The sequence below is a fragment of the Pseudomonas imrae genome (assembly GCF_046352735.2).
Lineage (GTDB): Bacteria > Pseudomonadota > Gammaproteobacteria > Pseudomonadales > Pseudomonadaceae > Aquipseudomonas > Aquipseudomonas imrae.
Genome location: NZ_CP110853.2, coordinates 1,606,896 through 1,664,566, shown reverse-complemented (window position 1 = coordinate 1,664,566; position 57,671 = coordinate 1,606,896). Strand labels below are relative to the sequence as shown.

Annotated in this window: 48 protein-coding genes, 1 other RNA gene and 1 pseudogene (2 of these 50 cut by a window edge); 23 read left to right on the top strand and 27 right to left on the bottom strand. The window is 59.4% G+C overall.

Annotated features, from left to right (window positions below; all coding sequences use genetic code 11):
- From OQ460_RS07670 to hemN, 4 genes are all read left to right on the top strand, one after another.
- A protein-coding gene (locus OQ460_RS07670; protein ID WP_410021241.1) for a heavy metal translocating P-type ATPase crosses the window boundary here: on the top strand, positions 1-94 show its end. It extends 2,357 nt beyond the left edge of the window; 94 of the gene's 2,451 nt are visible here — the last part of the coding sequence; its start codon lies beyond the left edge, outside the window; its stop codon occupies positions 92-94.
- Positions 95-116: 22 nt separating this feature from the next.
- On the top strand, positions 117-344 hold the full coding sequence (gene ccoS, locus OQ460_RS07665) for a cbb3-type cytochrome oxidase assembly protein CcoS (protein WP_410021240.1): 228 nt from the start codon (positions 117-119) through the stop codon (positions 342-344).
- Positions 337-1,020, top strand: coding sequence for a sulfite exporter TauE/SafE family protein (locus OQ460_RS07660; RefSeq protein WP_410021239.1), 684 nt, complete (start codon positions 337-339; stop codon positions 1,018-1,020). Before ccoS ends, OQ460_RS07660 begins: the two co-directional genes overlap by 8 nt.
- Positions 1,021-1,122: 102 nt before the next feature.
- A complete protein-coding gene (hemN, locus tag OQ460_RS07655; protein ID WP_410021238.1) occupies positions 1,123-2,505 on the top strand; it encodes an oxygen-independent coproporphyrinogen III oxidase in 1,383 nt (460 codons plus the stop codon).
- 6 nt (positions 2,506-2,511) lie between these two features.
- Here the strand turns inward: hemN and OQ460_RS07650 are convergent, their stop codons facing one another.
- Complete coding sequence (locus OQ460_RS07650) at positions 2,512-2,982, bottom strand: hypothetical protein (protein ID WP_410021237.1); 471 nt, start codon at positions 2,980-2,982, stop codon at positions 2,512-2,514.
- 155 nt (positions 2,983-3,137) lie between these two features.
- Between OQ460_RS07650 and fnr the strand changes: the two genes are divergently transcribed.
- On the top strand, positions 3,138-3,872 hold the full coding sequence (gene fnr / locus OQ460_RS07645; RefSeq protein ID WP_410021236.1) for a fumarate/nitrate reduction transcriptional regulator Fnr: 735 nt from the start codon (positions 3,138-3,140) through the stop codon (positions 3,870-3,872).
- Between the two features lie 78 nt (positions 3,873-3,950).
- On the top strand, positions 3,951-4,499 hold the full coding sequence (locus OQ460_RS07640) for an adenine phosphoribosyltransferase (RefSeq protein ID WP_410021235.1): 549 nt from the start codon (positions 3,951-3,953) through the stop codon (positions 4,497-4,499).
- A gap of 227 nt (positions 4,500-4,726) precedes the next feature.
- On the opposite strand, the gene OQ460_RS07635 is transcribed toward OQ460_RS07640, so the two are convergent.
- The 7 genes and pseudogenes from OQ460_RS07635 to OQ460_RS07605 all read right to left on the bottom strand — a co-directional run.
- Positions 4,727-5,875, bottom strand: coding sequence for an acyl-CoA dehydrogenase family protein (locus OQ460_RS07635; RefSeq protein ID WP_410021234.1), 1,149 nt, complete (start codon positions 5,873-5,875; stop codon positions 4,727-4,729).
- Positions 5,876-5,968: 93 nt separating this feature from the next.
- Positions 5,969-6,571, bottom strand: a complete 603-nt coding sequence (recR, locus tag OQ460_RS07630) for a recombination mediator RecR (RefSeq protein ID WP_084378856.1) — start codon at positions 6,569-6,571, stop codon at positions 5,969-5,971.
- Positions 6,572-6,629: 58 nt separating this feature from the next.
- On the bottom strand, positions 6,630-7,655 hold the full coding sequence (locus OQ460_RS07625) for an NADP-dependent oxidoreductase (protein WP_410021233.1): 1,026 nt from the start codon (positions 7,653-7,655) through the stop codon (positions 6,630-6,632).
- Positions 7,656-7,882: 227 nt separating this feature from the next.
- Complete coding sequence (locus tag OQ460_RS07620) at positions 7,883-8,221, bottom strand: YbaB/EbfC family nucleoid-associated protein (protein WP_057439500.1); 339 nt, start codon at positions 8,219-8,221, stop codon at positions 7,883-7,885.
- Between the two features lie 46 nt (positions 8,222-8,267).
- Positions 8,268-10,382 (bottom strand): DNA polymerase III subunit gamma/tau, encoded by a 2,115-nt coding sequence (gene dnaX, locus OQ460_RS07615; RefSeq protein WP_410021232.1) that lies wholly within the window; start codon positions 10,380-10,382, stop codon positions 8,268-8,270.
- A gap of 107 nt (positions 10,383-10,489) precedes the next feature.
- Positions 10,490-12,187, bottom strand: a complete 1,698-nt coding sequence (locus tag OQ460_RS07610; RefSeq protein ID WP_410021231.1) for a putative bifunctional diguanylate cyclase/phosphodiesterase — start codon at positions 12,185-12,187, stop codon at positions 10,490-10,492.
- An 18-nt stretch (positions 12,188-12,205) separates the two neighbouring features.
- Positions 12,206-12,412, bottom strand: a pseudogene (locus OQ460_RS07605) (chemotaxis protein); the annotation flags it as partial.
- A 130-nt stretch (positions 12,413-12,542) separates the two neighbouring features.
- Between OQ460_RS07605 and OQ460_RS07600 the strand changes: the two are divergent.
- Both OQ460_RS07600 and OQ460_RS07595 read left to right on the top strand, forming a co-directional pair.
- The gene (locus tag OQ460_RS07600) at positions 12,543-12,887 is read left to right on the top strand and encodes a hypothetical protein (RefSeq protein ID WP_410021230.1); all 345 of its coding nucleotides are present in this window, start codon (positions 12,543-12,545) and stop codon (positions 12,885-12,887) included.
- Positions 12,888-12,934: 47 nt separating this feature from the next.
- Positions 12,935-13,249 (top strand): helix-turn-helix domain-containing protein, encoded by a 315-nt coding sequence (locus tag OQ460_RS07595; RefSeq protein ID WP_032863355.1) that lies wholly within the window; start codon positions 12,935-12,937, stop codon positions 13,247-13,249.
- Between the two features lie 290 nt (positions 13,250-13,539).
- Here the strand turns inward: OQ460_RS07595 and ffs are convergent.
- From ffs to OQ460_RS07560, 7 genes are all read right to left on the bottom strand, one after another.
- An RNA gene (gene ffs, locus OQ460_RS07590) (signal recognition particle sRNA small type) lies at positions 13,540-13,636 on the bottom strand.
- 141 nt (positions 13,637-13,777) lie between these two features.
- A complete protein-coding gene (locus OQ460_RS07585) occupies positions 13,778-14,938 on the bottom strand; it encodes a zinc-binding metallopeptidase family protein (RefSeq protein ID WP_410021949.1) in 1,161 nt (386 codons plus the stop codon).
- 114 nt (positions 14,939-15,052) lie between these two features.
- Positions 15,053-17,410, bottom strand: a complete 2,358-nt coding sequence (gene ligA / locus OQ460_RS07580) for an NAD-dependent DNA ligase LigA (RefSeq protein WP_410021229.1) — start codon at positions 17,408-17,410, stop codon at positions 15,053-15,055.
- Positions 17,411-17,496: 86 nt separating this feature from the next.
- Positions 17,497-18,348 (bottom strand): cell division protein ZipA, encoded by an 852-nt coding sequence (gene zipA / locus OQ460_RS07575; RefSeq protein WP_410021228.1) that lies wholly within the window; start codon positions 18,346-18,348, stop codon positions 17,497-17,499.
- Between the two features lie 311 nt (positions 18,349-18,659).
- Positions 18,660-22,148, bottom strand: a complete 3,489-nt coding sequence (smc, locus tag OQ460_RS07570; RefSeq protein WP_410021227.1) for a chromosome segregation protein SMC — start codon at positions 22,146-22,148, stop codon at positions 18,660-18,662.
- A gap of 2 nt (positions 22,149-22,150) precedes the next feature.
- The gene (locus OQ460_RS07565) at positions 22,151-22,810 is read right to left on the bottom strand and encodes a GntR family transcriptional regulator (protein WP_410021226.1); all 660 of its coding nucleotides are present in this window, start codon (positions 22,808-22,810) and stop codon (positions 22,151-22,153) included.
- A complete protein-coding gene (locus OQ460_RS07560) occupies positions 22,788-23,036 on the bottom strand; it encodes a hypothetical protein (protein ID WP_410021225.1) in 249 nt (82 codons plus the stop codon). The genes OQ460_RS07565 and OQ460_RS07560 overlap by 23 nt, the downstream gene beginning before the upstream one ends.
- A 54-nt stretch (positions 23,037-23,090) precedes the next feature.
- Between OQ460_RS07560 and xdhA the strand changes: the two genes are divergently transcribed.
- The 4 genes from xdhA to guaD all read left to right on the top strand — a co-directional run bounded on the left by xdhA (position 23,091) and on the right by guaD (position 29,224).
- Complete coding sequence (gene xdhA, locus OQ460_RS07555; protein ID WP_410021224.1) at positions 23,091-24,539, top strand: xanthine dehydrogenase small subunit; 1,449 nt, start codon at positions 23,091-23,093, stop codon at positions 24,537-24,539.
- Positions 24,532-26,931 (top strand): xanthine dehydrogenase molybdopterin binding subunit, encoded by a 2,400-nt coding sequence (gene xdhB / locus OQ460_RS07550; RefSeq protein WP_410021223.1) that lies wholly within the window; start codon positions 24,532-24,534, stop codon positions 26,929-26,931. Before xdhA ends, xdhB begins: the two co-directional genes overlap by 8 nt.
- A 123-nt stretch (positions 26,932-27,054) precedes the next feature.
- Positions 27,055-27,912: a xanthine dehydrogenase accessory protein XdhC gene (gene xdhC, locus OQ460_RS07545; RefSeq protein ID WP_410021222.1), complete on the top strand. Its 858-nt coding sequence runs from the start codon at positions 27,055-27,057 to the stop codon at positions 27,910-27,912.
- Between the two features lie 7 nt (positions 27,913-27,919).
- Entirely contained in the window at positions 27,920-29,224 is a 1,305-nt protein-coding gene (gene guaD, locus OQ460_RS07540) for a guanine deaminase (protein WP_410021221.1), read from the top strand.
- A 123-nt stretch (positions 29,225-29,347) separates the two neighbouring features.
- On the opposite strand, the gene OQ460_RS07535 is transcribed toward guaD, so the two are convergent.
- Positions 29,348-30,112 (bottom strand): GntR family transcriptional regulator, encoded by a 765-nt coding sequence (locus OQ460_RS07535; protein WP_410021220.1) that lies wholly within the window; start codon positions 30,110-30,112, stop codon positions 29,348-29,350.
- Positions 30,113-30,331: 219 nt separating this feature from the next.
- On the opposite strand from OQ460_RS07535, the gene OQ460_RS07530 reads away from it, so the two are divergent.
- Entirely contained in the window at positions 30,332-31,522 is a 1,191-nt protein-coding gene (locus OQ460_RS07530) for a benzoate/H(+) symporter BenE family transporter (RefSeq protein ID WP_410021219.1), read from the top strand.
- Positions 31,523-31,576: 54 nt separating this feature from the next.
- On the opposite strand, the gene OQ460_RS07525 is transcribed toward OQ460_RS07530, so the two are convergent.
- Positions 31,577-31,921: a YggL family protein gene (locus OQ460_RS07525; RefSeq protein ID WP_410021218.1), complete on the bottom strand. Its 345-nt coding sequence runs from the start codon at positions 31,919-31,921 to the stop codon at positions 31,577-31,579.
- A 237-nt stretch (positions 31,922-32,158) separates the two neighbouring features.
- On the opposite strand from OQ460_RS07525, the gene dacB reads away from it, so the two are divergent.
- A complete protein-coding gene (gene dacB / locus OQ460_RS07520) occupies positions 32,159-33,616 on the top strand; it encodes a D-alanyl-D-alanine carboxypeptidase/D-alanyl-D-alanine endopeptidase (protein WP_410021217.1) in 1,458 nt (485 codons plus the stop codon).
- 57 nt (positions 33,617-33,673) lie between these two features.
- Here the strand turns inward: dacB and OQ460_RS07515 are convergent, their stop codons facing one another.
- Together OQ460_RS07515 and rlmKL are read right to left on the bottom strand one after the other, a co-directional pair.
- Positions 33,674-36,073, bottom strand: a complete 2,400-nt coding sequence (locus tag OQ460_RS07515) for a sensor domain-containing diguanylate cyclase (RefSeq protein WP_410021216.1) — start codon at positions 36,071-36,073, stop codon at positions 33,674-33,676.
- Between the two features lie 135 nt (positions 36,074-36,208).
- Positions 36,209-38,473 (bottom strand): bifunctional 23S rRNA (guanine(2069)-N(7))-methyltransferase RlmK/23S rRNA (guanine(2445)-N(2))-methyltransferase RlmL, encoded by a 2,265-nt coding sequence (gene rlmKL, locus OQ460_RS07510; protein WP_410021215.1) that lies wholly within the window; start codon positions 38,471-38,473, stop codon positions 36,209-36,211.
- Between the two features lie 532 nt (positions 38,474-39,005).
- On the opposite strand from rlmKL, the gene rmf reads away from it, so the two are divergent.
- Positions 39,006-39,221: a ribosome modulation factor gene (gene rmf / locus OQ460_RS07505; RefSeq protein WP_002553055.1), complete on the top strand. Its 216-nt coding sequence runs from the start codon at positions 39,006-39,008 to the stop codon at positions 39,219-39,221.
- 116 nt (positions 39,222-39,337) lie between these two features.
- On the opposite strand, the gene OQ460_RS07500 is transcribed toward rmf, so the two are convergent.
- The 5 genes from OQ460_RS07500 to sctC form a co-directional block, all read right to left on the bottom strand.
- Positions 39,338-40,363 carry a quinone-dependent dihydroorotate dehydrogenase gene (locus OQ460_RS07500; RefSeq protein ID WP_410021214.1) on the bottom strand — a complete coding sequence of 342 codons (1,026 nt, stop codon included), beginning with the start codon at positions 40,361-40,363 and terminating at the stop codon, positions 39,338-39,340.
- A gap of 91 nt (positions 40,364-40,454) precedes the next feature.
- The gene (locus OQ460_RS07495; RefSeq protein ID WP_410021213.1) at positions 40,455-40,919 is read right to left on the bottom strand and encodes a transglycosylase SLT domain-containing protein; all 465 of its coding nucleotides are present in this window, start codon (positions 40,917-40,919) and stop codon (positions 40,455-40,457) included.
- On the bottom strand, positions 40,916-41,350 hold the full coding sequence (locus tag OQ460_RS07490; protein ID WP_410021212.1) for a winged helix-turn-helix domain-containing protein: 435 nt from the start codon (positions 41,348-41,350) through the stop codon (positions 40,916-40,918). The genes OQ460_RS07495 and OQ460_RS07490 overlap by 4 nt, the downstream gene beginning before the upstream one ends.
- Before the next feature lie 134 nt (positions 41,351-41,484).
- The gene (locus OQ460_RS07485) at positions 41,485-41,892 is read right to left on the bottom strand and encodes an Invasion protein B family (protein WP_410021211.1); all 408 of its coding nucleotides are present in this window, start codon (positions 41,890-41,892) and stop codon (positions 41,485-41,487) included.
- Positions 41,893-41,931: 39 nt separating this feature from the next.
- A complete protein-coding gene (gene sctC, locus OQ460_RS07480; RefSeq protein WP_410021948.1) occupies positions 41,932-43,380 on the bottom strand; it encodes a type III secretion system outer membrane ring subunit SctC in 1,449 nt (482 codons plus the stop codon).
- 325 nt (positions 43,381-43,705) lie between these two features.
- Here sctC and OQ460_RS07475 point away from each other — a divergent pair, with 325 nt between their 5' ends.
- The 8 genes from OQ460_RS07475 (at position 43,706) to cobA (ending at position 55,503) form a co-directional block, all read left to right on the top strand.
- Positions 43,706-44,932 (top strand): CmpA/NrtA family ABC transporter substrate-binding protein, encoded by a 1,227-nt coding sequence (locus OQ460_RS07475; RefSeq protein WP_410021210.1) that lies wholly within the window; start codon positions 43,706-43,708, stop codon positions 44,930-44,932.
- Positions 44,933-44,946: 14 nt separating this feature from the next.
- Positions 44,947-45,522 (top strand): ANTAR domain-containing response regulator, encoded by a 576-nt coding sequence (locus OQ460_RS07470; protein ID WP_410021209.1) that lies wholly within the window; start codon positions 44,947-44,949, stop codon positions 45,520-45,522.
- 642 nt (positions 45,523-46,164) lie between these two features.
- Positions 46,165-47,376, top strand: a complete 1,212-nt coding sequence (locus tag OQ460_RS07465; RefSeq protein ID WP_410021208.1) for a nitrate/nitrite transporter — start codon at positions 46,165-46,167, stop codon at positions 47,374-47,376.
- Entirely contained in the window at positions 47,376-49,046 is a 1,671-nt protein-coding gene (locus tag OQ460_RS07460; RefSeq protein ID WP_410021207.1) for a protein kinase domain-containing protein, read from the top strand. Before OQ460_RS07465 ends, OQ460_RS07460 begins: the two co-directional genes overlap by 1 nt.
- A 233-nt stretch (positions 49,047-49,279) precedes the next feature.
- The gene (nirB, locus tag OQ460_RS07455) at positions 49,280-51,733 is read left to right on the top strand and encodes a nitrite reductase large subunit NirB (protein ID WP_410021206.1); all 2,454 of its coding nucleotides are present in this window, start codon (positions 49,280-49,282) and stop codon (positions 51,731-51,733) included.
- Positions 51,730-52,047: a nitrite reductase small subunit NirD gene (gene nirD / locus OQ460_RS07450; protein WP_410021205.1), complete on the top strand. Its 318-nt coding sequence runs from the start codon at positions 51,730-51,732 to the stop codon at positions 52,045-52,047. Before nirB ends, nirD begins: the two co-directional genes overlap by 4 nt.
- Positions 52,047-54,755, top strand: a complete 2,709-nt coding sequence (locus tag OQ460_RS07445; RefSeq protein ID WP_410021204.1) for a molybdopterin-dependent oxidoreductase — start codon at positions 52,047-52,049, stop codon at positions 54,753-54,755. Before nirD ends, OQ460_RS07445 begins: the two co-directional genes overlap by 1 nt.
- A gap of 10 nt (positions 54,756-54,765) precedes the next feature.
- Entirely contained in the window at positions 54,766-55,503 is a 738-nt protein-coding gene (gene cobA, locus OQ460_RS07440) for a uroporphyrinogen-III C-methyltransferase (protein ID WP_410021203.1), read from the top strand.
- Between the two features lie 60 nt (positions 55,504-55,563).
- Here the strand turns inward: cobA and OQ460_RS07435 are convergent, their stop codons facing one another.
- The 3 genes from OQ460_RS07435 to OQ460_RS07425 form a co-directional block, all read right to left on the bottom strand.
- On the bottom strand, positions 55,564-56,544 hold the full coding sequence (locus OQ460_RS07435) for an OmpA family protein (RefSeq protein ID WP_410021202.1): 981 nt from the start codon (positions 56,542-56,544) through the stop codon (positions 55,564-55,566).
- 107 nt (positions 56,545-56,651) lie between these two features.
- Complete coding sequence (gene sigX / locus OQ460_RS07430) at positions 56,652-57,242, bottom strand: RNA polymerase sigma factor SigX (protein ID WP_410021201.1); 591 nt, start codon at positions 57,240-57,242, stop codon at positions 56,652-56,654.
- Positions 57,243-57,329: 87 nt separating this feature from the next.
- Positions 57,330-57,671, bottom strand: the end of a protein-coding gene (locus OQ460_RS07425; protein WP_410021200.1) for a mechanosensitive ion channel family protein. 483 nt of this gene lie beyond the right edge of the window; only the last 342 of its 825 coding nucleotides appear in the window; the start codon falls outside the window, past its right edge — the gene reads right to left on this strand; it ends in the stop codon at positions 57,330-57,332.

Below are 57,671 nucleotides of genomic sequence, written 5' to 3'. Positions count from 1 at the left end.
GTTGACCGTGGTGCTCAATGCCCTGCGCCTGACTCGCCTGCCGAGCGCGCCAGCGGCAAGCGTTACCCCAGTCACCCGTCCGCTACCGGCTTGAACCCGGCGGACAAGGAGTCACCATGCCAGCTCTTTACGTAATGATTCCGGCGGCGCTGTTGATCGTCGCCATCGCCATCTACATCTTCTTCTGGGCCGTGGACAGCGGCCAGTACGACGACCTCGACGGCCCGGCCCACAGCGTATTGTTCGACGATCAGGATCCCAAGCACCTGGCAGCAGTTGACGAGGCGACCCATCCAGCCGACCAATCGGCCAAGCCTGACGACACGGCGCCCCCCCATGCTTGAGCTGGCGCCTCTGCTGGTCTCGGCGGTCATCCTCGGGCTGCTCGGCGGCGGTCATTGCCTGGGCATGTGCGGCGGCCTGATGGGCGCGCTGACCCTGGCGATCCCCAAGGAGCAGCGTAGCCGGCGCTTTCGCCTGCTGCTGGCCTACAACCTGGGGCGCATCCTCAGCTATGCCACGGCGGGTGTGTTGATCGGCCTTGCTGGGTGGGCGGTGGCCAATAGCCCGGCGGCAATGTTCATGCGCGTTCTCGCCGGCCTGCTGTTGATCTGCATGGGCTTGTACCTCGCAGGCTGGTGGAGCGGCCTGACGCGTATCGAGAGCCTTGGGCGCGGTCTGTGGCGTCATATCCAGCCCGTTGCCAACCGTTTGCTGCCGGTATCCAGCCTGCCTCGCGCCTTGCTGCTGGGGGCGCTCTGGGGCTGGCTGCCCTGCGGGTTGGTCTACAGCACACTGTTGTGGGCGGCCAGCCAGGGTAATGCGCTGGACAGCGGGTTGCTGATGCTGGCTTTCGGCCTTGGCACTTGGCCGGTCCTGCTGGCCACTGGGTTGGCCGCCGAACGCGTCACCGCCTTGCTGCGCAAACGCAGCGTACGAATGGCCGGCGGGTTATTGGTGATCCTGTTTGGCATCTGGACCCTGCCCGGTCCGCATCAGCACTGGCTGATGGGCCATTAAAAGGCCATGTGGCATAGCGCCGCTCCCCGTTGATACAAATCAAGACCGCCTTCGCAGCGTCCCCCTAGACTCGGCGCACTAGCCAAACCGGGGAACGCCCGCATGCTCGACGCCATTCGTTGGGACACCGATCTGCTGCAGCGCTACGACCTGGCGGGGCCGCGCTACACTTCTTACCCTGCCACCGCACAGTTCAGCAGCCAGGTAGGCACCTTCGACCTGCTGCATGCCCTGCGCGACAGCCGCAAGGCTGTGCGCCCGTTATCGTTGTATGTGCATGTGCCGTTCTGCGCCAATATTTGCTACTACTGCGCCTGCAACAAAGTCATCACCAAGGATCGGGGTCGCGCCCAAGCCTACCTGCAGCACCTGGAGCAGGAAATTCAGCTGATCGCCTGCCACCTGGCGCCGCATCAGCAGGTCAGGCAATTGCACCTGGGCGGCGGCACCCCAACCTTTCTCAGCCATGACGAACTGCGCCAGTTGATGGCGCGCTTACGCCAACACTTCAATCTGCTGGACGACGATTCCGGCGACTACAGCATTGAGATTGACCCACGGGAAGCCGACTGGGCCACCATGGGCCTGCTGCGTGAACTGGGTTTCAATCGTGTCAGCATCGGCGTGCAAGACCTGGACCCCGACGTGCAGCGGGCCGTCAATCGCCTGCAAAGCCTGGAAGAAACCCGCGCCGTGATCGACGCCGCGCGGACCCTGCAGTTTCGCTCGATCAACATCGACTTGATCTACGGCCTGCCCAAGCAGACGCCGGAGCATTTCATCCATACCCTGGACGAAGTCATCAGCCTGCAACCCGACCGCTTGTCATTGTTCAATTACGCGCACCTGCCCGAACGCTTCATACCCCAGCGGCGGATCAACAGTGACGAGCTGCCGGCCCCCGCCGACAAGCTGTCAATGCTGCACAACACCATCGAGCAACTGGGCGCTGCCGGCTACCAATACATCGGCATGGACCATTTCGCCCTGCCCGACGACGAACTGGCAATTGCCCAGGAAGAGTTCAGGCTACAGCGCAACTTCCAGGGCTACGTCACCCGCGCAGATTGCGACCTGATCGGGCTCGGCGTCTCGGCAATCAGTCAGATTGGTGACTTGTACTGCCAGAACAGCAGTGACTTGAACCACTACCAGAGTGCCCTGGCCGGGGCGCAACTGGCGACCAGTCGTGGCTTGCTGTGCACAGCGGACGACCGTGTGCGACGCGCAGTGATGGAGCAGTTGCTGTGTCATTTGCGCGTAGATTTCGAAACCATTGAACAAGCCTTCACCATCGACTTTCGCGGTTACTTCGCCGAACTCTGGCCACAACTGCAGGTGCTGGCCAGCGACGGGCTGATCGAACTCGATACCCAGGGGATTGCTGTACTGCCCGCCGGGCGCCTGCTGGTGCGCTCGGTGTGCGGGGTGTTCGATGCCTATCTGGAGCAGCAGAACAGGCGATGCTTTTCACCGATGATTTGACCCGGGTTACTTGGCCATCAACGAGGCGGCCTTGAGCGCATCTTCGGCACTCAAGTCTCTCATTGCTTCGGTCAAAGACGCATACGCCGTAGCCAGGGCCGCCTGCAAGCCGCCCAAAGCCGATTGCAGCCCGGCGACCTTGGCCTGTGCCTGCTCCGGACTCAAACGTTTGTCCGCCATGACGGCGGACATCTCGGCCATCTTCTCGGCGATCTGCTGCTTGAGCTGACGAATCATCTTCAGCAATTTCTGGACGTTCTCGGCCAGCCCGCTTTCTTCAATGTCGTTGTTGGCGGCCTTCTCGGCACCGGCCGCTTTCAGCGATGCCCCGGAAAAGGTCACCGTCACGCCTTCCACCGCCTTGGTATCAGACGGCGCGACCGTTTCTGCCAGATCGCTGCCGTTCGTTGGCTTTTTCGGTTCAAGCAAGGTAGGAACCGTCGTGCGAGAGGGAAGATTGGTACCAATGGAAAGCATGCCTTGAGGCTCCGAATGCCTGGTCGATAGCAGTTCATCGGCTGCACTCTAGAAACCTTTATACCCCCGGTCGGTTTGTTGCAGATGCTGGCCTGTTGGTCCCCCAGTGCGGTACCCTTACGTCTTATGTGTGATTTCCCACAAGGATTCAAGAAATGTCCGAGCCAGTTAAACTGCGCGCTCATAACCAGGCACATTGCAAGGATTGCAGCCTGGCCCCTCTGTGCCTACCACTTTCACTGAATTTGGAAGACATGGAAGCCCTGGACGAAATCGTAAAGCGTGGCCGCCCGCTGAAAAAAGGTGAATTCCTGTTTCGCCAGGGCGACACGTTCGACTCCGTCTACGCAGTGCGCTCGGGCGCCTTGAAAACCTTCAGTCTGAGCGATGGCGGCGAGGAGCAGATCACTGGTTTCCACCTGCCCAGCGAGCTGGTTGGCCTGTCGGGCATGGACACTGAGATTCACCCGGTCTCGGCCCAGGCCCTGGAAACCACCTCAGTGTGTGAGATTCCTTTCGAACGCCTCGATGAACTGGCCCTGCAATTGCCACAACTGCGTCGGCAACTGATGCGGGTCATGAGCCGGGAAATCCGTGACGACCAGCAGATGATGCTGCTGTTGTCGAAAAAAACCGCCGATGAGCGGATTGCCACGTTTCTGGTCAACTTGTCGGCACGTTTCCGTGCTCGCGGCTTCTCGGCCAACCAGTTCCGCCTGAGCATGTCGCGCAACGAAATCGGCAACTATCTGGGCCTGGCGGTGGAAACCGTATCTCGGGTATTCACCCGGTTCCAGCAAAACGAGCTGATTGCCGCCGAAGGCAAGGAAGTGCATATCCTCGATCCCATCCAACTCTGCGCACTGGCCGGCGGCTCCATCGACGGTTGATCCAGCTACCTGCGGCTGCGCCAACCAGCCTGGCCGCAGGTATACTGCCAAGTCTTTGCCTTCCAGGACTTTGCGCCAATGGTCTTCGATTCGCTCGACATCAAATCCCTGATTCGCCCCGTCATCGACTTTCCCAAGCCTGGGGTGATCTTTCGTGATATTACCCCGCTGTTCCAGTCGCCCAAAGCGTTACGGCAAGTGGCCGACGCGTTTATCCACCGTTACGTCGAAGCCGAGTTCAGCCACATCGGCGCGATGGATGCGCGCGGCTTTCTGATCGGCTCGATCATCGCCTACCAGTTGAACAAACCCCTGATTCTGTTCCGCAAACAGGGCAAGCTGCCGGCCGACGTGCTAGCCGAGGGTTATCAGACCGAATACGGCGAGGCTTTCCTTGAAGTACACGCCGACAGCTTGTGTGAAGGTGACTCAGTGCTGATGTTCGATGACTTGATCGCCACTGGCGGCACCCTGATCGCTGCCGTCAACCTGGTACGACGCATGGGTGCGCAGGTCTTCGAGGCGGCAGCAATTATCGACCTGCCAGAGTTGGGCGGCTCCCAGCGCCTGGAAGAAATGGGCATCCCCACGTTCTGCCTGACCGGCTTCGCACTGAGCGACAAGTAAACAGACCCACTCGCCTAATGCCGGTCAGTTGAGGAACGCAAATCCTGCAAGCTCAGCAAAACCAGTGTGGGAGCTGTCGAGCCCTGGCGAGGCTGCGATGGCGGCGGCGCTGCAAACAATGATGTTGCCTGAACCACCGCTATCGCAGCCTCGCCAGGGCTCGACAGCTCCCACATTTGGTTTTTGCCATCTTGAGCATCGCCTTCGCTTAACTCACTGGCGCTGGCTTAGAGACCCATTTGCTTGCTGATGATTTCATTCATCACTTCACGGGTCCCCCCGCCAATGGAGAGGATCCGGTTATCGCGGTACAGCCGCTCCACCAGGCTGCCGCGCATGTAACCCAGGCCGCCAAGGATTTGCACCGCGTCGTAGACCACGCGGTCGGCGGTGTCGGTGGCGAAGTTCTTGGCCATGGAGATTTCCTTGATCACACTATGTCCGGCGGCCATCTTCGCCGCCTGGCGATAGGTGAACTCCCGGGAAACCTCCACCGCAGTGGCCATTTCTGCCAGACGATGCTTGAGCACCTGGAACTTGCCGATAGGCTTGCCAAACGCTTCGCGCTGGGCGGCCCACTTCAGGCTTTCTTCCAGTGCCAACTGGGCGGTCATGTTTGCCATCACTGCCAAGGCCAGGCGTTCGCTCTGGAAGTTACCCATGATGCAGGCAAATCCCATGTTTTCGGCACCGATCAAATTACCGACAGGCACATGGCAGTCGTCGAAGAATAATTCGGCCGTGTCCGACGCCCACCAGCCCATTTTCTTCAGGGGCTGGCCGACGGTAAAACCTGGTGTGCCCTTTTCTATCAACAGCAGGCTGATACCCGCAAACCCCAACCCGCCGGTACGCACCGCGACGGTGTAGTAATCGGCGCGCACACCACTGGTGATAAAGGTCTTGCTGCCACTGACGCGATAATATTCGCCATCGCGAAGAGCGCGGGTTTTCAGGTTGGCCACATCCGAACCACCACCCGGCTCGGTAACCGCCAGGGCCATGATCTTCTCACCGGCCAATACCTGGGGAACCACCCGCTCACGCACCTCAGGTCGTGCCCATTTGACGACCGGCGGCAGGCCGATATCCAGCGAACCCAGACTGGCCACCACACCGCCCGAGCCACAGCGCATCAGCTCTTCGCTGGCAGCAACCTTGGCAAACAGATCACCTGCATGGCTGCCGCCCAGAGTCTCGGGATAACCGATCCCCAATATCCCCGCCACGCCGGCCTTGAGATACAACTCACGGGGGAAGCTTTCGGCCTCCTCCCATTGCTCGATACCAGGCAACATCTCGCGCTCGACGAAACGGCGCACGCTGTCGCGGATCAATTGGTGGTTGGAGTCGAAATATTCCTGATAGGCAGACATCGGCAAGCTCCACGCGGCGGTGGAGCGAACTTACCAAGCGCTTGCTTGGTTATCAAGCGCAATGCGCTGGCAATCAGCTCATCACGGCATTGCTTAAAGGGCGATTGGCTTGCGACCGGCGAAGGAGTGAGCCAGGGTGCCGCCATCAACCAGTTCCAACTCGCCTCCCAGCGGCACACCGTGGGCGATACGCGAAGTGATCAAGCCTTTGTTGGTCAATAATTGGGCGATGTAATGGGCGGTGGCCTCGCCTTCCACCGTAGGGTTGGTGGCCAGGATGACTTCGGTAAAGGTCCCCTGCTCCTGAATGCGCGTCAGCAGTTGTGGAATACCAATGGCTTCCGGGCCCAAGCCATCGAGCGGAGACAGATGGCCCTTGAGCACAAAGTAACGGCCGCGATAACCGGTCTGCTCCACCGCGTACACATCCATCGGGCCTTCCACCACGCATAGCAGCGTGTCATCGCGACGGGGGTCGGCACATTGAGGACAGAGTTCTTCCTCGGTGAGGGTGCGACACTGGCGGCAATGCCCAACACCTTCCATGGCCTGGCTCAATGCCAGGGCCAGGCGTGAGCCACCGCTACGGTCACGCTCCAGCAGTTGCAAGGCCATGCGCTGGGCGGTTTTCTGGCCGACGCCGGGCAAGGTGCGCAAGGCATCGATCAGTTGACGAATCAGGGGGCTGAAGCTCATGAGGGCAAGGTCCGACAAAACAACGAGACGCGGTTTATACCCGCGCCCCGGATTAGCGTCAAATACGTACCACCAACTTGCCGAAGTTGCGCCCTTCCAGCAAACCGATGAAGGCTTCGGGAGCTTGCTCAAGGCCTTCGACCACGTCTTCGCGGAACTTGATCTTGCCATCTCGGACCCACGGCGCCATGGCACTGAGGAATTCTGGTTGGCGATCGCCATAATCATCGAACACGATAAAACCTTGAATCCGCACACGCTTGGTCAGGAGCGTTCGTTGCAGTGCCGGCAACCGATCAGGACCGCTCGGCGCTTCATGGGCGTTATAACCCGCAATCAAACCACACAAGGGAACCCGCGCCTTGGGATTGAGCAGCGGCAACACGGCGTCGAAGACCTTGCCGCCGACATTTTCAAAGTAGATATCCACACCACCGGGGCACGCTTGGGCCAGGGCTTGGGCAAAATCCTCGCCCTTGTGATCGATGCAGGCATCAAAACCCAGCTCATCCACCGCATAACGGCATTTGTCCGCGCCACCGGCCACACCGACCACCCGCAAACCTTTCAACTTAGCCACCTGCCCGACCACGGAACCCACCGCCCCAGAGGCGGCTGCCACCACCAGGGTTTCTCCGGCCTTGGGTTGACCAATATCCATCAGCCCCATGTAGGCGGTCATACCGGGCATTCCCAATACGCCAAGGGCCATGGATGGACTGGCCAAGCCTTTGGGGACCGGCATCAGGTTGCGGCCATCACAAATGCCATGGCTCTGCCAGCCAGTGGAACCCACCACCAGGTCGCCGACCTCGAATTTCGGATTGCGTGACTGCTCGATACGGCTGACAGCACCACCGGTCATGACCTCGCCGATCTCCACTGGAGCAGCGTAGGACGGGGCATCACTCATGCGGCCACGCATGTAAGGATCCAGGGACAGGTACAAGGTCTTGAGCAATACCTGGCCCTCTTCCAGATCCGGCAAGGCCACGCGCTCCAGGCGGAAATTTTCCGGCGTCGGTGCGCCGTGAGGGCGGGAAACCAGAACGATGCGCTGGTTCAGAGTCGGTTCGTGGTTCATCTGCAAGCTCCTATAGCGGTGAGCGAATTGAACAGTATAGGGAGCAGACAGCGCTCACCACGCGGACGTTCGATTTGGACGGTGGCTCCAGGCGCTAAAAAAACGCAAAAAAAAGCCAGGTACATGCCTAATGCCAACCAGTTAAACAGCGCTCCCACAGGGGGTTTGTTTTACCGGTCGGTATTAGGCGTTGTGCCTGACTTTTTGTTGCTACGAACGCCAATCCATCAGAACGGCAGTTTCATCCCCGGCGGCAGTTGCATGCCAGCGGTCACGCCAGACATCTTGTCCTGGCTGTTGGCTTCGATCTTGCGCACAGCGTCGTTGACGGCCGCGGCGAACAGCGCCTCGAGCATTTCCAGATCGTCTTCGCCAATACCTGGCAGTACGCTCGGGTCGATGCTCACGCGCTTGATGTCGTGACGACCGGTCATCACCACGCTGACCATATCGCCACCGGCTTTACCGGTGACTTCGGCGTTGGCCAGTTCTTCCTGCATCTTGGCCATTTTTTCCTGCATCTGCTGTGCCTGCTTCATCAGGCCGGCCATGCCACCTTTCATCATGGGAATCACCTCAAAAGTACGTGGATCAATGATTGACCCCGGATCATCACGCCTGGGCGACCGGGGCTTCGACTGGTTCAATAGTATCGTGCCGCACCACCGCACCGAACTGCTCCATCATCTGCTGGACAAGCGGGTCACCGTGGATCGACTCCTCGGCTTCGCGTTGGCGGTTGATGCGGCGGCGGCTTGCGGCCTGGGCCGGAGTCTCCTGCCCGGGCTTGATCAGTTCGATGGTTACCGTCAGCGTGCGCTCATGATACTGGTTCAGCGCATCGTTGAGTCGGCGCTGCTGGGTGGCGTTGAACAGGGCGCTGTGGGCCGGATCCAGGTGCAACAGCCAGTGATCGCCATCGACGGCGATCAGGGTGCAGTTGGCGGCAATACTGCCGGTCATGCCGGAGATCGGCAGTTTCGGGAACAGCTCCAACCATTGCAAAGCCAGACCGGTCGCGGGCATCGCCGCGGGTTCTGCTTCAGGCTCTGGCGCAGGCTCGGCGGTATGCTCACTGGCCAACTCATCCAGGTAGCTATAGGCCGAATCCATGTCCGGCTCAATGTAGTCTTCGTCCAGCGGTGGTTCGTCGTCGAGGTCGATACCCGGCGTAGCGGCGCCCACTTCGGCAATGGTCGGCTCAGGCATGCTAGCCGAGGCCCATTGCGGCGCGTCCGGCACCACGCTGTCTGGAGTTGGCGCCGGCATCGGCGTGAGCTCGGGTTGCTCGCCAATGGTTACCAATACGGGTTCGACTTCCGGCTGTTGCTCGACAGGCGCTTGCACGGGGTCGTTCCAGGGCAGGTCGACCACCGGGGCAGCTTCAGGCTCGGCAACCAGCTCAGGTGCGACCATAGGTGCCACCGGCTCGGCAGGTGCAGGTGCAGGTGCAGGTGCAGGTGCAGGTGCAGGTGCAGGTGCAGGTGCAGGTGCAGGTGCAGGTGCAGCAGGCTCCGGCATCGCCATGCTCGGCGCAACCACTGGTGCGGCTACTGCCGCTCCAGCCACTGGTTTGGCGGAATCAACTGTGGCCTGGCTGATCCCCACTGGCTTTAGCGGCCGTCTCGGCGCATCGACCGTGTCGGCGGGTCGGAACGCCAGCATCCGCAACAGGACCATCTCGAACCCGCCGCGCGGGTCTGGCGCCAACGGCAGGTCGCGACGGCCGATCAGCCCCATCTGGTAGTAGAACTGCACATCTTCGGCTGGCAACGCCTGGGCCAGGGCCAATACCCGGTCGCGGTCGCCATGGCCGTTGTCGACGCCTTCAGGCAAGGCCTGGGCGATCGCCACACGGTGCAATACGCTGAGGATCTCCGAAAGTACGCCGTTCCAGTCCGGGCCTTGCTCGGACAGATGGCGTATGGCTTCAAGCAACGCCTTGGCATCGCCTTCGATCAATGCATGCAAAACATCAAACACCTGGCCATGATCCAACGTGCCGAGCATTGCCCGCACGTCGGCGGCCATGACCTTGCCTTCGCCAAACGCAATCGCCTGGTCGGTGAGGCTCATGGCGTCACGCATCGAGCCGTCGGCGGCGCGGCCAAGCAGCCACAGCGCGTCGTCTTCGAAGGGGACGTTTTCGACACCCAGTACGTGGCTCAAATGTTCGACCACCCGCTCCGGGGTCATGTTTTTCAGGGAGAACTGCAGGCACCGCGATAGAATAGTTGCAGGAAGTTTCTGCGGGTCAGTGGTGGCGAGGATGAACTTGACGTAGGGCGGCGGCTCTTCCAGGGTTTTCAACAGGGCGTTGAAAGAGTGGCTGGACAGCATGTGGACTTCGTCGATCAGGTAGACCTTGAAGCGACCACGGCTGGGCGCGTACTGCACGTTGTCCAGCAACTCGCGGGTATCTTCGACCTTGGTGCGGCTTGCAGCGTCGATCTCGATCAGGTCGACAAAGCGCCCTTCGTCGATTTCCCGGCACACCGAACAGGTGCCGCAGGGGGTCGAGGTAATGCCGGTCTCACAGTTCAGGCACTTGGCGATGATCCGCGCAATGGTGGTCTTGCCCACGCCCCGGGTACCCGTGAAGAGGTAGGCGTGGTGCAGCCGCTGGCTGTCCAAGGCATTGATCAGAGCCTTGAGCACATGGGTCTGGCCGACCATTTCGCGGAACGAGCGCGGACGCCATTTACGTGCAAGAACCTGATAACTCATCGAAAACCGTCGCAACTGGGAAGCGGAAGCCGGTAATGCTAGCGGAGCAAGGCAGAAATTGCATCCAGCATGCTCGTCTAATCTGACCAAACAGGACTTGGCATGCCTCAACACACGCCATCGTCGTCATAAGCGACCGGTGCAAAGCTGGCGACCCACCCCGGCACCGCCGCTGCCGGCATCGGCTGGGCAAAGAAAAACCCTTGGGCCATTTCACAGCCCATGCGCATCAGCAGTTGCCCGTGCTCCCGGGTTTCCAGGCCCTCTGCGATCACCTCCCGCCCGAACGCCCTGGCCAGGCCGATCACTGCCTGGGTCAGTGCCAGGTCATCCTTGTCATGGAGAATGTCACGCACAAAGGACTTGTCGATCTTGATCGTCTGGGTCGGTAACTGTTTGAGGTAGCTCAAGGATGAATAGCCGGTGCCGAAATCATCCAGGGAGAAGCTCACACCCAGGGACTGGCAGGCCTCGAGGTGCGCAGTGACCCTCTGAATGTGATCAATGGCCACCGACTCGGCAATCTCCAGGTCCAACATATGTGGCTCGACCTCGGGATGCCTGGCCAGCAACTCCTGCAATCGCTCGACAAAGTCTGCCCGCTGAAAATGGCGTGCCGCGATATTGACGCTGACCGGCCAGCAATGTCCCGCCCCCTGCCATTGCCGTATCTGCGCAAGCACCTGATCCATTACCCACTCGCCCACATCAACAATCAGGTCGGTCTGCTCGATCAGTGGCAGGAAATCATCCGGTGGCACCAGGCCACGTACCGGATGCTGCCAACGCAACAACGCTTCAAAGCCGACCACCTGGCCATGGCGCAGATTGACCTTGGGATGGTAGTGCAGACGCAACTCCCCCGCCGCCAGGGCCTGGCGTAACTGCTGCACCGTCTGCTGAGTCGCCTTGACCTCTTGCTCCAGGGACACATCAAACAATTGGAAACGATTACGCCCGCTTTGCTTGGCCACATACATCGCCTGGTCGGCATGGCGCAGCAAGGTGTCGGCGTCTTCGTCATCGAGGGGAAACAAGGTGACGCCGATGCTGGCGAACACGTTTATCTGCTGCGCGCCCTGGATCGAATAAGGCTCGGAGATTGCCTTGAGAATACGCAGCAGCGCACCATTGAGTTCCTGAGTGTCGCGCACATATCGCAGGATCAGCACGAACTCATCACCCGCGAGCCGGGCAACCACATCTTCACCGCGAATAATCTCGCGCAAGCGCCTGGCGACTTCCACCAGCAACAAGTCGCCGCAGGCATGTCCGTAGCCATCGTTGACCGCCTTGAACCCATCCAGGTCGAGCATGCAAACCGCCAGCGGAATATCCTCGCGGCGAGAGAACTCAAGCGACTGGACCAGCAGTTCGGAAAGGTAGGCACGGTTCGGCAAGCCTGTGAGCACATCGTGGCCAACCCGCCACTGCAAGGTATGCAATAACTGACGCTTTTCGCTGACATCAAAACGAATCGACACGTACTTCTGCACCAACCCGGTCCGCTCGTCCAATAGCGGCACCATCGTGCTGTCGACCCAATAAAGCGTGCCATCCTTGGCCCGGTTACAAATCTCGCCGCGCCAGACCTTGCCCTCGGTAATGGCGCGCCACATACCCTGGAAAAAACCGTCAGGATGCAATCCGGAAGCAAGAATCCGATGGTTCTGCCCTAACAGCTCATCCCGGCTGTAGCCAGAAAGGCCACAAAAATGATCATTGACATAGGTGATGCGGCCAGCCAGGTCCGTCTCGGAGAAAATGGCGGCTGCATCCACGGCCCTGCGGTACTTCTCATCCATGAGTAAGGCTCTAGATGGCTAGCGGTTGAACCGCTCGACCAGGGCACGCAACCCGGAAGAGATGCTTTCAAGTTCCCGCCCACGGATGACTGCAGCGTTGGCATTGCCCGCTGTCTTTTGCACCGCGGCGGTGACGTTATTGATCTGCTGCGAGACTTCCTCGGCGACGCGGGATTGTTCCTGGGAGGCGGCAACCATTTTCTGACTCATGCCCGCAACGCGCTCTTCAGTTGCGAAAGTTAGCCGTTGCTGTTCCCCAAAAGTCTGTTCAACAACGGTGACCGGCAAGTTGAGACGCACGTTATAGCTCCATGAACAGCATTCGCCACCAGTCGACAACCGGATTGGCTCACAAGTGGATTATTTTTCCCTACCGTCAATCGGTAGATTGACCATTATCAGCGGCGGAATCCGGATTTTACCCAGGATCGACCGTCGATTCGACGCGGTTCAACTAGGCTTCTATTTGCGTCTCTGGCGCTCAGGGCGAGAGGATGCGATGGCATTGATGATCAGTGCACCAGCTGCTGCCAAGCGTCCATTTGATGGGCACCTTTATGAAAGTGAGGAGAAAGCAATGATTTCCTGTTTCATAAAGCTGCCATCTGAAACGAGAGCATCAAATACTTGTCCTAAACGTCGATTCTACGAACTGCATCACATTTTGCAAGGAAAGGTGATGGTGCGTGCCGTTGCCTAATGCCAATATTTATCGTTAAGTTCTTGATTCTAAATGGGAATTGAGCGATGCAAATTTCAAGTTTGGGTCCAGCCATCAGACGCTACCGCAAGGTCGCGGGGCTTACTCAGGCTGAACTAGGTGAGAAAACCGGTTTTGACCCTAAAACCATCAGCCGCTTCGAAACCGGCACCTATACACCCAGCGTTGACGCTCTGTTCTTGTTTGCAGAGGCTCTGGGAGTGAAGCTGAAAGTCTTTTTCGCCGATCTGGGCGATGAAGACGAACAGCGCGCTTATTTGTTCGGTGTCATTCACAAAGCCACCCCGAAGGATCTGGGAAAGCTGATTGCGGCGGTAGACCAGGCCTTGTCCAAGCCTTAGAGCTCGTAATAAAAAAGAGCAGACAGCTGACGCTGGCTGCTCTGCGCCCATCGACTTCAGACATGAACCGACCGGACAGCCCTCCCATCCGCAGGAGCTGAGCCGCGTCTTTGCCAATCGATGTGCGGGTGACGTGCCGAACCGCGCAAGAAAATGCATGCCCATGTCGGACTGAACGGGCAGACGCACGAAAGCACCACGCAGATGAACTATCAGCGAGTGACTTGATAAGTTTTTGAGATTTAGTACAAGAAGACGGCCTTGTAACGGCGCCAGCGTTATGGAGGCAACCCCACCAGCCACACCCCGGCACACAATGTTCCCGCTGTGGCTGCTTCCTTCCGGATCTGACCAGGTTCACGGGTAATCGTTGCGGGGGGACCGATGGGGTCACCATAACGACACTCGCCTCTCGGCAAGCCGCGCCATTGTACCGATCTCATCGGAAGTTACAACCGTTGGCGCGGGATTAAAAAGCCAAGAGGTTCAAGTACTTGCCATAACCGCCAGGCTCATCCCACATGTTGATCACTGGGCCTGTATTACCTCATCCGCCTTACCGCCCTGCTCCTGGATCACCAAGTGAATGAAGTGCAACTTGGCGATCACCGCCGGCGGCAGCACGAAGGGATAGAAATCCGGCTGCCCCATGCTGCGTGACAGTTCGTTGAGCATCGCGGCCAGTTCGATCCACGCGTTGACGAACGATAGAAACGCTGCCGCGCCTGGATGCGCCGGATCATAGAGGGCGCTCAGGGGGAATGGCTGGTAGTCCAGGTCCATTTCCCGGGCACTCATGCCGAAACCCTGCGCGGTGTCGACGGCGTCCATCATGTGCAGGTAATGGGCCCAGGTTTCTGCCCAATCCTCCCATGGGTGCATGGTGGCGTAGGCGCTCACGCAGGTTTGCTGCCAATCCGGGCGCGGTCCGCTCTGGTAATGGTGCTCCAGGGCCTGTGCGTAGCTGGCACGCTCATCACCGAACACTTGTCGGTATGGCTCCAGCCACCGGCCATTGGCAATCAGGCGCCCCCAGTAATAGTGACCCACCTCATGACGAAAATGGCCGAGCAAGGTGCGGTATGGCTCGCGCATCTGTACGCGGACTTCCTCACGATGAGCATCATCGGCTTCCTTGATATCCAGGGTGATCAATCCATTGGCATGGCCGGTGGTGGGTGGATTACCCTGCGGATCAATGCTGACAAAATCAAACGCCAGGCCCGCTTCCTCGTCGATGCTTCTGGGGACCACCTGCAACCCCAAGCTGACCAACTGCGCGACCAACCGGCGCTTGGCGATTTCCACCTTGCGCCAGCGCTCCGGGTTCTCAGGGAGTGACATATCCGCAATGGTGCGGTTGAGACTGCACGCCACACACAACACCTGGCCGGTGTCGGCAGGCAATAGCCAATTGCAGGCCGCCGCCGTCGCAAGGTTGGCGCAACGACGAAACAGCCCCGCGCCGGGATCGACGTCCAACAGCCACGTATCCGCCATGGGCCCTGGCATCAGGGAGGACAATCGACCCTGCTGCGGCTCATAGCCCAGCAGCGCCGAACAGGCCAGGCATTGGCTGTTGCGAAAGAACAACGACTGCCCGCAACGGCACGCCCAGACCCTGCTGTTGCGCAAAGGCCCTGACGACGCACCAATGCCGGAACCGAGCTGCGCGAAGAAACGGTACATGGCGATCTCTCCCTGCATGAATACAGCGGCTTCGGGGCGCTCGACCCACGCTTGCTCAGTGAAACGCAAGACGATGTTTATGAACATCGCCAGGCAGAGATCGTTCAACTCATGTCAGACGCTGATGTTGTGCCCGGCCAGGAAAGCCACGAACGCCTCCTCATCCAACACCTTCAACCCCAGCTCGCTGGCCTTGGCCAGTTTGGAACCGGCGCCCGGCCCGGCCACCACGCAATGGGTCTTCGCCGACACCGAGCCCGCCACCTTGGCACCCAGGCTTTCGAGCTTTTCCTTGGCCACGTCACGGCTCATCAGCTCAAGCGAGCCGGTGAGCACCCAGGTATGGCCGACCTCAGGCAAGCCCTCAACGGCTTTTTTCTCGCTCTGCCAATGCATGCCAAAGTCCTTGAGCTGCTGCTCAATGGCCAATGCGCGGCGGGCGTTGTCTTCGACATCGAAGAACTCACGCACGGCCTTGGCTTGCTTCTCTGCCAGGGCCTGACGCATGTCCAGCCAATCGGCCTTGATCACACCCTCCAGGGAGCCGAACTTGTCCGCCAGCTTTTGCGCTGCACCCGGCCCGACCGAAGGCACGTGCAATTTGTCGAGCAAACCGCCGAGGGTGGTACTGGCGGCGAATTCGGCGCTCAAGTCGCCCTGTTCCTGCAGCACCAACCCACATTCGTCGACAGACAACAGCGCACCAATTACCTGTTGATTATGGCTGTCCTCGAAGAAGCTATGAATCTCGTGCGCAACTTCCAGGCCCACATCCGGCAAGTAGGTCAGGACTTCCGGCAAGGCCTGCTGCACACGCTCAAGGGAGGCCAGGGAACGCGCCAGCACCTTGGCGGTTTCCTCGCCCACATCGGGAATACCCAGGGCGTAGATAAAACGCGCCAGGGTCGGGGTCTTGCTGTTTTCGATGGCAGTGATCAGCTTCTTGCTGGAGATATCGGCAAAACCTTCCAGGTCGATGATCTGCTCGTACTTGAGCTTGTACAGATCAGCCGGCGAGCCGATCAGTTTTTCATCCACTAGCTGTTCGATTGTCTTGTCACCCAGGCCATCGATGTCCATGGCCCGGCGCGACACGAAATGGATAATCGCCTGCTTGAGCTGCGCGCCACAGGCCAGACGCCCGACACAGCGGTACACCGCACCTTCGCTGACGGTTTCCTTGCCTTTGCTACGCTTGACCAGTTGCGTGCGCTCAACGTGGGAGCCACAGACCGGACAGCTCTCGGGAACGTGAACAGGCCGGGCATTTTCCGGGCGACGCTCGATGACTACCTGCACCACCTGCGGTATCACGTCGCCGGCACGGCGGATGATCACGGTATCGCCGATCATCACGCCCAGACGCGCCACTTCGTCCATGTTGTGCAGTGTCGCGTTGGACACCGTCACACCTGCCACCTTGACTGGCTTGAGGCGCGCCACCGGGGTTACGGCACCGGTGCGACCGACCTGGAATTCAACATCCAGCAACTCGGTGAGTTCTTCCAGCGCCGGGAATTTATGCGCAATCGCCCAACGCGGCTCACGCGCGCGGAAGCCCAGTTCACGCTGGGAGGCGATACTGTTGACCTTGAACACCACGCCGTCGATCTCATAGGGCAAGTTGTTACGCCGAGCCCCGATGTCACGGTAGTACTCCAGGCAATCCTCAATCCCCCTGGCCAGCTTGAGCTCATGGCTGATCGGCATGCCCCACTTCTTGAGTTGCTGCAGGTTGCCGATGTGGGTGTCGCTGATATCGGTGGTCACGCCATAGCAGCAGAACTCCAGCGGACGGCTGGCAGTGATCTTCGAGTCGAGCTGGCGCAAGCTACCGGCGGCAGCGTTGCGCGGGTTGGCAAAGGTCTTGCCGCCGACTTCCAGTTGCGTGGTGTTGAGCCGCTCGAAACCGGCCTTGGACATAAACACTTCGCCACGCACTTCCAGGATCGCCGGCCAGCCAGTGCCCTGTAGCCTGAGTGGAATATTGCGCACAGTACGCACGTTGACGCTGATGTCTTCGCCGGTCGTGCCGTCGCCACGGGTGGCACCGCGCACCAACTCGCCGTCCCGGTACAACAGGCTGACCGCCAGGCCATCGAGTTTAGGCTCGCAACTGTATTCAACGGCTGCGCCGCCGCCGAACAGATCGCCCACCGGCAGATCCAGCCCCTCGGTGACCCGGCGATCGAACTCCAGCATGGTGGCTTCATCAAAGGCATTGCCCAGGCTGAGCATCGGGATCTCGTGACGCACCTGAGTGAACGCCGACAGCGCCGCACTGCCAACACGCTGTGTCGGGGAGTCGCGGGTCACCAGGTCCGGATGCTCGGCTTCCAGCGCCTTGAGCTCGTGAAACAGCCGGTCATATTCAGCGTCCGGAATGCTCGGCTCGTCCAGGACGTGGTAACGGTAGTTGTGCTGGTCCAGTTCAGCACGCAGTTCGAGAATGCGGGTGTGGGCGGCGTTCATGGGTGTTCTCTCATAAAGCAAAAGAGCAGCCGAAGCTGCTCAATATGTAGTGCACGTATTCTATCGACAACGCTTAAGATCGAACCTCAGCGTTTCTGTGTCAGGGCACGACGCTCGAACTCGACGATGCGCTGACGGTAGTGTTCGATAGTCTGGGCGGTGAGGACGCTGCGCTGGTCGTCCTTGAGCTCGCCGTTCAGTTCCTGGGACAGTTTACGGGCTGCGGCCACCATGACGTCGAACGCTTGTTTCGGATGGCGCGGGCCTGGCAGGCCCAGGAAGAAGCTCACCGCACGGGTGCTGAAGTGATCGATATCGTCCAGGTCAAAGGTACCCGGCTTCACCGCGTTGGCCATGGAGAACAAGACTTCACCGTTGCCGGCCATGCTTTCGTGACGGTGGAATATATCCATTTCGCCGAAACGCAGACCGCTTTCCAGAATATTCTGCAACAAGGCCGGACCCTTGAAACCACTTTCGTCGCGGCAGATCACGCTGATGACCAGCACTTCCTCAGCGGCTGGATGATCCTTGGCGGACTCGCGCGAAGCGCTCTTGGACGCAGTCTCGTCCGGGAAATCATCGTCACGGCTGCTGAAACTCGGGCCTTCTTCCAGGTCAAGATTCAGGTCGCCCTGGGACGGTTCGCTCGCACCACGCTTGCCACGCTTGGAAGACGGCTCACGAGCTTCACGCACTGGCGCACTCATCGACGGCAGGTCATGCTCGTCCAGTTGCGGCTCTTTATGGGTATCCAGGACACGGGGCGGCCCAAGCAGCTCGGCGCTGTCGTCGTCCGGCAAGTTGGACAGGTTTCGGTCCAGACGGAATTTAAGCTTGCCCTTGCCGCCGCGCATACGGCGCCAGCCATCAAAAAGAATACCGGCAATCACAATAATGCCGATGACGATCAGCCACTCGCGCAGACCGATTTCCATGTAATCCCTTGCCTCTATAAAAAATGCTGAAAAATAAGGGGTTTAGCACCGTGCAAACCGCTTTAAAACGTGGCGCCAACTCTATGTTCTGAATGGCGTTTTGCCCACGCATACGAAAAATTGACATTAAACTAGCACGACCAAAGATAACTTTACACAGTTGTCGCAATTTGTGTCGATTTGCCGTCCTTCGACGGCCTGGGCCATTGCATACACCGGGTGTCAACTTGGAGCTTCAAGCTTCAAGCTCCAAGCTCCAAGCTCCAAGCCAACCTACTTGCAGCTTACCGCTTGCAACTTACCGCTCGCCGTCAGGCGTCCACCATCGCCATCGCCTCTTCGACATCCACTGCCACCAATCGCGAACACCCTGGCTCGTGCATCGTCACCCCCATCAATTGATCCGCCATTTCCATGGCGATCTTATTGTGGGTGATATAGATGAACTGCACTGTCTGGGACATCTCCTTGACTAGTCGCGCATACCGTCCAACGTTAGCGTCATCCAGCGGGGCGTCAACTTCATCGAGCATGCAAAACGGTGCCGGATTCAATTTGAAGATGGCAAATACCAGGGCCAATGCAGTCAGTGCCTTCTCGCCACCGGACAACAAATGGATGGTGCTGTTCTTCTTGCCCGGAGGCCGCGCCATGATCGTTACCCCTGTATCGAGTAGATCTTCGCCCGTCAGTTCCAAGTAAGCACTGCCACCACCGAAAACTTTCGGGAATAACGCCTGTAAACCGCCATTAATCTGATCAAAGGTATCTTTGAAGCGATTACGGGTTTCCTTGTCGATCTTGCGGATCACGTTTTCCAGGGTGTCCAGCGCCTCGACCAGATCGGCGTCCTGGGCATCCAGGTATCGCTTGCGCTCGGATTGCTGCTGGTATTCATCAATGGCCGCGAGGTTGATCGCGCCCAGTCGCTGAATGCGCGCAGCAATGCGTTCAAGTTCTTCTTCGGCTTCTTTCTCGTTGGCCTGGGCAGTCAAGGTATTGAGCACGCCATGCAGGTCGTAGCCATCTTCCAGTAGTTGGTCCTGCAGGGTTTTGCGGCGCACCGTCAGCGCCTGCCATTCCATGCGCTGCTGTTCGAGCTGGCCACGGATCAGTTGTGATTGCTGCTCGGCCTGGGTCCGGCGCTTTTCAGCGTCGCGCAATTCACGGTCGGCATCTTCCAGGGCGATCTGCGCGGTCTTGAGTTCTTCGTCGACACTCATGCGTTTGTCGAGCAACTCTTCAAGCTTGAGCCGCAGCTCTTCCAGTGGGGCTTCGCCCTCCTCCAGGTTGAGGCTCAGTTGTTCACGTTTCTCGGTCAATCGTTCCGATTGCATCTCCAGACGCTCAAGGGCCTGGCGCGTGGAGTCATGCTGCGCGCGCAGTGAGCCCAGGCGTACCGCCAACTGATGGGCATGATCCTTGTGCTGTCGCGCTTCCTGGCGCACGCGGTCCAGGCGCTCACGCAGGCTGTCGCGCTGAGCCAGCAGCAGCTCGCGTTGCTCAGTGTCGAGGGCCATGCTGTCGAGGGCGTCTTGCAGTTGCAGGCGCGCTTCGCCGACTTGCTCATGCTCCAGGGCTCGCTGCTCGCCCATCTCTGCCATTTCTTCGTCGAGACGGGTGCGACGCAAGGTCAACTGCTCGACCTTGGCCTTGCTCGCCGAGAGCTGGGCTTTCAACTCGCCTTGTTGGCGGGCTTCGTCCTGCAACAGGCGGCGCAGGTGTTCGCGGCCGGTCTCTTGCTGGCGCTGCGTGGCGCGCAGGGTTTGCAATTGGGTTTCCAGGGCTTCAAGCGTGGCTTCGCGCTCTTCCCGCTCGGCGCTCAGATTGACGATTTCCTGGCCACGGGCCAACACCCCGCTCTCAGCCTCGCTGGCGCGGCGCACCCGCAGGAAGTGCCGGCCGACCCAATAGCCATCCCGGCTGATCAGACTTTCATCAGGGCCGAGTCGAGAGCGCTGGGCCAATGCCTGCTCCAGGGTTTGCACGGGCTTGACCTGACCCAGCCACGGCGACAGATCCACCGCCGCCTCGACCTTGTCCAGCAAGCTGCCCGGGGCGCGCGCGCCATCCGCAGCAGGGCTGAGCAAGCGCAAATCACCCTGGGTAAAACCCGCGAGGTCGAAGCCGCCAAAATCATCCACCAGCACCGCTTGCAGGTCGGCGCCGAGCACGGTTTCCACCGCCAGCTCCCAACCGGCCTCGACCTTCAAGCCTTCCGCGAGGCGCGGACGCTCGGCCAACTGCTGGTCGCGCAGCCATTCAGCCGTGCCGGTGCCTGGATCCAGGGCCGCTTGCTGCAGGGCCTCAAGTGAAGCCAGGCGCCCATTAAGTCGCTGCAAATCGCCCTGTGCCTGTTGCTGGGCCTGAGTCCCTTGATGCAGTTCCTGGCGCAATTGTTCCAGGCGCTGTACTTGCTGCTCTTCGCTGGCCTCCAGCTCTTCAAGCGTCATTTCGCTTTCGGCCAGTTGTTCGCTCAGTTCCAGGATCGCCGCGTCTTCCGAGTCAGCGGCGAGCAACACGCGCTCTTCCTGCAATCGCCGCTGGCGCTCGGCCAGGCGTTCCATGCTGGTTTCCAGTTGCTGGATGCGCGACTGCTGTACCTCGGCCTGGCGACGCGGCTCGGCGGAACGCAGGTTGAAAGCGTCCCACTGTTCCTGCCAGCCATGCATGGTGGTTTCTGATTCTTCAAGTGCAGCGGCGGCTTCTTCGGCAGCGGCACTGGTGACTTCCTGCTCGGGAGTGAGCATCTCTAGCTCTTCGCCGAGGGTCAGCAGCAACGTGCGGTCGTGGCCCAGATGAGATTCGGTTTCCAGTCGCGCGCGCTCGGCTTCCTTCAGGTCGTCCTGCAACTGTCGCAACCGTTGCTGGCCGTGCTGGATGCTCTGCTCCACACGGGCAATATCGCCACCCACCGAATAGAAACGCCCCTGCACCAGATTGAAGCGCTCGGACAGGTCGTGATGGCCGTCGTGCAGGCGCTCGATGCTGGCGTCGGCATTGCGCTGCTCGGCCACCAAAGCTTCGAAGCTGATTTCCTGGGTGCCGATGATCGCTTCGCGCTGGCCGACCTGATCATTCAAGGCTTGCCAACGCAGCGCGGACAGCTGTGCCTTGAGCTGACGCTCCTCGCCCTTGTATTCCTGATACTTCTCGGCCGCCTGGGCCTGGCGGTGCAGGCGCTCCAGCTGGCGCTCCAGCTCTTCACGCAGGTCGGTCAGCCGCGCGAGGTTCTCATGGGTGCGGCGGATGCGGTTTTCGGTCTCGCGGCGGCGCTCCTTGTATTTGGAGATACCGGCCGCCTCTTCGATAAAGTTACGCAGGTCCTCGGGCTTGGCCTCGATCAGCTTGGAGATCATGCCCTGCTCGATGATCGAGTAGCTGCGCGGGCCCAGACCGGTGCCAAGAAAGATGTCGGTGATGTCCCGGCGCCGGCATTTAGTACCGTTGAGGAAGTAACTGTTCTGGCTGTCGCGGGTCACTTTGCGGCGAATGGAGATTTCCGCATAGGCCGCATACTCGCCGACCAGGGTGCCGTCGGAGTTGTCGAACACCAGTTCGATACTGGCCTGGCTCACCGGCTTGCGGCTGGTCGAGCCGTTGAAGATGACGTCGGTCATCGACTCGCCACGCAGGTTTTTCGCAGAGCTCTCGCCCATCACCCAGCGTACGGCGTCGATGATATTCGACTTGCCGCAGCCATTGGGTCCCACCACGGCCGCCATGTTACTGGGGAAGTTCACCGTGGTCGGGTCGACGAAGGATTTGAACCCCGCCAGTTTGATGCACTTGAGCCGCACGTTTAGGCATCCGCCAGGGCAGCGATAACCAATGAAGAACTGCGCTGGCAATAGGCTGACAGCACCAGGCGAATCTGCGGCAGATCACGCGCAAGCACGGCGGCGAGCAACTGTTCGAACAGCGCCAGGTACTCGCTCATGGACGCCTTGCGCTGGTCCAGCGCCAGGTAATAAGCGCGATTCATCGCCGGCTGCAGGTTCTCGACGGTTTCCTGCAAGTACGGGTTGTTGGCGAACGGATAGGCAGCGCGCATCACATTGAAGCACTCTTCGACAAAGGCGCGGATGTCCTGGCGCTCGAAGTTGCTGATCAGTCGCTGCTGGATTTGCACAAATGGCGCCATGTCTGCCTGGGTCTGCCAGCCTTCGGCGACCGCATTGCCCAGCAGGATGTACAGCTCGCTCATCAGCGTACACAGGCTCTGCACCTTGTGCGCCGTGAGTTCGGTGACATGCGCCCCACGACGCGGCAGGATCGCGATCAAGTGCCGACGCTCGAGGATCAGCAAGGCCTCGCGCACGGAACCACGGCTGACATTGAGCGCCAGCGTGACCTTCTGCTCCTGGATCCGTTCCCCAGGCTTGAGATCGCCGCGAATGATACGTTCGGCGAGGTGGTGAGCGATTTGCTCGGCAAGACTATCCGGCGCCTTGAACGTCATGTTTTTCCTTCAAAATCTTCGATCGGTACACGGGCGGCAGTGTAGCGCAATTGCCTGCCGATGGCGCACGGCAGACGCCGCTGAATTTGGCACGCAATAAGCAAGCGCCAACGGCCAGGAGCCAGTGAAAACGGCGGTTCCAAAGATCTGAACCATAATCAAAGGTGTTGAAATCGGATTTTCTTGACCTTCCGGTCAGAAAATCATTGACCGAAAAGTCAGACATGACTAGATTCGGCGCAAAGCGGTTAACAACAATAATGAGTCTGCGAGGCCTTCCGTGATCCAGTTTTTACTCAACCAGGAGCTCCGCAGCGAGCATGACCTGGACCCGAACCTGACTGTGCTCAATTACTTGCGTGAGCACGTGGGAAAATCCGGTACCAAGGAAGGCTGCGCCAGCGGTGACTGTGGCGCCTGCACCGTGGTGGTCGGCGAACTGCACACCGATGACCGGGGCCTGGAGCAGATTCGCTATCGCAGCCTCAACTCCTGCCTGACTTTTGTCTCATCCCTGCACGGCAAACAGCTGATCAGTGTCGAAGACCTCAAGCATCAGGGTCAACTGCACAGCGTGCAACAGGCCATGGTCGAGTGCCACGGCTCGCAATGCGGCTTCTGCACTCCCGGCTTTGTGATGTCGTTGTTCGCCCTGCAAAAGAACAGCGACGCGCCAGACAGTGCCAAGGCCCACGAAGCGCTGGCGGGTAACCTGTGCCGTTGCACCGGTTATCGGCCGATCCTGGCCGCCGCCGAACAGGCCTGCTGCAACAAGCCCCAGGACCAGTTCGACAGCCGCCAGGGCGAAACCATTGCCCGGCTCAAGTCCATTGCCCCGACACAGACCGGCGAGTTGAACAGCGGTGACAAACGCTGCCTGGTGCCATTGACCGTCGCCGACCTGGCCGATCTCTATGACGCCTATCCGCAAGCCCGCCTTTTGGCTGGCGGCACCGACCTGGCGCTGGAAGTCACACAGTTCCACCGCGTGCTGCCGGTGATGATCTATGTGGGCAATATCGAAGAGATGAAGCGCATCGAGAGCTTTGACGACCGCCTGGAGATCGGCGCCGCCACCCCGCTGTCCGACTGCTACGCCGCGCTGAACCATCAATACCCGGACTTCGGCGAACTGCTGCACCGCTTCGCGTCCCTGCAAATCCGCAACCAGGGCACCCTCGGCGGCAACATCGGCAACGCCTCGCCCATTGGCGACTCACCACCCTTGCTGATCGCGCTGGGTGCGCAGATCGTGTTGTGCAAAGGTGAAACCCGCCGCACCCTGGCGCTGGAAGATTACTTTATCGACTACCGCGTCACGGCTCGCCAGGACAGTGAATTCATCGAAAAAATCATCGTACCAAAGGGCGTACCGCTGTTTCGCGCGTACAAAGTTTCCAAGCGCCTGGACGATGATATTTCCGCCGTCTGCGCGGCCTTCAACCTGCGACTCGAGAACGGTGTGATTGCTGATGCACGTATCGCGTTCGGAGGCATGGCCGCCATTCCCAAACGCGCCAAACACTGTGAAAGCGCCTTGATCGGCAGCGTATGGAACCTCGCCGCCGTGGAAAAAGCCTGCGCCGCACTGGCCGAGGACTTCACCCCGCTGTCGGACTTTCGCGCCAGCAAGGAATATCGCCTGCTTAGCGCACAAAACCTGCTGCGCAAATACTTTATCGAACTGCAAACACCGCACATCGAGACTCGGGTGACCGCTTATGTCTAACCATCACTGCGTGGAAAAAACTCAAGCCGAACTTGCCGAGCTGTTTGCCAGGGACCTGACCTCCGGCGTCGGTCGCAGCGTCAAGCATGACAGCGCGGCCAAGCATGTGTCGGGCGAAGCCCAGTACATCGACGATCGCCTGGAATTCCCCAACCAGCTACATCTGTATGCGCGCCTCTCAGACCGCGCCCACGCAAAAATCCTCAGCATCGATACCACCCCGTGCTACGCCTTCGACGGAGTGCGCATCGTCATCACGCATGAAGATGTGCCTGGCCTGAAAGACATTGGTCCATTGCTGCCGGGTGATCCGCTGCTGGCTATCGACGATGTGCAATTTGTCGGCCAACCGGTGCTCGCCGTCGCCGCCCGTGACCTGGAGACCGCGCGCAAAGCCGCGATGGCTGCGGTGATCGAGTACGAAGACCTGGAACCGGTACTGGATGTGGTCGAGGCCTTGCGCAAACGCCACTTTGTGCTCGACAGCCATACCCATCAGCGTGGTGATTCAGCCGGTGCCCTGGCTACGGCCAAGCACCGTATCCAGGGTTCGCTGCACATCGGCGGCCAGGAACATTTCTATCTCGAAACGCAGATTTCCTCGGTGATGCCCACCGAAGATGGCGGCATGATTGTTTATTGCTCCACGCAGAACCCCACCGAAGTGCAAAAGCTGGTGGCCGAAGTGCTGGACGTGTCGATGAACAAGATCGTGGTCGACATGCGCCGCATGGGCGGTGGTTTTGGCGGCAAGGAAACCCAGGCGGCAAGCCCGGCGTGCCTGTGTGCGGTGGTCGCGCACCTCACCGGGCAACCGACCAAGATGCGCCTGCCACGGGTCGAAGACATGCTGATGACCGGCAAGCGCCACCCCTTCTATATCGAATACGACGTGGGCTTCGACGACAGCGGGCGCCTGCACGGTATCCAGCTGGAACTGGCGGGCAACTGCGGCTGCTCGCCGGATCTATCGGCATCGATTGTCGACCGTGCCATGTTCCACTCCGACAACTCGTATTACCTGGGTGACGCCACGATCAACGGCCATCGCTGCAAGACCAACACAGCATCCAACACTGCCTATCGAGGCTTTGGCGGCCCCCAGGGCATGGTCGCCATCGAAGAGGTAATGGACGCCATCGCCCGCCACCTGGGCCAAGACCCGCTGGCAGTGCGCAAGGCCAACTACTACGGCAAGACCGAGCGCAACGTTACTCACTACTACCAGACTGTCGAGCACAACATGCTCGAGGAAATGACCGCTGAACTTGAGGCCAGCAGCCAATATGCCGAGCGTCGCGAAACCATCCGACGCTATAACGCCAACAGCCCGATCCTGAAAAAAGGCCTGGCGCTGACGCCGGTGAAGTTCGGCATTTCCTTTACCGCCAGCTTTCTCAACCAGGCCGGCGCCTTGATCCATATCTACACCGACGGCAGCATCCACTTGAACCACGGCGGCACCGAGATGGGCCAGGGTTTGAACACCAAGGTCGCGCAGGTTGTGGCCGAAGTGTTCCAGGTGGAAATAGACCGGGTGCAGATCACCGCCACCAACACCGACAAAGTGCCCAACACCTCGCCAACCGCCGCCTCCAGCGGTGCCGACCTGAACGGTAAAGCAGCACAGAACGCCGCTGAAATCATCAAGCAACGCCTGGTGGAGTTTGCCGCCCGCAAGTTTGAAGTCAGTGAAGCCGACGTGGAATTCCACAACGGTCATGTGCGAGTTCGCGACCAGATCCTCACCTTCGAAGCGCTGATCCAGCAGGCATATTTTGCCCAGGTGTCGCTGTCCAGCACCGGCTTCTACAAAACCCCGAAAATCTTCTATGACCGCAGCCAGGCGCGGGGCCGGCCGTTCTATTACTTCGCGTTCGGCGCAGCCTGTTGCGAAGTGATCGTCGACACCCTGACCGGCGAATACAAGATGCTGCGCACCGATATCCTCCACGATGTGGGCGCCTCGCTGAACCCGGCCATCGACATCGGCCAGGTCGAGGGCGGCTTTATCCAGGGCATGGGTTGGTTGACCATGGAAGAGCTGGTCTGGAACAACAAGGGCAAGTTGATGACCAACGGCCCGGCCAGCTACAAGATCCCGGCGGTGGCCGACATGCCGTTGGATCTGCGGGTAAAGTTGGTGGAAAACCGCAAGAACCCGGAAGACACGGTATTTCACTCCAAGGCCGTGGGCGAACCTCCGTTCATGCTAGGAATTGCCTCGTGGTGCGCGATCAAGGATGCCGTGGCAAGCCTGGGCGACTATCGCCATCAGCCGAAGATTGACGCACCCGCGACGCCGGAACGGGTGTTGTGGGGCTGTGAGCAGATGCGTCAGTTGCAGGCCGCGAAAGCAGTTGAGGCTGAAACCGAAATGGCTCCGCTCTAGAACCGAGGTGCTGCCATCGCAGGCAAGCCAGCTCCCACATCTGACGGTGTTCACAGGTCAAAATATGGGAGTGGGCTTGCCCGCGATGACAGCCTGACAGGCAACAGAAATGTTGAGGTAGACATGAACAACTGGATCAGCGCCCTCGCCGACCTGCAACACCAGGGTGAACCCTGCGTGCTGGTGACCATCATCGAAGAGCTGGGCTCCACGCCGCGCAATGCCGGCTCGAAGATGGTGATCAGTGCGGCGCATACCTTCGACACCATCGGCGGCGGACATCTGGAATACAAGGCAATGCAGATCGCCCGCGACATGCTCGCCCGTGGCCAGCAAAACACCCATCTGGAGCGCTTCAGCCTGGGCGCCAGCCTCGGCCAGTGCTGTGGCGGAGTGACCGTGCTGTTGTTCGAACCCATGGGCCAGGTCCAGGCGCAGATCGCCGTGTTCGGCGCAGGCCATGTCGGCCGCGCGCTGGTGCCGCTGTTGGCCAGCCTGCCTTGCCGTGTGCGCTGGATCGACTCCCGGGAGCAGGAATTCCCGGCGCATATCCCCCAAGGTGTGCGTAAAATTGTCAGCGAAGAGCCGGTGGATGAAATCGATAACTTGCCCACCGGCAGTTATTGCATCGTCATGACCCATAATCATCAGCTCGACCTCGAGCTGACCGCCGCGCTGCTCAAGCGCAACGACTTCGCCTACTTCGGCCTGATCGGCTCGAAGACCAAGCGCGTCAAGTTCGAGCACCGCCTGCGTGAACGCGGCTTCGACGCCACGTGCCTGCAACGCATGCGTTGCCCGATGGGGCTGACCGAAGTCAAAGGCAAGTTGCCTGTGGAAATCGCCATCTCCATCGCCGGCGAAATCATCGCCCTCTATAACGCCAACTTCGGCCAGCAGACTGCAAGTGCCGAACCGATTGCCAAGTTACTGCCGGCCTCGCGCCGCAGCCAAGCCGCCAACCAAGCCGCCAAGAATTGAGACGACCATGCCTTTGACTCGCAAAGCCTACCGCGCCGCCATTTTGCACAGCATTGCCGACCCCGCCGAAGTGGGCATCGAAGCCTCCTATGAGTACTTCGAGGACGGCCTGCTCGTAATCGACAATGGCCAGATCAGTGCCTTGGGCCATGCCAGCCAATTGCTGCCAACGCTGGCCGCCGACATCGAGATCACCCACTACCCGGATGCGCTGATCACTCCCGGACTGATCGACACCCACATCCATTTGCCGCAAACCGGCATGGTCGGGGCTTATGGTGAGCAATTGCTGGACTGGCTCAACACCTACACCTTCCCGTGTGAAAGCCAGTTCGCTGACAAAGCTCACGCCGAAGAAGTCGCGGATATTTTCATCAAGGAACTGTTGCGCAACGGCACTACCACCGCGCTGGTGTTTGGCAGTGTGCATCCCCAATCGGTGAACTCGTTTTTCGAAGCCGCAGAGAAACTCGATCTGCGGATGATCGCCGGTAAAGTCATGATGGACCGCAACGCGCCGGACTATCTGACCGATACCGCCGAATCCGGCTATCAGGAAAGCAAAATGCTGATTGAACGCTGGCACGGCAAGGGCCGCTTGCACTACGCGGTAACGCCGCGTTTCGCCCCCACCAGCACCCCTGAACAGTTGACCCTTGCCGGGCAATTGCTCGGTGAGTACCCGGACCTGTACATGCAGACCCACATCAGTGAGAACCTGCAGGAAGTGGAGTGGGTCAAGGAGCTGTTCCCGGAGCGCAGCGGTTACCTGGATGTATACGACCATTACAAACTGCTGGGGGAGCGCTCGGTGTTCGCCCACGGTGTCCATCTGTGTGACGACGAATGCGCGCGCCTGGCAGAAACCGGCTCAGCGGTTGCGTTCTGCCCGACTTCGAACTTCTTCCTCGGCAGCGGCCTGTTCAACCTGCCAATGGCGGAAAAGCACAAGCTTAACGTCGGCCTGGGCACCGATGTCGGAGGCGGGACCAGTTTCTCGCTGCTACAGACGCTGAACGAAGCTTACAAAGTGATGCAATTGCAGGGCGCGCGGCTGAGCCCGTTCAAGTCGCTGTACCTGGCCACCCTCGGCGGCGCACGGGCACTGCGTCTGGAAGACAAGGTCGGCACCCTGCAGCCGGGCACCGATGCGGACTTCCTGGTGCTGGACTACCACGCCACGCCACTGCTCAGCTATCGCCTGAAACAGGCGAAGAACATTGCCGAGACGTTGTTTGTATTGATGACACTGGGGGATGATCGGACGGTGCTGCAAACCTATGCCGCAGGTCAGTTGGTCCATCAACGCTGAGCTTAAACCCGACACAAACAAATGTGGGAGCGGGCTTGCTCGCGATAGCGTTGGGTCAGTCACTTTATGTGTGCCTGATACACCGCATCGCGATCAAGCCCGCTCCCACATTTTTTGGTCGGTTTACAACTTGATCGGGGAGCGTCCCGGCTTCTTGGTCTGCAACAAATGCGAGAACACCGCATGCAGGTCGTCCGACGCGCTTTCCTCGTCGAGGTTGAGCTTGCTGTCGATATGATCCATGTGATGCATCATCAGGTTCACGGCCAATGTCGAATCCCGCGCCTCGATCGCATCGATCAACTGGGTGTGCTCGTCGTAGGAGCAATGTGAGCGATTGCCGCTTTCATATTGGGCAATGATCAACGAGGTCTGGGACACCAGGCTGCGCTGGAAACTGATCAGCGGTGCATTCTTCGCCGCCTCGGCCAGCTTGAGGTGGAACTCGCCGGAAAGGCGGATACCGGCGCCGCGATCGCCACGGGAAAAACTGTCGCGCTCGTCATTGACCATCTGCCGCAACTGGAGCAGTTCCTCGGCCGTCGCATGCTGCACGGCCAACTCGGTAATCGCCCGTTCCACCAGGCGCCGCGCCATGAACACCTGGCGAGCTTCCTCGACACTCGGGCTCGCGACCACGGCTCCACGGTTGGGCCGCAGCAGTACCACGCCTTCATGGGCCAAGCGCGATAGCGCCCGGCGAATAATGGTGCGGCTGACGCCGAAGATCTCGCCCAGCGCTTCTTCACTCAATTTGGTACCGGGCGCAAGGCGTTGCTCAAGGATCGCCTCGAAAATATGCGCGTAGACGATATCGTCCTGGGTTCCACTGCGACCGGCCTTACCGGCCCGCGGTTGTTTCTTGAGGGGTTGCAACTGTTCGTTCATGGGCACTCGGGTCGGGAGAACGGCGGAGAATTGGCATTGACTGTCATACGGTACAGCAGGTCGCTGGCAAGTATCGCGTAAAAACAGCGCATATTGTACACAACCCGTTGCGCCAACACACTGTACGGCTGTTTGCGCGGTCGGCTGTATTGCAATGAACAGTTACGTTTGAGTTTAGGCTTGAATCTGTAATTTCCCAGGTAAAAGGAAAACCGCCCCATGTCCGACGCGACACAGTTGCCTCTGCGCCCATTGGCCGACACCTCCCCTTCGGCCATCGTCGCCGGTTTCATTGCCATGATGACTGGCTACACCAGCTCCCTGGTGCTGATGTTTCAGGCCGGCCAGGCTGCGGGCCTGACCACCGGGCAGATTTCCTCGTGGATCTGGGCAATTTCCATTGGCATGGCGGTCTGCAGCATCGGCCTGTCGTTGCGCTATCGCACGCCGATCACGATTGCCTGGTCGACCCCCGGCGCGGCACTCCTGATCACCAGCCTGGGTGGCGTCAGTTATGGCGAAGCCATCGGCGCCTACATTACCTGCGCAGTGCTGGTCACAATCTGCGGGCTGACCGGCAGCTTCGAAAAACTGGTCAAGCGCATCCCGGCGTCACTGGCGGCGGCCTTGCTGGCAGGGATTCTGTTCAAGATCGGCAGCGAAATATTCGTCGCCGCGCAACACCGCACAGCGTTGGTGCTGGGGATGTTTTTCACCTACCTGATCGTCAAGCGCCTGTCACCACGCTATGCCGTGCTGGCGGCACTGTTGATCGGTACAGCTCTGTCTGGCCTGATGGGGCTGCTGGATTTCAGCGGTTTTCACCTGGAAGTCGCGACCCCTGTCTGGACCACACCGCACTTTTCCCTGGCCGCGACCATCAGTATCGGCATTCCACTGTTCGTGGTGGCGATGACCTCGCAGAACATGCCGGGGGTCGCGGTACTGCGCGCCGACGGCTACAACGTTCCGGCCTCGCCACTGATCACCGCCACCGGCCTTGCCTCGCTGGTACTGGCACCCTTCGGTTCCCACGGCATCAACCTGGCGGCCATCAGTGCAGCGATCTGTACCGGTCCTAATGCCCACGAAGACCGTAACAAGCGCTACACCGCAGCGGTCTGGTGCGGGATTTTCTATGGGGTTGCCGGTGTCTTCGGCGCGACATTGGCGGCGTTGTTCGCAGCCTTGCCCAAGGAACTGGTGCTGTCGATTGCGGCGCTGGCGTTGTTTGGCTCGATCATCAATGGCTTGAGCATCGCCATGAATGAGCCCAAGGAGCGGGAAGCGGCGCTGATCACCTTTATGGTCACGGCATCGGGTCTGACGCTGTTTTCCATCGGTTCGGCGTTCTGGGGAATTGTCGCGGGGGTATTGACGCTGGTGATCTTGAACTGGCGCAAGGCCTGATTCTTTCTACCCTGAAACGAAACAGCGACCCTTTCGGGTCGCTGTTTCAGCGCATCAGGCTACCGGATTGATCGGCTTTTCCGGGTACCAGACGTCCATCAACGGGCTGGCGTCAACGCTTTTCAACTCGCTACGGCCCTTGAGCCAGCTTTCAACAGCTACACGCTGCTCTTCGCTGACCGAACCGCGCTTCTGCAGGCAAACCAGACCGTAGTCATCGCCGCCAACATAGCCAAGGCCATTGGCCTCCATCGCTTCTTTGAGGAATGCGTCGAGGAAAGCGTCAATAGCCTTGTCGTCCAAACCTTCTACGAAGTCCAGGTTCAGTTCGAAACCCAGCTCTTGAAATTCATCAACGCACAGTTTTTTGCGCAGACGCTGGGAACGGTTAGTCGCCATTGGAACAATCCTCATAAGTAATAACGGGCGGCACTTTAGCAGTTTAAGGCGACGTTTGCCCGACTGTCTGGGACAGGCGGCAGATTACCTGTAAAAAAACACCGATTACAGGCTATGGTTCAGCTACAAGTGGCTGCGCCTTGGGGCATAATGCCGACACTTTCATGACCATTGAGGGATTTTTCTTATTTACCCCTCACCTTTTTCACCCTCCTCAGCAGTAGGGTTTTACTTCTTATGATCAAATCTTTGCGTCCATTGTTACTTGCCAGTGTTCTTTTCCCCCTGGCCCTCTCCGTTACCGCTGCCCCCATCAACACCAGCCTGCCACCCAAGGTGCAGGAATCCTTGAAAAAGGCCAAGCTGCAAAACGACGCCTTGTCCCTGGTAATGATCCCGCTAACGGGTCCGGGCACACCTACCGTCTTCAATGCCGACGTCTCGGTGAACCCAGCTTCCACCATGAAACTGCTCACCACCTACGCAGCCCTGGAAATGCTCGGCCCCAACCACCAGTGGAAAACCGAGTTTTATACCGACGGCACTCTCAGTGGCGGGGTCTTGCGCGGCAACCTGTACCTCAAGGGCGGCGGCGATCCCAAGCTGAACATGGAAAAACTCTGGCTGCTGATGCGCGACCTGCGGGCCAATGGCGTGCAACAAGTCACCGGCGACCTGGTGCTGGATCGCAGCTTCTTCATCCAGCCGCAACTGCCGGCATTCAATGACGATGGTAACGACGCCAACAAGCCTTTCCTGGTCAAACCTGACGCCTTGCTGGTCAACCTCAAGGCCTTGCGTTTCGTAACTCGCAATGATTCTGGCCGCGTGCTGGTCTCGGTGGAGCCGCCCATTGCCAGTATTCGTATCGACAATCAGGTCAAGCCAACCAACGCCAAGCAATGCACCGGTGACGTGCGCTACAACCCGGTCACCGCCGCCGATGGCAGCGTGACCGTCACCGTCAGCGGCCAGTTGGGTGATGGCTGCAGTTCGCAGACCTACCTGTCACTGCTGGATCACGCCACTTATACCGCCGGCGCTGTCCGGGCGATCTGGAAAGAACTGGGTGGCAATATCCAGGGCCGCGACTTGCTGGCACCTGTGCCAAAAAACGCCAAGGTCCTGGCTCGTGCCTTCTCCCCGGATCTGGCAGAGATCATTCGCGACATCAACAAATACAGTAATAACACCATGGCCCAACAGTTATTCCTGAGCCTGGGCGCGCAATACCGTACGGACGCCGACGGCGACGATGCCAAGGCGGCCCAGCGGGTCATCCGCCAATGGCTGGCGAAAAAAGGCATCACCGCACCGCACCTTGTGATGGAGAACGGCTCGGGCCTGTCCCGTGCCGAACGTGTGAGCGCGCGCGAAATGGCGAGCATGTTGCAAGCCGCGTGGAGAAGCCCCTATTCGGCAGAATTTATCAGCTCGATGCCGATTGCCGGCAGCGACGGCACCATGCGCCGACGCCTGAAAACCACAGCCTTGCGCGGTGAGGCCCACGTCAAGACGGGCACGTTGAATAACGTGCGGGCTATTGCCGGCTACAGCCGCGACAACAACGGCAACACCTGGGCGGTGGTGGCAATCCTCAACGATCCAAAGCCTTGGGGCGCCTCGTCGGTACTCGATCAAGTGCTGCTGGACCTGTACCGCCAGCCGAAACTGGCGGCTGTGCCCATTCTGTAAACCATTGGACGCCGGCCTTGAACCTTGCCCGGAACGAGCAAGGTTCAGGTCGCAGCATCACTCCCGCGACAGCTCTGCCTCCACCCGATCCCGGCCCGCCTGTTTAGCGGCATACACGGCCGAATCTGCCCGCAACAACAAGCTATCCGCCGCCTCATCGAACCGCCAACTGGCCACGCCGAAGCTGGCCGTGACAATACCTACCCCATCCATCGGAGCACTGCGCAGCGACTGCCATAGCTCCACGGCCAGCCTGAAAGCCTGATCAGCGTCGGTGCTGGGGCATAACACCATGAACTCCTCGCCCCCCAGGCGACAGAACACATCACTGCTGCGCACCCGCGAGCCGATCCGTCGGCATAACTCCTGCAACACCCCATCTCCTGCAGCATGTCCATGTTGGTCATTGATGCGTTTGAAGTGATCAATATCGAGCATGATGACCGCCAGCGCTCCCGAAGTGCGCCTGACCCGGCTCATCTCGGCCCTCAGTCGATCCTGGAAATACCGTCGATTATGGATCCCTGTCAGCGAGTCAGTGATGGAAAGCGCCCGCAACTCATCCTCCACTCGCTTGAGGTCGGAAATATCGGATACATAGCCATGCCACAGGGTACCGCCACCGGGCAGCTCTTCCGGCGTGGCCTCGCCACGGATCCAGCGCAGGCCCTGACGCGGCAGTTGTACCCGATACTCCTCTCGCCAATGGCTCAATTGCAGTGCAGACAAGCGAATAGAGGCGCGAATACGCTCGGCATCCTGAGGATGAATACGCTCAAACACTTGCTTGGCATCCTGCTGTAAAAGCCCCGGCTCTATTTCGTAAATATCGCGAATGCCATCACTGGCGTAAATGAACCGCCAGTTGTCATTGGGTTCCAGGGCGAACTGGAATATCCCGCCCGGAACATGAGCACTGAGTTTGCGCAGCAAGCGATCTCGCGCAGCCAGGGCTTCATGCACGCGTTTTTGTTCGGTGACATCCAGGCAAATCGCCAAGTGTCCGATCCACAGGCCATGGTCGTCCAGCAACGCCGTCACCAGCATGTTGACGCTCAGGTGGCTGCCATCCTTGCGCACCAGCGTCCACTCCCGAGCCTCGTGTACGCTGTCGACGCCTTCCACAAGCATCGCCTGAGCGCGGGTCACTCTTTTGCCCAGGATCTGGCTCAACTGGGCCGCACGGCCCTCCAGCTCAGAGGTCCGGTGCAAGCTTTCAAGGGACATCGAACCCACGACCTGATCGGCTTCATAGCCCAGCATCAGCTCGGCCCCGGCATTGAACGTATTGATCACCCCGCGCAGGTCCGTCGCAATGATCGCCACCTGGGTCGCCGCATTGAGCACGCTGCGCAGTTGGCCATGGGCAGCGCGCAGCTCGTGTTCGCGCTGGCGCAATTCACCGGTGCGTTGCTGCACCAGCTTGACCGCCCGCTGGCGTTGACTGACCAGCACATAGAGCAAGGCACTGAGCAACAGACTGAGCAGCCCGCCCATGGCCATGATGCTGATCACCGAAGAGTGATTGCCCTGCTCGAACACTTGGCTGGCGCGCAAGCGCAAGACGTAGACATGATCCCCGAGGGTCAACCGTCGCGTCACCTCCAGGCCACTGCGTCCCACGACGTTGTCCGATTCGTACAAAACCCGTTGCTGGGTATCGGAAGTATCGACAATCTGCATGACCAGGTTGTCCCTGGCAGCCCTGGGCAGACCGTCCGCCACCAGTTGGTGGATGCTGATCACGGCCATTACATAACCGAAAGGTTCGTTGTCGGGCATCTGAGCGCTAGCGGGCCGACTCACCGGCACCAACAGCAGCACACCCGTGGCGTAACCCGGCTCCACTCCCACCAGTTGCATCGGCTGGGAAACTGCGATGGCACGTGAGCGGTACGCCCGTTCGATCGTCGAGCGGCGCAACGGCTGGGCCAGCAGATCAAAGCCCAAGGGCGAGCCGAGGACACTTTGGGTCTGGCTGTACAACACCGGCACATATTCGTCGCGCCGGGCCGCCGGCAACAACGTCCCATCATCGCTCAGTTCACGAATGGAAAACGCTTCGCCGCGGTCATCGGATACCTGCTTCTCGAACACCAGGCGCTGATCGTCGAACACCCTCGGAGCCCAGGCATAGGCACGCGCGCGCAACAACAATGGCTGGGCGAAGCCATCGAAATCCTCGTGCGAGACGCTACTGGAATTGACGAAAAAGCGCCGCAGGCTATCGAGGCGTTGCTCCTGGTCTTCAAAGCGCTCTTCAAGACGGCTGTAGCGCTCGTTGGTCAGCAACTGAAAGCGCTGGCGAACCTGCTGCTGATTGAAATCCGCCGTAGCCCATGCAACCACCAGCGTAAGCGCCCCGCCGACTAGAACAACCACCAACGCCACCAGCCAGGCCGACGCTTGCTCGCTGATAAAACCAAGGATTTTCGGCCGGACTGCATGTAACGGCATGGAGAGAACTCAATACGCCAGCGCTCAAGGGCGCTGTTTTGGCTGGGCATTCAGTTATAGCCATAGGGTCTGGTTTTGACCAGCGCAAAAAAAACCGCGCGCCAGGATCAACCCTGGCGCGCGGTCCGGGGCCGATCAACGTGCGGTGATTTTCCAGGCACGATGGATTTTCGCGTTACGGGCGAAATCCGGATCGATGGTTTTATCGCTGATTTCTTCAACGATATAACGCTCGCCAAGGTTGTCTTCCAACTGGAACTTGCGGAAGTTGTTGGAGAAATACAGCACACCACCCGGTGCCAGGCGAGCCATCGCCAGGTCGAGCAACTGCACGTGATCTCGCTGTACGTCGAACACACCTTCCATGCGCTTGGAATTGGAGAAGGTCGGCGGATCGATGAAGATCAGGTCGAACTCATCGCGACTGGCCTCCAGCCATGCCATGACGTCACCTTGTTCCAGGCGGTTCTTGTCGGAGAAACCATTGAGGGACAAGTTGCGGCGCGCCCAGTCCAGATAGGTTTTAGACAAGTCGACGCTGGTGGTGCTGCGGGCGCCGCCCTTGGCGGCATGCACGCTGGCAGTAGCGGTATAGCAAAACAGATTGAGGAAGCGCTTGCCGGCCGCCTCTTTCTGGAGACGCAGGCGAATCGGCCGGTGGTCGAGGAACAGGCCGGTGTCCAGGTAGTCAGTCAGGTTGACCAGCAGCTTGACGCCGCCTTCGCTGACCTCGGTGAACTTGCCCTGGGCACTCTGACGCTCGTACTGCTTGGTGCCGCTCTGACGCTCGCGACGCTTGACCACCACACGGCTCTTGTCGACATTCAACGCTTGGGGAATGGCCGCCAGGGCATCAAACATCCGCGCCGAGGCTTTTTCCGGGTCGATGGATTTGGGGGCAGCATATTCCTGGACATGCACCCAATCGTGATACAGGTCGATGGCCATCGAGTATTCCGGCATATCGGCATCGTACACACGGTAGCAATCGACACCTTCACGCTTGGCCCACTTGCCCAGCAGCTTGAGGTTCTTTTGCAAACGGTTGGCGAACATCTGCCCGCCTTCGCTCAAGCGCGCCTGTTCAACCACAGGGGCTGGCGCGGGCTTGATCGGGTTGCCGTTCTTGTTGTACTGACGTTCTTGCGGCTCGCTCGGTGCCTGATCGTAGGCCGCCTGCTCGCGCTCGGCCTGGCGTTGCTCCGGCGTACGGCGTTCGCCCGTGACGAACTGATCCGGATTGACCTTGATCAGCAGTAGCTTGCACGGCAGCGCACCGTTCCAGAACGAATACTGCTTGTGACTGCGGATGCCCATGCGCTTGCCCAGGTCCGGGGCGCCGGTGAACACTGCGGCTTCCCAGCCCAGGCAGGCCTGGCGCAGGCGCTCGCCGAGGTTCTGATAGAGGTACAGCAAGCTGGCCTCGTCACCCAGGCGCTCGCCGTAGGGTGGGTTGCAGATCACCAAGCCTTTCTGGTTCTGGTCAGGGCGCGGCTCAAACGTGCCCACTTCACCTTGATAGACCTTGATCCAATGACTCAGGCCCGCACGCTCTATGTTGTTGCGCCCAGGCTGAATCAGGCGCGGATCGGCTTCGTAGCCACGGATCCACAATGGCGGCTTGTTCATGCCGATGGCCGCGCGTTCGCTGGCTTCGGCGTGGAGTTTTTTCCACAACGCCGGAACGTGGCCAAGCCAGGCAGTAAAGCCCCATTGCTCGCGGTTCAGGTTGGGCGCCATGTCAGCGGCGATCATTGCGCCTTCTACCAGGAACGTGCCGACACCACACATCGGGTCGGTCAACGCGCCACCTTCAGCGGCAATGCGTGGCCAGCCGGCGCGGATCAGGATGGCTGCCGCCAGGTTTTCCTTCAGTGGCGCGGCGCCTTGCTGCAGGCGATAGCCGCGCTGGTGCAGGCTGTGGCCGGACAAGTCGAGGGAAAGGATGGCTTCGCCACGGTCCAGGCGCAGGTGAATACGCAGGTCTGGGTTGATCTTGTCGATGGATGGGCGTTCGCCGGTCGGGGTGCGCAGCTTGTCGACAATCGCATCCTTGACCTTCAGCGCGCCGAAGTGGGTGTTATCGATGCCCGAGCCGTGACCGCTGAATTCCACCGCCAGGGTTCCGTCCGCCAGCATATGGTCTGGCCACTCGACATCCAGTACGCCGTGGTACAGGTCCTCGGCATCCTTCATCGGGAAGCGCTTGAGCACCAGCAACACGCGGTTGGCCAGGCGCGACCACAGGCACAGGCGATAGGCCGTCTCCATGTCAGCCATGCCGCGCACGGCTGAGGTGTGCTCGCGCGCATCTTCAAGGCCAAGCCCTACGGCTTCCTCGATCAGCAGGCCTTCGAGGCCCTTGGGGCAAGTGAGGAAGAGTTCGTAACGGTCCGACATGGGAATTCCAGGCTTTTCAGCAATAAGTGAACGGGCGACGCATCGCCGTTCCGGTTTTCTATCAAGCGCTTTTCTTGAAGAGCGCTCGCGTGGCACGAATGTGTGCCGTTCCACCCCGGCTTTCAGGCGTTAGAGCCATGACTGTCTGGGCAGATCAAAGGACCTTCGCAACAATAGGTAATATTCCGACCCTTCGTCGAATAATAACCGACTGCAATGGACGGGCATTCTCACCAAAGAATTAAGCCCATCTTCTTTGCAGGGCACATCATAGCTGGCTTTGCCTGTTAAATGGGACGAAAAGCCATCCCAGCTTATGGCTATAGCATCGCTATCGTTACGTGCTTATGACAAAACGATCATTGAATCCATGTGACCTATTGGTTAGAACTCAACACAGGTTAGCGCCGCAACGACGCTGACACATCGGCTTGCCACGCCGGCAGCGAGCCAGACCAACGGCAGAAAAACTCTGCCCGACCTCGGATGAGGTCGAAGGATATAGACAGTCAACAAGTGAGGGAAACACCCTATGAGAAGACTTAAGCGTGATCCGTTGGAAAGAGCATTTTTACGCGGATATCAGTATGGCGTTCATGGCAAATCCCGTGAGCTTTGCCCATTTACTCTACCGTCGGTGCGCCAAGCCTGGATTAACGGCTGGCGAGAAGGACGCGGCGACAACTGGGACGGTATGACCGGCACTGCGGGGATCCACAGACTCAACGAACTTCACGCCGTCGGCTAATCAGGGCACTTAATTCCGACAATCAACTTGAATATGTAACGACTTAACCACGCACGTCCCATCCGGGCGGCGGGCTTCGGCCCAGGGGCTCCTTCAAGGAGCCCTTTTTAATGCCTTCAGCTTTTTGGCAGCGCCGCAATTGCATCAACGCACTGGCGAATCAGCGCGGGCCCCTTATAGATAAACCCGGAGTACAACTGGACCAGGCTGGCACCGGCGGCGATTTTTTCGGCCGCGTGCTTACCCTCAGTGATACCGCCCACGGCGATAATCGGCAGGCGCCCTGCCAGCTCCGCCGCAAGCACCTTGACGATGTGGGTGCTTTTATCCCGTACCGGCGCACCGGAGAGCCCACCGGCCTCGTCGCCGTGAGCCAGGCCCTCGACGCCAACCCGACTCAGCGTGGTGTTGGTGGCAATCACCGCATCCATGCCCGAATCCACCAGAGCCTGAGCGACCAGTACGGTCTCTTCGTCACTCATGTCCGGGGCGATCTTGATTGCCAGCGGCACCCGCTTGCCGTGGCGCACCGCGAGATCTTCCTGGCGCTGGCGCAAGGCTTCGAGCAGTTGCTTGAGCGAGTCGCCAAACTGCAGGCTGCGCAGGCCAGGGGTATTGGGCGAACTGACGTTGACCGTCACATAGCTGGCGTGGGCGTAGACCTTTTCCAGGCAGATCAGATAGTCATCAACGGCACGCTCGACCGGAGTGTCAAAGTTCTTGCCGATATTGATCCCCAGGATGCCTGTGTATTTAGCCGCCTGAACCCGCGTCAACAAATGATCAACACCCAGGTTGTTAAAACCCATGCGATTGATGATTGCCTCTGCCTCCGGCAAACGGAAGATGCGTGGCTTGGGATTACCCGGCTGCGGCCGGGGCGTGACCGTACCAATCTCGACAAAACCAAAACCCAGCTGTGCAAAGCCATCGATGGCAGCACCGTTCTTGTCCAGGCCAGCCGCTAGGCCGACCGGGTTGGGAAATTCGAGCCCCATGACCGAAACCGGCATCTTTGCCGGCGCCTTGCACACCAGCCCATTGAGCCCCAGTCGGCCACCCGCGCCGATCAAGTCCAGGGACAGATCGTGGGAAGTTTCCGGGGAAAGTTTGAACAATAGCTGGCGGGCCAGGGTATACATGGGCGGGCTTGACTCGGATGGCGGCGAAAGGTGGCGCCGATTATAGCCGGGGTGAAGGATGCACGCGAGACGCGCTGCGAGCTGCCGTCAATCAGCCGCTACGTTGAGCCATCAACGCCTCGTAGCGCGTCCAGATTTTTTGTGCGTAACGAAGCCGCAGCGCCTCACGCTGGGCCCCCGCGCCCGGGCCCGCGTTATAGGCCCCTACAGCGGTCCAGTTATAGCCGAACTGCTTGATGAACCCGGCCAGGATGGAGGCTCCCACCTCCACCGACAGACAGGGCTCATCCAGCAAGCGCTGCTCGGTAATGCCTTGCTTGAGCAAGCGGGGCAGATGAATGCTGTTGATTTGCATCAGGCCGATATCACGGGTGCCATTGTTATTGCTGTAATTCATGGCTTCAGGCCTGTAGCCAGACTCTACGGCCGCGATGGCCTGCAACAACTCGGGTTCAATGTCATGACGGCTGGCGGCCTCGGTCCAGCAATAGCCCTTGGCCTCATTTGAGCCCACCAATGCACACAACAACAGTGCCTGTCCCATGACTTTCTTCATGGTTGACCGACCCCGTGGTTTACCAGCCCACATGTAGGGCAAATGCCGGCTGCCTTGTGCGCCAGCCCACCGGGCACACCGATGCTGTCAAATACTCTCACCGGACCATTGAAACGATAACCCTGGCCATACACCGTGGTTATCATCCCCCGGGCGCCCTTCAGGTATTTGCGCAATGAGCAAATGCAACGGGTCAGGGATTCATCCGCCACTTCACCGTTTGACCAGGCCCGTTCCAACAAACGGTCCTTGGTGACCAGGACACCCGCGCACGCAAGCAACATCCGCAGTACACGCCACTCCTTGGGGGGCAATTGAACATCCACGCCCTCACCGGTCAGCCTGCCATCGCCTTGCAGTATCCAACGATCGAACATGAAAGAGATTGATCTCAGGTCTTCGCCTTCAGCCGCCCACTCACCTAAAGACATCCACGGCTCCTCATTGTTAAAACGTCCCACACAGATGAGGCGACTATAGAAACCCGAAGTCGATTTCACGCTAGGCAAAAACCCAAAATCCAAAGGTTTCTTGAACGCTCCATGTAGGACGTTTCATCCAATGGTTATTGATGAATAAGGTTGCGCAACTCCTCGATCCGACTCACGAACTCATTGAGGGCAGCAGAAAAATTCTCGGCAGCGGACAAAGCCTGTGGCCCCACCATCAGGCGAAGCTCAAGTCGCCCATCGACATCTGCCAATTGCATCTGGCCGCTACGCGCAAACGCACACTCCTTGAAGAGAAACTGCAGCAACCCGTAAGACGAATGTCGGAACAAGGCCGGCCCCGACTCCGCCACGGAGCTCCACAGCCACACATCGTCGTCGACTTTGCTGATGTTGATGTTCGGCGAGTTGAGCATCTCCATCTCGATGGTGCTGTGGCTATCAAAGCTGCCAATCTGTTGTTCGTTACAGCCACTGTGCAACAGCGCGGCCTTTACCAGCTCATCGAGATTGCGATACTGCATATTGATCCCCCTTGGGACTGGAGTAGGAAAACGTTGACCTCATTGGGCTGACGAATTCATGAACGCCTGTTTCGCTTGTGCATACTGGGCAGGCGTCATCCTCGGGCCCGGGCCGGGCATGGGCGGCGGTTTCAGGTCATCGCCCACCGCCCTGGCCTGGACAATGAAAAAGCGCACGCTATTGGTCATAGGCCCATCGTAACGACCTCGCAAAGGGCTACGTTTGGGCCCATCGGCGTCACGCCGGAAACTGCCCAGCATTAAACGCCTGCCCTGCGGAACCCTCGCCACCATGTTGATGCCCACGCGCCCTACCGCCGCCGATGGCTGTTCGCCGTCGGCCGACGGTCTTATCTGGCGACCGTCTTCGATGGTGAGCTGCATTTCGATCTCGTTCGTTTCAGCAAAACGAGGCAGCACACTGACCTGCGTGCCATAGCCAACCGGCTGCCACCGCTGACTGCCCTCATTGTGAGCGGGCAGGTAAAGGGACTGGTCATCATGAAATACCGCCGGGACATTTTCCTGGGTCAGAATTACCGGCAGTGCCACAACAGTTGCTCGCCGCCGGCGCTCCAACGCCATGACTTGGGACATCAGAACGTTGTCTTCAAGCGGCGCCAATATGCGGCTCAATGGTTGCGCCGGGCCTTTCTCCTTCTCGTCGCCGACAGAGACCATGCCTATTTTCTCGAGCTCATTCTGGTCTACGTCCACCCGCCAGAGTGCTACCTCGACTGATCGCTTGGGTACATCGAGCTCTGCAACAAGGTGCTCAATAAAGCGCACTTGCTCGGGCTTCCCCTTGATCAACAGGCTGTTGGTATCGGGGTAGGCCATCACAGAAATATGCTTGTCAGCCAGTAAGCCCGACTGGCGCTGGCGTCCCGACGCAGCGTTCTTGCGTTCGGAGGCGAGGAGCTTTTCAATCATGGTGGCCATGCCTGGCACGATGATTTTTTCACCCCCCATGGCGTATTGGCGATCGCCGACATGAGTGTTGAACACCTGCACGACGCCGATTTTCTGCGACCCCATGCGCAGCTCAGTGCGTTTACGGTCCACGAGCTGGGCCAGGCGCAGCACATGATCGACATAGTTCGGCGGCCCGGAAACATAGAATATCCGCCCCTTGTCCTCGCGCAGAGGAAAACGCGCCTCTCCAAGTCCTGCACGCTTCATGGCCCCGCGCAATCTATCGACTGAAATGTATCGCAGCGAAACCACCGAGCTTTTTGCTTCGCTGGCGTCATACAGATAAAGCACCTGACCATCGCTGTACCAGATCAACCCTTGCGCCAAGGCGACTTCGTCAAGCACAGCCTGGGGCGACAGGAGATCGAAATAACCGGTAATTCGCTTGCGAGCTGCCGCCTGGCTGACAACGATAGGCTGCCCCAAGGGAGCCGACAGCGCCGTAAAAAACACGCTAAGGCTTTCGTCCTGCGCATGGTAAGACTCGGCCAGGGAGGACGTAGCCCCCAGCATCAGCAAGCAGCAGAGCAGCCAATGTCGAGTCAGCCGTGGCAAGCGGTTAGTGCCGGGTTTCGTGGCTTGTTGATCGAGGGGCACTCAGGTCTTCCTGAACGGCACAGCATTAAAAGTGCGCCAATAGTGGAAGAGCGTTGTCCCGCGATCTTGATCAAAAACTGATGAAGCACGCCTGCGACACGCGTGGCATGTGCCTTGCTTTGCCTTGTCTATCGCAGCCCGTGTCAACGCCGGTACGGGCTCAAGGGCAAAGACGCCGTTACCTGTGCTGGCTTGCAAGTCGCGCGCAGCAACGGCGTTTTCAGATAGAAGGTAAGTGTTGATGAACGATCAGGTTGGCAACAGCCAGACACGCAGTCCCTTGGCCTGGGTCAATGGCAGCGATGCCCCGGAAAAGAGCAGCCTCGACCTGGGTTTCATGGCCTTGAGCGACTGCGCCTCGCTGGTGGTCGCGGCGACTCAGGGATTTGCCCAGCCTTACGGACTCACGTTGAACCTCAAGCGTCAATCATCCTGGGCCGGCCTGCGGGACAAACTGGTCAGCGGCGAACTGGATGCCGCCCACAGCCTCTATGGTCTGATCTATGCCGTACACCTGGGCATCGGCGGGGTCGCGCCCACGGACATGGCGGTGCTGATGGGCCTGAACCAGAACGGCCAGAGCATCAACCTGTCACACGGCCTGCAGATGCAAGGTGTGACCAGTCCTGAAGCACTGGAACGCAAAGCGCACCAAAGCCGAACAAAACTGACTTTCGCCCAGACCTTTCCCACAGGTACTCACGCCATGTGGTTGTACTACTGGCTGGCCAGCCAGGGCATCCATCCATTGCGGGATGTCGATAGCGTCGTGGTGCCGCCACCGCAGATGGTTGCGCACCTGCAAGCCGGAAGAATCGATGGTTTTTGTGTCGGCGAGCCATGGTCCGCCAGCGCTGTCCAGCAAAACCAGGGATTTACCCTGGCCACCACGCAAGCGATCTGGCCGGACCACCCGGAAAAAGTCCTTGGCTGTACCCAGGCCTTTGTCGAGCAGTACCCCAACACAGCACGCGTATTGGTGATGGCAATCCTGCAAGCCAGCCGATTCATCGAAGCCAGTGCCGAGAACCGCCGCTCTACCGCACAGTTGCTCAGTGCCAGGGAATACCTGGACGCACCGCTCGAGTGCATTGAACCGCGCCTGCAGGGCCGCTACCACGATGGTCTGGGCAACCACTGGCAAGATACCCACCCGCTGCGCTTCCATGGGAATGGCGAAGTCAACATGCCCTACCTGTCCGACGGCATGTGGTTCATGACCCAGTTCCGGCGCTGGGGCCTGCTGCGTGAAGATCCCGATTACCAGGCCGTTGCCCGCCAGGTGCAGCAATTGGACCTTTATCGGCAAGCCGCTGGCACCGTGGGAGTGGCGACCAGAGAGCCAGAAATGCGCAGTAGCCAGTTGATCGACGGCAAGGTCTGGGATGGCTCGGACCCCGCCGGATATGCCCGCAGCTTCCACCTGCATGCCCTGGCCGACGACGTCGGCCGGCATGCCTTGCGCTGATCGGAGGACGACTCATGTTGCGAATCCTGCTGATCAACGACACCCCACGCAAGGTTGGCCGCCTGAAGACCGCGCTGATCGAAGCCGGTTTTGAGGTTATCGACGAATCCGGCCTGACTATCGACCTGCCTGCACGCGTCGAAACGGTGCGCCCGGATGTAATCCTGATCGATACCGAGTCACCGGGCCGCGATGTGATGGAGCAAGTGGTGCTGGTCAGTCGTGACCAGCCACGTCCCATCGTGATGTTTACCGATGAGCATGACCCCGGGGTGATGCGCCAGGCAATCAATTCCGGAGTCAGCGCTTACATTGTCGAGGGCATCCAGGCCCAGCGCCTGCAGCCGATCCTCGATGTGGCGATGGCCCGTTTTGAAAGTGACCAAGCCTTGCGTGCGCAACTGCTGGCCCGTGATCAGCAACTGGCGGAGCGCAAGCGTATTGAGTTGGCCAAGGGGTTGCTGATGAAAATGAAGGACTGCAATGAGGAACAGGCTTACACCCTGATGCGTCGCCAGGCCATGAGCCGCCAGCAGAAACTGATTCAGGTGGCAGAGCAGATTATTGCCATGAGTGAGTTGTTGGGATGAGCCATGGATTGGGCTGGATTTGTTTTCGCCCTTACGACCAGGGGCTTTCAAGGTCTTTGAAAAACCAGTCGAATTTGACTGTCTGTGAAGTTGAATCATGTGAGGTTCTCGAGCATTAGAACGTTGTCGGTTATCGGCCTGATGCACCTCGATAAAAATGTGCGGGCTTGCTCGCGAAGGCGGTGTGCCAGCCAGTACATATGTAACTGAGCCACCGTATTCGCGAGCAAGCCCGCTCCCACATTTTCGGTGCTCGCACTCCAAAGATCTCTGTGGTCCGAATGCTTGCCTGACTGGCCTGCTTTCGCCGGACTGAGTTGTTTCTTAAAGACCTTGAAAGCCCCTGGTCGCAAGGGCGAAACCCATAGCCACCACAACCGCAGCAACGGACATACCCGCTCCCGAAAACAAATAAACAACTCCCTCAGCAGCATTGGCGCAAGACTTGCTAGCCAAACACTACAGGTAACCAACGGCGGTTGCCCCACCACGACAAAGACGTCGCACATCCGGTTTGCCATAGCGAACCCGGTGGCGGCGTTTTTTCGTTTTGGCCCCATAGCCCGGGGCCGGTGGGGTGGCCTTTATCAGCCGCTCCATCACAAGGCCTTCTTATAAGACCCCTTACCGCTGAGGTGCGTGATGAAATCAAGCTTCTGGAAATCCGGTCACACCCCGACCTTGTTTGCCGCGTTTCTGTATTTCGACCTGAGCTTCATGGTCTGGTACCTGCTGGGGCCCATGGCCGTGCTGATCGCCACCGACCTGCAATTGACCACCCAGCAACGCGGGCTGATGGTGGCGACACCCATCCTGGCCGGCGCCATATTGCGGTTCCTGATGGGGATGCTGGCAGACAGGCTATCTCCCAAGACCGCCGGCCTGATTGGCCAGGTGATCGTTATTGGCGCGCTGTTCGTGGCCTGGAAAATGGGGATCCACACTTATGAACAAGCCCTGTTGCTGGGCCTGTTCCTCGGCATGGCGGGTGCGTCCTTCGCCGTTGCCCTGCCTCTGGCGTCGCAATGGTATCCGGCCGAGCACCAAGGAAAAGCCATGGGCATTGCCGGGGCTGGCAATTCCGGCACAGTGTTCGCGGCCTTGCTGGCCCCCGTGCTGGCGGCCGCGTTTGGCTGGAGCAATGTGTTTGGCTTTGCCCTGATCCCGCTGATCCTGACCCTGATCGTGTTCGCCTGGCTGGCGCGCAACGCCCCTGAGCGGCCGAAAGCCAAATCCATGGCCGATTACTTCAAGGCCCTGGGTGATCGTGATAGCTGGTGGTTCATGTTTTTCTACAGCGTCACCTTCGGCGGATTTATCGGGCTGGCCAGCGCCCTGCCCGGCTACTTCAACGATCAATACAACCTGAGCCCGATCACTGCCGGTTACTACACCGCCGCCTGCGTGTTCGGCGGCAGCTTGATGCGGCCATTGGGCGGCGCCCTGGCGGACCGTTTCGGCGGCATTCGCACGCTGCTGGGTATGTATGCCGTGGCCGCTGTCTGCATTGCCGCGGTGGGATTCAACCTACCAAATTCCTACGCAGCCCTGGCTCTTTTTGTCTGCACCATGCTCGGTCTAGGTGCGGGGAACGGCGCGGTTTTCCAACTGGTGCCCCAGCGCTTTCGTCGTGAAATCGGGGTTATGACCGGCCTGATCGGCATGGCCGGCGGCATCGGTGGGTTCGCCCTGGCGGCGGGCATGGGGGCGATCAAGCAAAGCACCGGCAGCTATCAGCTAGCACTCTGGCTGTTCGCCAGCCTGGGTGTGTTGGCCTGGTTCGGCCTCTATGGCGTCAAGCGTCGCTGGAGAACCACCTGGGGCTCGGCAGCCGTCACCGCAGCGCGGGTCTGATGGGCCTGCAACTGAGTTTTGCCCAAGCCAGCGCCATCGGTCCGCGGGCAGAGAACCAGGACGCCTTGCGCCTGGTTACCCCGGCACCGGAGCTGGCCGCCAGCAAAGGCTATCTGTGCGCTATCGCCGATGGAGTCAGTCAATGCGCGGACGGCGGCCTTGCGGCGCGTTCGACCTTGCAGGCCCTGGCCCTGGACTATTACGCCACGCCGCAGACCTGGGGCGTGGCCCATGCCCTGGATCGGCTGTTACTGGCACAGAACCGCTGGTTGCAAGCCAATGGCGGCGGCCAGCCGTTGTTGACCACTCTCAGCGCCCTGGTATTTCGCGGACAGCGCTTTACCTTGGCGCATGTCGGCGATTGCCGGGTATATCGTTGGTACGACGGCGAGTTGCTGCGTATCAGCGAAGAGCACGTGTGGGAACAACCGGGCATGCAACATGTGCTCAAGCGCGCGCTGGGCCTGGATCAGCATCTGGTGGTGGATTTTCTCGACGGCGAACTGCGCGAGGGTGAATGTTTCCTGTTGCTCAGCGATGGCGTGTGGTCAACCTTGGGCGATCACAGCATCAGCGCAATCTTGCGCGAACAGATCGATTTGGATCTGGCCGTAAACACCCTGATCACCGCCTCCCACCTGGCCGGTAGCCAGGACAATGCCAGCGCGCTGCTGGTGCGCATCGATCAACTTGGCGCCGCCACCCTGGGTGACGCACTGGTGCAATTGCAGCAGTGGCCTTTGCCGCCGATGTTGAAAGCCGGCCAGCACTTCGAAGGCTGGCAGGTGGAATCAACACTGGGTCAAAGCCGTCAATCGCTGCTCTACCGGGTGCGTGATGCCCAGCAGCAACCCTGGCTGTTAAAGACCCTCCCCGTCAGCCTTGATGACGATCTGTTCGCGGCCCAAGCCTTGCTCTCGGAAGAATGGTTTCTGCGCAGGGTCGCCGGGCGGGCGTTTCCTGAAGTGCATGCGGCCGGCGCACGTCAGCATTTGTACTATGTGATGCGCGAATATCCGGGGCTGACCCTGGCCGAGCTGTTCAAGCAGCACGGCCCCCTGCCACTGGCGCAATGGCAATCGTTGGCCGAACGCCTGTTGCGGGCGATCGGGCAACTGCATCGTCGGCAAATCCTGCACCGCGACATCAAACCGGAAAACCTGCTACTGGGAGACGATGGAGAATTGCGGGTCCTGGATTTCGGCCTGGCCTACTGCCCCGGCTTATCCGAAGACCGCGCCCACCTGCTGCCGGGAACCCCGAGCTTTATCGCCCCGGAAGCCTTTCAGGGCGAACGCCCTACCCCGCAGCAGGATTTATACAGCGTAGGCGTGACCTTGTATTACCTGCTGACAGGGCATTATCCCTACGGCGAAATCGAAGCCTTCCAGCGCCCCAAGTTCACCACGCCGATCAGCGCCAGCCGTTTTCGACCCGATCTGCCCGACTGGTTGCAGCAAAGCCTGGAACAAGCCGTGGCCGCGCAACCCGGCCAGCGTTATGAAACGGCCGAGCAATGGCTGCTGGTGCTGGAACAGGCTGATCGCCGTGAGCTGAGTATTCGCCCGCGTCCGCTGCTGGAGCGTGAACCGCTCAAGGTCTGGCAGACCCTGGCGATGGTCTCGTTGTTGATCAATCTGGTGCTGCTGTATGGGTTATTGCACCAGTAAGAGGCAAAACTGCACGCCAGCTACGCCGCGCCTCTAATAAAACCGGGGTCCGCGCAACTTGGCACAACCACTGCATTAGCTTCTGCAACAACACACATACAGCTCATCCTTCAACGACGAAGGAGGAGCTTTCCCGAGAGAACGGGACCAGGACAAAGGCGTCCTCGCTGGTTATCTAGCGGGGATGCCTTTTTTGTTTGCGCGTGATTGGTCGAGCCATTGCGGAGAACGACATGAAAAAACTCAAACTGGTGATGATCGGCAACGGCATGGCCGGGGTTCGCACCCTTGAAGAACTACTCAAGTTGAGCAACGAGCTGTACGACATCACGGTCTTTGGCGCCGAGCCCCACACCAACTACAACCGCATCCTGCTGTCGCCGGTGCTGGCCGGCGAGCAGACATTCGAAGAAATCGTGCTCAACGATCTGGATTGGTACCTGCAGAACAACATCAAGTTGCTGCTCAACCGCAAGGTGGTGCAGATCGACCGAGTCAAGCGCAAAGTCATCGCCGAAGACGGCAGCGAGGCCAAGTATGATCGCCTGCTGATCGCCACCGGTTCGACTCCATTCATTCTGCCGATTCCCGGCAACACCTTGCAGGGCGTTATCGGCTACCGCGATATCGCCGATACACAGGCCATGATCGACACCGCCAAAACCCACAAACATGCGGTGGTCATCGGTGGCGGCCTGCTCGGCCTCGAGGCGGCCAACGGCCTGATGCTGCGCGGCATGCACGTCACTGTCGTACATATCGGCGAATGGCTGCTGGAGCGGCAACTGGACAAAACCAGTGGTCAGTTGCTGCAAACCGAACTGGAAAGCCGTGGCCTGGTATTCCGTATGTGTGAACAGACCCAAGCCCTGCATGACGCCGGCAACGGCCGCGTTGGTTCGGTCCAGTTCAAAAATGGCGACATAATTCCCGCTGACCTGGTGGTAATGGCTGCTGGCATTCGACCCAACACCGAGCTGGCGGAAAAGTCCGGCATCCCCTGCAATCGCGGGATCCTGGTCAACGATACGATGCAAACATACGACCCGCGCGTCTATGCAATCGGCGAATGCGCCAGCCACCGCGGGATTGCCTATGGCCTGGTGGCGCCACTGTTCGAGCAGGCCAAGGTCTGCGCCAACCACTTGGCGCAGTTGGGGTTCGCGACCTACAAAGGCTCGGTGACCTCCACCAAGCTGAAAGTCACCGGTATTGACCTGTTTTCTGCCGGCGACTTCATGGGTGGCGAAGGTACCGAGACCATCACGCTTTCCGACCCTATCGGCGGCGTCTACAAGAAGCTGGTGATCAAGGACGACATCCTGGTGGGCGCATGCCTGTACGGCGACACCGCCGACGGTGGTTGGTACTTCCGGCAGATTCGTGAGAACCATGGCATTGGTGAGATCCGTGATCACTTAATGTTCGGCGAGAACGCCTTGGGCGATGTCGGCCACCAGGGTCAGGACAAGGCCATGAGCATGGCCGACAACGCTGAAGTCTGTGGCTGCAACGGCGTATGCAAAGGCACCATCGTCAAGGCGATCCAGGAGCAGGGACTGTTCAGCGTCGACGAGGTAAAGAAGCACACCAAGGCCGCCAGCTCCTGCGGTTCCTGCATCGGGCTGGTGGAACAGATCCTGATCAACACCGTGGGCGGCGCCGCAGACGTCAAGCCAAAGAGCGAAAAAGCCATCTGCGGTTGCAGTGACCTCAACCACGGACAAATCCGCCAGGCCATCCGCGACCAGCACCTGCTGACCATTGCCGGCACCATGAGCTACCTGAACTGGCGTACACCCAATGGCTGCGCTACTTGCCGCCCCGCGCTGAACTACTACCTGATCTCCACCTGGCCGGGCGAAGCCAAGGATGACCCGCAATCGCGCCTGATCAACGAGCGGGCCCACGCCAATATTCAGAAGGACGGCACCTACTCGGTGGTCCCGCGGATGTGGGGCGGTGTGACCAATCCTTCGGAACTGCGCCGTATTGCCGATGTGGCAGACAAGTACAACGTGCCAATGGTCAAGGTCACCGGTGGCCAGCGCATCGACCTGCTGGGCATCAAGAAACAAGACCTGCCGGGCGTGTGGAAAGACCTTGATATGCCATCCGGCCATGCCTACGGCAAATCCATCCGTACCGTAAAGACCTGCGTGGGTAGCGAGTTCTGCCGCTTCGGCACGCAGAACTCCACGCAACTGGGTATCGAACTGGAACATGACCTGTTCAACATGTGGTCGCCCCACAAGGTCAAGCTCGCCGTGTCCGGTTGCCCGCGTAACTGCTCGGAAGCCGGAATCAAGGACGTGGGAATCATCGGCGTCGATTCCGGCTGGGAGATGTACATCGGCGGTAATGGCGGGATCAAGACCGAAGTCGCGGAGTTTTTCGTCAAGCTCAAGACCGCTGAAGAAGTGCGCGAATACAACGGCGCATTCCTGCAGCTGTATCGCGAGGAAGCCTTCTACCTGGAGCGCACCGTGCATTACATGCAACGGGTCGGCATGGACCACATCAAGAAAGCCGTACTCGAAGACCCGGCTCGACGCCAGGCATTGAATGAGCGCCTGCAATTTTCCTTGTCGTTTGAACAGGACCCGTGGAAGGAGCGACTGGAACAGCCGCTACTGAAAAAGGAGTTCGACGTTATCCCCGTTAAACAACTGGAGGTGCCGGCATGAACTGGCTGGATATCTGCGCCCTCGAAGAAATCAATGCCCTCGGCTCGCGCATCATCAATGGGCCCAAGGGAGACATCGCGATTTTTCGCACCAGTGGCGACGAAGTCTTCGCCCTTGATGACCGCTGCCCGCACAAAGGTGGCCCGCTGTCCCAAGGGCTGATCTATGGCAAACGCGTCGCTTGCCCGTTGCACAACTGGCAGATTGACCTGGCGTCCGGCGAAGCCCAGGCACCGGATATCGGGTGTGCCCATCATCATCCGGCCCGCGTCGAAAACGGCCGGGTAATGCTCGCCCTACGGGACGCCGGTTGATGAACCGCCAGACCACCGCGTCGACCTGCTGCTACTGCGGAGTCGGTTGCGGCGTGCTGATCGAGCATGACGGCACGCAGATCCTCGGCGTCAGTGGCGATCCGACGCACCCTGCCAACTTCGGCAAGCTGTGCAGCAAGGGCGCCAGCCTGCACCTGACCGGCGACCTGAGCGCACGGGCGCTGTACCCGCAGCTGCGGCTGGGCAAAGCCCTTGCCCGCAGCCGTACCGACTGGGACACCGCCCTGGAACACGCCGCCAGCGTGTTCGCCGAGACCATCGCCGAGCACGGCCCCGACAGCGTGGCGTTCTATATCTCCGGGCAACTGCTTACCGAGGATTACTACAGCTTCAACAAACTCGCCCGGGCATTGGTAGGCACCAACAATATCGACAGCAATTCCAGGCTATGCATGTCCTCGGCGGTAGTCGGCTACAAGCGCAGCCTGGGAGCCGATGCGCCGCCATGCAACTACGAGGATCTGGAATCCAGTGATTGCGTGTTGATCGTCGGCAGTAACATGGCCTACGCCCATCCGGTATTGTTCCGTCGCCTGGAAGAAGCCAAGGTTCACCGGCCGCACATGAAAGTTGTGGTGATCGATCCACGTCGTACCGACACCTGCGATCTGGCCGACATGCACTTGGCGATTCTCCCGGGTACAGACGTTGCGCTGTTCCATGGGATCTTGCATCTGCTGCTGTGGGAAGACTGGATCGACCGTGACTTCATCCAGGCCCATACCGACGGACTGGAAGAGCTGAAACGTCTGGTCCACGACTACACGCCACAAATGGTCACGCAACTGTGCGGGATCAGCGTCGAGCAACTGCGCCAATGCGCACAATGGGTCGGCACTTCTGCAAGTTTCCTGTCGCTGTGGTGCATGGGCCTTAACCAGTCGACCGCTGGCAGCGCGAAAAACAGTGCCTTGATCAACCTGCACCTGGCCACCGGGACCATCGGTCGGCCAGGCTGCGGACCGTTCTCTCTCACCGGCCAGCCGAATGCCATGGGTGGACGCGAGACCGGTAGCCTGTCGAATCTATTGCCAGGCCATCGTGAAGCGGCCAACCCTGCGCATCGCTCGGAAGTCGCCGCTTATTGGGGCATCGAACAACTACCGGCAAGCACCGGGCTGAGCGCAATCGAGCTGTTTGAACAGGTGCACGCCGGCAAGATCAAGGCGTTGTGGATCGCCTGCACCAATCCTGCCCAATCCATGCCGGACCAGACGGCAATACGCCAGGCTCTGCAAGCGTGTCCGTTCGTAGTGTTGCAGGAGGCCTTTCGCACCACGGAAACCGCAGCCTTCGCCGATCTGTTATTGCCGGCAGCCAGTTGGGGTGAGAAGGAAGGCACGGTCACCAACTCCGAGCGGCGTATTTCCCACGTCCGCAAAGCCATTACCCCGCCTGGTGAGGCTCGGCCGGATTGGGCAATTACCGTGGACTTCGCCCAGCGCCTGGAACGGCGTTTGCGGCCAGGCCTGCCCAGCCTGTTTGCCTTTGAGCAACCGACACAGATTTTTGATGAGTTCAAGCTCCTGACGCGTGGCCGGGACCTGGACTTGTCGGGCATCAGCCATGCCCTGCTCGACCAGATCGGCCCGCAACAATGGCCTTTTCCAGTCGACGCACAACGCGGCACGGCACGGTTGTACACCGACGGGGTCTTCCCCACCGACAGTGGCCGGGCGCACTTTATTGCCGACCCGTATCGCGCCGCCAAGGAACAACGAGATGCTCGTTTCCCACTGACTCTGATTACCGGTCGTCTGCGAGATCAATGGCACGGCATGAGCCGCACTGGCAGCGCCGCACAGCTGTTTGGCCATGTCAGCGAGGCCTTGCTCAGCCTGCACCCAGACGAACTGCGCCGACATCGATTCAAGGACGGTGATCTGGTCAACCTCAAAAGCCGTCGCGGCAACGTGATTGTGGCTGTCAGCGGTGACGACAGTGTGCGCCCCGGCCAAGCCTTTTTGCCGATGCACTGGGGCGATCGCTTCCTCAAGGGAGGGGTCAACACCCTCACCCAGCCGGCGTTCGACCCCTTGTCGAAACAACCGGAACTCAAGCACAGCGGTGTACGCCTGGAAGCCGTGCAACTGCCCTGGCAGTTATTTGCATTGATCGAGGGCGATGTGCAGCAGCACTTTGAAGCCTTGCGCCCGCTATGCGAAGGCTTTGCCTATGTCAGCCTGAGCCTGGCCGGGCGCGAGCGTCCCGCATTGCTGGTGCGCGCGGCCCATACCGAGGCGCCGGATCTGCGCTTGCTCAAAAGTATCGACCAATTGCTGGGCCTCAATGACGGCCCTGTAATGGCTTATGACGACCCGCGCCGCTCCATCGGCAAGCGGGTAAAAATCGAAAAAGGCCGCATCACCGCCCTACGCCTGGCGGGCGAGACCCTCGCCCGCCATTGGCTGCAAAGCCTATGGCTGGAAGGCAAGGCTGACGACCAACTGCGACGCTGGCTCTTGGCGCCCTTGAGCGCACCACCAGGTGGCGGTGCGACCAGCAGCAAAACGCTGTGCAACTGCAAAAACGTCAGTGAAAGCACTGTGTGCGCCGGGATTGCCCGGGGCCTGGATCTTAACGGGCTCAAACAGGAGCTTGGATGTGGCACGCAATGCGGCTCGTGCATACCAGAAATCAAACGTCTATTGGCCAGCCGTCCGCAGCCAATCGCAATCAGTGTGTGAGGGGAAAAGTATGAGCGCAAAAGTCTGGCTGGTAGGTGCAGGCCCCGGCGACCCGGAGTTGCTGACCCTCAAGGCCGTGCGGGCCCTGCATGAAGCTGATGTGGTGTTGATTGACGACCTGGTCAACCCGGCAGTACTTGAGCACTGTCCCGGTGCGCGAGTCATCACGGTCGGCAAGCGCGGCGGATGCCGCTCCACGCCACAGGATTTTATTCACCGCCTGATGCTGCGGTATGCACGCCAGGGTAAGTGTGTAGTACGTCTCAAAGGCGGCGATCCGTGCATTTTTGGACGGGGCGGAGAAGAAGCCATGTGGCTGAAGGAACGCGGCGTGGCGGTAGAGTTGGTCAATGGCATTACTGCCGGGCTGGCGGGCGCGACGAACTGCGATATCCCCCTGACACTACGCGGCATCAGTCGCGGCGTGACGCTGGTCACCGCACACACTCAGGACGACAGCAGCCTGAATTGGCGAGCATTGGCCGAGGGCGGCACCACATTGGTGGTGTATATGGGCGTGGCGAAACTCGAAGAAATTGCCGCGCAATTGCTCAAGGGCGGCATGGCTGCCGATATGCCGGTGGCGATGATCGAGAACGCTTCGTTGCCCGTGCAGCGTGAGTGCCGAAGCTCCCTGGCCCGCATGCAAGAAGACGCCAAGGCGTTTGCCTTGAAGAGCCCGGCGATCCTGGTGATCGGCGAGGTGGCGGCGACGGAAGTGGAAGCGGTGTTGCTGGCCAGCGCCTGAGACAAATTGCAGGCGAAAAAAAGCCCGGCCTAAGCCGGGCTTTTCTCTACTACTCAGTAATTACTGAGCGGTAGCTTCAACCGAAGCTTCTACGCGACGGTTAACAGCACGACCAGCTTCAGTTGCGTTGTCAGCAACTGGGCGGGACTCGCCGTAACCTACGGAGGTGATACGGCCAGCGTCAACGCCGTCTTTAACCAGGACTTGCTTAACAGCGTCAGCACGACGCTGGGACAGCTTCTGGTTGTAGGCGTCTGGACCTACGGAGTCAGTGTGACCAGCAACTTCTACGTTGGTAGCTGGGTACTGAGCCATGAAGTCAGCCAGGTTTTTCACGTCGCCGTAGCTGTCTTGCTTAACAACAGCCTTGTCGAAGTCGAACTTAACGTCCAGCTCAACACGAACAACCTGAGCAACCGGAGCTTCTGGCTCTGGAACTGGCTCTGGAGCTGGTGCTGGGGTAGGAGCTGGAGCTACTGCGCCAGCGTTACCGCCGAAGTTCACGCCCAGGCCAACCAGTGCGGAGTAATCCCACTTGCCGTTGTCCAGGTTGTGGTCTGCTTCAACGCCTGCACGAGCGAACAGGTTGTTGGTGAAGTAGTACTTAACACCGGTACCGATGATAGCCAGAGTCGACTGATCGCGACCGCTGTGACCATCAGCTTCTACGTTGGTGCGGCTCTGGTGACCGAAACCACCTTCTACGTATGGACGCAGGGAGTCAACACCAGCCTGACCGAAGTGGTAGGTAGCCAACAGGCTGCCAGTGTCACCCTTGATCTTCTGGTTGCCAGTACCGTCGTTCGAACGGGTGTGGTTGGTCTTGTCGTAGGACAAGTTCAAGGACAGGTCGTCGGTCAGGAAGTAACCGATGCGAGCGCCAGGATTGAAGCCGTCTTCGATGTGCTTGACGCTATCGTTGTACTGCTTCTTGTAGAACAGCTCGCCTTCAACTGCGCCTTGGCCTTGTGCCAGAACGCCGAAAGAAGTAGCGGCAATAAGAGAACCAATGGCCAAGCCCAAGGTGTTTTTCAGTTTCATCCGTTAAATCCCCATCTGGTGATTGTAAAGCAGTCCCACATACCGGGGGACAACTCGGCGACAAGTCTAACAGAACTTGCCTACACGTAAGAGATATTTGCACTGAACTAAGTTTCAGTACCGCCCGCAAATTTCTCACGTAATTTATCAAGAGCACGTTTGTAACGCATTTTTGTAGCACTCAAACCCATATGCATAATGTCAGCGATTTCCTGAAATTCCAGCTCTGCGACAAATCGTAGCACCAAAATTTCACGGTCAATCGGATTCACATGCACCAGCCAGCGATCAAGTCCGCCCTTTTCCTCGGGTGTCGGCGCCTTTTCTTCAGACGCTTCCTCAAGGGGGTCCAGACTCAAAGCGTCCATCAAGCGACGCTTTCGCCGTTCCTTCCGATACTGCGTGATGCACTCGTTGTACGTGATGCTGTAGAGCCAGGTCTTGAACTTCGATTTCCCCTCAAAGTTCTTCAAGCCGTACAACACCTTGAGCATCACTTCCTGACAGACATCATCCGCATCACGATCGTTCCCCAAATACCTTGAACAAACGTTGAACAGAGTGCGTTGATACCTGCGCATCAATTCTTCGTACGCACGCGTTACGTGAAACAGCTCCGTGTGCGCACGCGCGACCAACTCCTCATCAGAGAGCTCACGGGGGTCATAGCGCGTGGACAGCGTTTGGGCTTTATTCAAAACAAGTCGTGCCGACAGTCAGGTCAATGTCCGCCAGAGCCTGGTTACCCAGGTTCGCGGCGGCGTACATTAGCAGGGTTTACCGCTTTAGCGGCTACTCACCTGCTGCTCCAGCAGAATTCGATTAGACAGCGACACTAGTTCGCCATCATCGGTCAGCACTGTAGTTTTTACCGTGCCGATCTCTTCGATCTGCCCTTCGACCTCACCTACACGTACGTGTTGCCCTACCTGATACAACTCACGCACATAGATTCCCGCAAGAATCTGCCCGGCAATTTCCCGGCTTCCCAACCCCATGGCCAGCGCAACAGCCAGACCAACGGTAATCAAAACAATCACAATCACATGGTTGAGCAGGTCAGTCTTGACCTCCAACTGACTGATCGCGACCGAAATACTGATGATAATCACCAGTCCCTGGGCAAT

Excerpts from the sequence above, each read along its gene's own strand:
- ccoS (WP_410021240.1), top strand. The coding sequence starts at position 117 with ATGCCAGCTCTTTACGTAATGATTCCGGCGGCGCTGTTGATCGTCGCC.
- OQ460_RS07515 (WP_410021216.1), bottom strand. The coding sequence starts at position 36,073 with ATGCCGTTACATGCAGTCCGGCCGAAAATCCTTGGTTTTATCAGCGAG.
- ligA (WP_410021229.1), bottom strand. The coding sequence starts at position 17,410 with ATGAACGCCGCCCACACCCGCATTCTCGAACTGCGTGCTGAACTGGAC.
- OQ460_RS07565 (WP_410021226.1), bottom strand. The coding sequence starts at position 22,810 with ATGACGTTCAAGGCGCCGGATAGTCTTGCCGAGCAAATCGCTCACCAC.
- rlmKL (WP_410021215.1), bottom strand. The coding sequence starts at position 38,473 with ATGTCGGACCGTTACGAACTCTTCCTCACTTGCCCCAAGGGCCTCGAA.
- OQ460_RS07525 (WP_410021218.1), bottom strand. The coding sequence starts at position 31,921 with ATGGCGACTAACCGTTCCCAGCGTCTGCGCAAAAAACTGTGCGTTGAT.
- rmf (WP_002553055.1), top strand. The coding sequence starts at position 39,006 with ATGAGAAGACTTAAGCGTGATCCGTTGGAAAGAGCATTTTTACGCGGA.
- nirD (WP_410021205.1), top strand. The coding sequence starts at position 51,730 with ATGAACTGGCTGGATATCTGCGCCCTCGAAGAAATCAATGCCCTCGGC.
- OQ460_RS07500 (WP_410021214.1), bottom strand. The coding sequence starts at position 40,363 with ATGTATACCCTGGCCCGCCAGCTATTGTTCAAACTTTCCCCGGAAACT.
- OQ460_RS07610 (WP_410021231.1), bottom strand. The coding sequence starts at position 12,187 with ATGGATGAGAAGTACCGCAGGGCCGTGGATGCAGCCGCCATTTTCTCC.
- nirB (WP_410021206.1), top strand. The coding sequence starts at position 49,280 with ATGAAAAAACTCAAACTGGTGATGATCGGCAACGGCATGGCCGGGGTT.
- OQ460_RS07585 (WP_410021949.1), bottom strand. The coding sequence starts at position 14,938 with ATGTACCGTTTCTTCGCGCAGCTCGGTTCCGGCATTGGTGCGTCGTCA.
- dacB (WP_410021217.1), top strand. The coding sequence starts at position 32,159 with ATGATCAAATCTTTGCGTCCATTGTTACTTGCCAGTGTTCTTTTCCCC.
- OQ460_RS07490 (WP_410021212.1), bottom strand. The coding sequence starts at position 41,350 with ATGTCTTTAGGTGAGTGGGCGGCTGAAGGCGAAGACCTGAGATCAATC.
- OQ460_RS07460 (WP_410021207.1), top strand. The coding sequence starts at position 47,376 with ATGGGCCTGCAACTGAGTTTTGCCCAAGCCAGCGCCATCGGTCCGCGG.
- OQ460_RS07445 (WP_410021204.1), top strand. The coding sequence starts at position 52,047 with ATGAACCGCCAGACCACCGCGTCGACCTGCTGCTACTGCGGAGTCGGT.
- OQ460_RS07560 (WP_410021225.1), bottom strand. The coding sequence starts at position 23,036 with ATGTCTGACTTTTCGGTCAATGATTTTCTGACCGGAAGGTCAAGAAAA.
- cobA (WP_410021203.1), top strand. The coding sequence starts at position 54,766 with ATGAGCGCAAAAGTCTGGCTGGTAGGTGCAGGCCCCGGCGACCCGGAG.
- xdhC (WP_410021222.1), top strand. The coding sequence starts at position 27,055 with ATGAACAACTGGATCAGCGCCCTCGCCGACCTGCAACACCAGGGTGAA.
- OQ460_RS07620 (WP_057439500.1), bottom strand. The coding sequence starts at position 8,221 with ATGATGAAAGGTGGCATGGCCGGCCTGATGAAGCAGGCACAGCAGATG.
- sctC (WP_410021948.1), bottom strand. The coding sequence starts at position 43,380 with ATGCTGGGGGCTACGTCCTCCCTGGCCGAGTCTTACCATGCGCAGGAC.
- OQ460_RS07635 (WP_410021234.1), bottom strand. The coding sequence starts at position 5,875 with ATGTCTGCCTATCAGGAATATTTCGACTCCAACCACCAATTGATCCGC.
- zipA (WP_410021228.1), bottom strand. The coding sequence starts at position 18,348 with ATGGAAATCGGTCTGCGCGAGTGGCTGATCGTCATCGGCATTATTGTG.
- hemN (WP_410021238.1), top strand. The coding sequence starts at position 1,123 with ATGCTCGACGCCATTCGTTGGGACACCGATCTGCTGCAGCGCTACGAC.
- recR (WP_084378856.1), bottom strand. The coding sequence starts at position 6,571 with ATGAGCTTCAGCCCCCTGATTCGTCAACTGATCGATGCCTTGCGCACC.
- fnr (WP_410021236.1), top strand. The coding sequence starts at position 3,138 with ATGTCCGAGCCAGTTAAACTGCGCGCTCATAACCAGGCACATTGCAAG.
- OQ460_RS07625 (WP_410021233.1), bottom strand. The coding sequence starts at position 7,655 with ATGAACCACGAACCGACTCTGAACCAGCGCATCGTTCTGGTTTCCCGC.
- OQ460_RS07435 (WP_410021202.1), bottom strand. The coding sequence starts at position 56,544 with ATGAAACTGAAAAACACCTTGGGCTTGGCCATTGGTTCTCTTATTGCC.
- OQ460_RS07475 (WP_410021210.1), top strand. The coding sequence starts at position 43,706 with ATGAACGATCAGGTTGGCAACAGCCAGACACGCAGTCCCTTGGCCTGG.
- OQ460_RS07495 (WP_410021213.1), bottom strand. The coding sequence starts at position 40,919 with ATGAAGAAAGTCATGGGACAGGCACTGTTGTTGTGTGCATTGGTGGGC.
- OQ460_RS07650 (WP_410021237.1), bottom strand. The coding sequence starts at position 2,982 with ATGCTTTCCATTGGTACCAATCTTCCCTCTCGCACGACGGTTCCTACC.
- OQ460_RS07660 (WP_410021239.1), top strand. The coding sequence starts at position 337 with ATGCTTGAGCTGGCGCCTCTGCTGGTCTCGGCGGTCATCCTCGGGCTG.
- OQ460_RS07470 (WP_410021209.1), top strand. The coding sequence starts at position 44,947 with ATGTTGCGAATCCTGCTGATCAACGACACCCCACGCAAGGTTGGCCGC.
- OQ460_RS07595 (WP_032863355.1), top strand. The coding sequence starts at position 12,935 with ATGCAAATTTCAAGTTTGGGTCCAGCCATCAGACGCTACCGCAAGGTC.
- xdhB (WP_410021223.1), top strand. The coding sequence starts at position 24,532 with ATGTCTAACCATCACTGCGTGGAAAAAACTCAAGCCGAACTTGCCGAG.
- dnaX (WP_410021232.1), bottom strand. The coding sequence starts at position 10,382 with ATGAGTTATCAGGTTCTTGCACGTAAATGGCGTCCGCGCTCGTTCCGC.
- OQ460_RS07485 (WP_410021211.1), bottom strand. The coding sequence starts at position 41,892 with ATGCAGTATCGCAATCTCGATGAGCTGGTAAAGGCCGCGCTGTTGCAC.
- OQ460_RS07535 (WP_410021220.1), bottom strand. The coding sequence starts at position 30,112 with ATGAACGAACAGTTGCAACCCCTCAAGAAACAACCGCGGGCCGGTAAG.
- OQ460_RS07640 (WP_410021235.1), top strand. The coding sequence starts at position 3,951 with ATGGTCTTCGATTCGCTCGACATCAAATCCCTGATTCGCCCCGTCATC.
- OQ460_RS07465 (WP_410021208.1), top strand. The coding sequence starts at position 46,165 with ATGAAATCAAGCTTCTGGAAATCCGGTCACACCCCGACCTTGTTTGCC.
- guaD (WP_410021221.1), top strand. The coding sequence starts at position 27,920 with ATGCCTTTGACTCGCAAAGCCTACCGCGCCGCCATTTTGCACAGCATT.
- OQ460_RS07530 (WP_410021219.1), top strand. The coding sequence starts at position 30,332 with ATGTCCGACGCGACACAGTTGCCTCTGCGCCCATTGGCCGACACCTCC.